This is a genomic window from Micromonospora rosaria (assembly GCF_001567585.1).
GTDB classification, from domain to species: Bacteria; Actinomycetota; Actinomycetes; order Mycobacteriales; family Micromonosporaceae; genus Micromonospora; species Micromonospora rosaria.
Genome location: NZ_LRQV01000006.1, coordinates 1 through 52,988, shown reverse-complemented (window position 1 = coordinate 52,988; position 52,988 = coordinate 1). Strand labels below are relative to the sequence as shown.

Below are 52,988 nucleotides of genomic sequence, written 5' to 3'. Positions count from 1 at the left end.
TGGCCCTGAGCGCCCTCGACGAGGCCAAGGACCAGGTTCCGGCGGCCACGTACTTCGCTGGCCGCGACCCCCTCGTCACCGTGCTGCGCAACGAGCGGGCCGGCGGCCGAGACACCGCCACCCGGACGGTCGGCCGCGCCATCGAGGACCTGTTGCGCGAGGGCGCGATCGAGAGGGTGTCGACGGGGCGCTCGGGAAAGAAAGCCATCTATCGCCTGACGCTCCTGAACACCCCCCGATCCATCGGTAAGCGTCAGTGCACCGTGGATTCCCAGGGGGACATCGGGTGTCCTCCTGAGGAGGACACCGGGTGTCCCCCTCAGGAGGACACCGGGTGTCCGGATAGGGGGACACCGGGTGTCCCCCCTAGGAACCAAGAGGAACCACTAGAGGAACCAAGGGAGGAGACAAGGAGCGGCGTCCTACCGGTCGTCGCGGAAGTACCTCACCCCGGGGGCCACGCTGGCCCCCGGACCCCCCGGCGACCCGACGACCCTTCGGGCCGCCGGACTGACTCGGATCGCTCGCTCACCGACTACCCCGGCCAACCACCTAGACCTGAGACCGCCACTTACGACCGCGCGCGCGAAGGGTTCGCGCAGCTCATCCCCTTCCCCGGCCCCCGCAGCGCATGAGGACCCACGTGACCCACCCGCACCACCACCACGCCACCCGCGCCGCCTGGGCACTCACCACCGCCCGACGCCACCTCGACACCGCCGTCGCCGTCGAAACCGCCGACCGCCGCGACGAGGCCCGCGTGTGGGCCGCCGCCGGCAACCTCCAGGCGTGGAGGCCCATCCCCGGGCCCACCGGTCGCGGTGGCCACGGCGACCCATCCGGCCGCACCGTCGTCGAATTCCTCGAGCCCGAAGTCCGCGACGGCCAGCTCGGCCGCCTCGCCACCCGCACCACCGCCACCCTCGCCTGGCTCGCCGCCGCCCTCACCCTCCCCACCACCGGCGACCCGCTCCCCACCCTCACGGCCGCCGTACCGACGCTGCGGCCCAGCACCGCCCGCGAACTCAGCCTCTGGCTCGACGAAGCCGACGAGCGGATCCGCAGGCGCCTCGCCCTGGAACCCGACCGCGAACTGCTCGTCGGCCTCGCCTGCCCACGCTGCTCAGCGCGGCAACTCTGGCTCCACACCAGCGGCCCCACCTACACCCGCACCGTCACCTGCGAAGCCGGCACCGACGGCTGCCTCTGCACCGGCCCCGACTGCACCTGCCGCATGGCCGTCCGCGCCGCCGGAGTCCGCCACATCTGGCCCGCCAGCGCCTGGCCCACCACACGCCGAGCAGCATGACGACACCGCCCCCGAATGCGATCATGGAAACGCAGAACCGACCCTCAGGCAGGTGAGCTGATGGAACAACTCCACGGCGTCGAGTTCGTGACCACCAACGAGGCCTGCGCCCAACTCGGACCCGACATCACCCCGTACGTCATCAACAACTGGGTCCGCCGCGGCCTCCTCACACCCGCCGGCCGTCTTCCCGGCCGCTCCCACCTGTTCAAGTGGGACGACATCGTCGAAGTCGAACGCCGCACACGAACCTCACCCAAGGGCCGCAAGCGCAAGGTCACACTCACCGCTCACTTGCCAAAGATCACCTCCGACGCCACAATGACGGAGCTTCCCTCGGAGACGGATGCTGCCCAAAAGCGGACAGGAAGCATCGTTCCGCCCCCTGACCGGCCGGTCGTCTACTACATCGCCTTCGCCGACCGGGTGAAGATCGGCCACAGCCGAGCACTCCGCACCCGGCTCGACAACCTGCCCCACGACGAAGTGCTCGCCGTCGAGCCCGGCCAACGCGACCTCGAACAGATGCGCCACCGGCAGTTCGCTGACCAGCGGATTACCGGCGAGTGGTTCCGTCACGACGCGGCGCTCCGATCGCACATCGAGATGCTGATCGACCACTTCGGACCGCCCGAGCATGTTCTCGGGTGGAGACCGTGACCACTCGTCAGTAGGCGAACAGCCCGGCTGAGCCCCACGGCTCCCGGGCTGTTTCCGTACCCACCACCCGACCAGGGCAGGCACCCACCGGCACCCCACCCCCACCCCCCACCCCCGCCCACCCGGGCACAGCCGCCGGAGGTGACCCATGCCCCGCAACCCACCCCAGCGGCGACGCCTCACCACCACCCAACAAGGACTCGGGTGGGAACACCAGCAGGCACGGGCCAAGGCCCTACCCAGGGCATGGGGCACCCCCTGCCCCTACTGCCACCAGCTCATGCTGCGAGGACAAGACCTCGACCTCGACCACGCACAACCCCGCGCCCTCGGCGGCCACCACGGCCCCCGCCGCATGGCACACGCCCACTGCAACCGGTCAGCAGGCGCCAGGCTGGGAGCCCAGCTCCGACGAATGCGACGAGCGACCACCGAACGTCACTCACGGCAATGGTGACAGAGCGTGAGGGACAGGGGGGTGGGGTCCGGACGGATCAACCCAGCACCCTGACCCGCCCACGCCTCAGGGGAATCTCCCCCCGTAACGCTGATCTTGGGAGGTGCCCCCTTGGCCGACCGGACGGTAGCGGAGCGTGTTCGCCGGCATCGGGCGCACAAAGCCGGTGATCACAGCCTCTGCCTGCCAGACCGGGAGGACTGCCTACCGCAGCCCGTGGAGGTGCCGCCGCCCGTTGCGACCGTTACCGGCAAGGATCTGCCGGTCGCACCGTCCGGGCTGCGGGATCGGGGCGCCCGGTTGTGGGCGGCGACGGTGGCGGAGACGCCGGGGATGACGGTTCGGGACCTGGTGCTGCTGGAGGAGGCCTGCCGTACGGCGGACCGCCTGGACCGGCTCGACGCGATCCTGAACGGCCGCGACGCGGTGTGGGTGCGGCTGCGGCAGGCCCGGGGCGATGGGCCGGTGACGCTCGTGGTCGACCAGGTGCTCACGGAGTCGCGGCAGCAGCAGGCGGCCCTGGCCCGGATGCTCCAGCAGCTCGGGCGCGGCCGTCGGGCGGTGCCGCCGCCGACCGGACGGCCGGAGGGCAGCGCAGCGAAGGGCGGTGAGGGTCGTGCCGGTGTCGCTGACCTCACCGCTCGGATTGCCGATGCGCGGCGCGCGCAGGCCACGGGTTGAGACCCACCCGGAGTACGTCGACAGCTTCGGGGCCGAAGCGGCTGAGCTGATGGTGCGGGCCGGCCGGCCGCTGGACGACTGGCAGCAGGACTCGATCACGCTGATGCTGTCCACCCGCCCCGACGGCAAGTGGGCCTGCTGGGAGCACTGCGAGTGGGTCACCCGCCAGAACGGCAAGGGCGGCATCTTGGAGGCCCGCGCCCTGGCCGGGTTCCTCCTCCTCGGCGAGCAGCTCATCATGTGGTCGGCGCACGAGCTCAAAACCGCCATGGAAGCGTTCCGGCGGATGAAGGCGCTCGTCAAGGCGCTGGGCACGATGGTCGGCGACGACGAGAACCTGTGGGACGTCGACGGGATCCGCGTCAAGATCACCAGCAGCCACAACGAGGAGGGCTTCGAGCGCCTCGACACGGGCGCGCGGATCCGGTTCATTGCCCGCTCGAAGGGCTCCGGCCGCGGATTCTCGGGCGACTGCAACATCATCGACGAGGCGTACGCCCTGACCGTCGACCAGCACTCGGCGCTGCTCTACACCGTGTCGGCCATCCCGAACTCCCAGATCATCTACACCAGCTCGCCGCCGCTGACCGGCACCACCGGAGCGGTGATGTACGCGCTGCGGCACCGCGGCGACCCGACGGCCCCGCGTACCCGCGAGGACGGCCCGTGGGAGCAGGACCCGTCGCTCGGGTACCGCGACTACGGCCTGGGCGGCGATCTCGACAACCTCGAAGGCGTCGACCTCGCCGACCCCGCGAACTGGGCTGCGACGAACCCGTCGCTGGAAGTCCGGCGGTCGAACGGCACTGGCCAGACGCTCGAAGGCATCGACCGCGAGCTGCGGGCGGCGAAGGCGGACCTGGCGGGCTGGGCGCGGGAGCGGCTGGGTATCTGGCCCCGGCGGATCGACGACAGCAACCCGCGCTGGCAGATTATCGCCGAAGGGTCCTGGCTGGGGCAGCTCGACACCCGGGCGGTGATGGGCGAGCCGCTCGTCTTGGCCGTCGACGTCACTCCGGACCGGACGTGGGCGGCGATCGCCGCGTGCGGGCCGAGACTCGCCGGCGGCCGGGTCGTCGACGTCATCGACCACGAGCCCGGCACGAAGTGGATCGTCGATCGGCTGAAGGTGCTGGCCGAACGGCACCGGCCGCTGGCGGTCGTGGTCAGCGACAAGGCGATCGCCGACGCGGCGGACGGGGCCGAACTCGAGGACGGCACGAAGCTGAAGGTGATCCGCGCTGGCGTCGCCGACCTGGTCGCCGCCGCCGGGAGCATCTACGACGGGTTGACCGGCACAGACGACGCGAAGCCGGACCTGTGGCATCTCGGCCAGCCGATGTTGACCACCGCGGCGGCCGGCGCGACGAAGCGCGTCATCGGCGACGGGTGGGCGTTCAACCGCCGCGACATCACGACGGACATCTGCCCGTTGGTGGCCGCGTCCCTCGCGGTCTGGGCGCTGGGCACGGTCCGGATCCATTCCCCTGCGGCTCCCAGGCCGTTCGCGATGACCTGACGAAAGGGGGGCCGGCTGCGTGACCTCCTACGAGCTACAGCGTGGTCTGCTGGTGCCGGAGAGCGCCCGGTCGACTCGCAGCTCCTTGTCGATGCAGGACTTCGCGGAGCTGTTCAGCTTCGGGAGTTCGGCGTACCCGTTCCTCCAGACGTCGATGGGGACGTTGAACGAGGAGGCGATCGGGGCGACGCTGACGCAGGTCGCCCGGTCCAACGGGCCGACGTTCGCCCTGATCCTGGCCAGGATGCAGCTCTTCGCTCAGATCCGGTTCCAGTGGACCCGGTGGGTGGGCGGGGCCCCGGCGGACCTGTTCGGGTCACAGGAGCTCGCGGTCCTGGAGCGGCCCTGGCCGGGCGGGACGACGGCGGACCTGCTGACCCGCATGGAGCTGGACGTGTCGACGGCCGGCAACTCGTACGTCCGCCGGCTGCGCCGGCAGCGGCAGTCGCGGCTGGTCCGGCTGCGCCCCGAGTGGATGTACATCGTCCTCGGCTCGGAGGAAGACGCGGAGCGGCCGGAAGAAGCGGCGGACGTCGAGCTGGCCGGCTACGTGTACAAGCCGCCGAATGGGCAGATGAAGGTGCTGCTGCCGGACGAGGTGGCGCACTACGCACCGATCCCCGACCCCGACGGCGTGTTCCTCGGGATGTCGTGGATGACGCCAGTGATCCGGGACCTGTCCGGCGACAACCTGATGACGGACCACAAGCGGGCGTTCCTGAGGAACGCGGCGACGCCGAACATGGTGATCCGGTTCGATCCGGGCATCAACGTCCAGGCGGTGAAGGACTTCAAGGAGGTCTTCGAGGCCGAGCACGCCGGGGCGTGGAATGCGTACAAGACCCTCTACTTGGGCGGCGGCGCGGACGCGAAGGCGATCGGCGCGGACATGAAGCAGTTGGACTTCGCGGTCATCCAGGGCAAGGCCGAGTCTCGGTTGGCGTCGGCCGCCGGAGTGCCGCCGTCCTGGGTCGGCTTCTCGGAGGGCTTGCAGGGGTCAGCGCTCAATGCGGGGAACTTCACGGCAGCCCGTAGGAGGTTGTCCGACGGGACGCTCCAGGACCTGTGGGGCAAGGTGGCTTCCGCCCTGGAGGTGCTGCTCGACCGGCCCGACAACGGGGCCAGCCTGTGGTTCGCCACGAAGGGCATTCCATTCCTGCACATGGATGCAGCGGATGCGGCGAAGGTGCAGTCCACCGAGGCGCTGACGATCACCGCCCTGGTGCGTGACGGCTTCACCGCGCAGAGCGCGATCGAGGCGGTGCAGACCTCGGACTGGTCGCGGCTCGTGCACACCGGCCGGGTCAGCGTCCAGCTCCAAACCCCCGGCGAAGGCGGCGACGGCGGGTCATCCGGCAGCGACGACAGCGCCGGAGAGGCGCCGCAGGGAGGTACCGAGACATGACGGTGACCGAGGTGGACCCGCGCCAGGTCCTGCGCCAGGAGGTGCGGGCGCACTTCTTCGAGTTCAGGGCGACCGAGCCGGGCGACGACGAGCCGAACGACGGGCGCACGCTGCGCGGATACGGTGCGGTGTTCGACCAGCCGACCGTCATCGAGTCGTGGGCCGGCAGCTTCGAGGAGGTCGTGAAGCGCGGCGCGTTCCGCAAGACCCTGCGGGAGCGGCAGCCGGTCATGCAGTTCGACCACGGAAACGACAAGCGCGTCGGATCCGTGCCCATCGCCTCGATCGAGGAGCTGTACGAGGACGACGAGGGTCTGTTCACCCGGGCGCGGCTCTTCGCCAACGACGTGGTCGAGCCGATCCGCCAGGCCGTCGAGGGCAAGGCCATCCGCGGCATGTCGTTCAAGTTCCGCGTCGTCAAGGACCAGTGGGTCGACCGCGACGGGAAGAAGATCAAGGACGACGAGCTGTCCGACCTGCTGCGTGACCCGGGCGACCGCGGCCCGGTCCGGCGGGAGATCCTCGAGGTGCAGCTCTTCGAGCTGGGGCCGGTGGTGTTCCCGGCCTACGAGCAGACCAGCGTCGGCGTCCGGTCGGGCCTGCCGGCCCGGTCGCCCTTCGACCGCAACCAGGTCGCCCTGCGAGGGGTGATCGCCCAGTTCGGGCTGGACGCCCGCTGCATCAAGCGGCACCTCGGCGTCTTCGACGCTGACGCCCGCCGGGCCCTGGCCGAGGAGATCGCCGGGACGTTCCCTGAGCTCCTGGAGGTGCTCGCGGCACGTGCCGCCGCGCCCCCGGCCGTTCCGCTGCCCGTCGAGGGCGGCCCCGAGACCACTGACGAGCCGGCCTCCGCCACTCGGCAGCCCAGCACCAACGAGCCGGCCCCGGTGGCCACTCGCACGCACCAGACCACCGAGCCGGTGACGCGCCACTCGGTCCGTCCGTCCCGAGGTGCCACCTGGTACCTCCCATCCCGAAGGTAGGAGCAGATGGCGGAGGAGATCCGCAGCATCGAGGACCGCGAGGCGCGCATCAAGGAGATCGACCAGCGCCTGGCCGAACTCGACGAGCAGTACGAGAACGAGCAGATGCCCGACCACGTGCGCGACGAGTGGAACTCGATCAACGCCGAGCGTGACGAGCACGCCTCCACCGTGGCGGAGCTGCGGGCCCGTAAGGAGCGGCTCGCGGGCATCGCCGCGACCGGCCGCGGCATGGAGCGGGCGCCGGTGGACACGCCGGCGTTCGTCCGGCAGCGCAGCGACGACGAGGTGTACGACCTGGCCGCCGCCCGCTTCCAGTCCCGCTCGGACGAGGAGTACCGGGAGCGGCTGCACGGCAACGCGATGCGCATCGTGGAGCGGTCCACGTTCCCGGGGCAGTCCCGGGAGCGGTGCCAGGCGCGGGCGGCCGAGCTGCTCGACACCGTCGACGATATGCGGGGCACCCTGGCCCGGCGGATCATCACCACGGGCAACCCGGTGTACGAGCGGGCGTTCGGGAAGGCGGTGATCTCCCGGAGCACCAACGGCCTGTCCCACGAGGAGCAGCGGGCGCTGTCGCTCGGGTCGGACCCGGACGGCGGGTACGCGGTGCCGTACCAGCTCGACCCGACGGTGATCCTGACCGACGACGGCAGCATCAACCCGCTGCGGCAGATCAGCCGGGTGGAGCGGATCGTCGGCAAGGAGTGGCAGGGCCTCACCTCCGAGGGTGTGGTGGCCACCCGTACGCCGGAGGTCGCCGAGGCGACCGACGACTCGCCGGAGTTCGAGCAGCCCACCGTCCGCCCCAGCGCGGTGCACGTGTTCGTGCCGTTCTCGATGGACCTGGACCAGGACTGGCCGCGGCTGCGGTCGGAGCTGGCCCGCATGTTCGGCGAGGCGAAGGACAACGAGGAGGCGGTGTCGTTCATCTCCGGCAACGGTTCGCTGATCTCCGGCGGCGGCCACAACCCGGAGGGCATCGTCGCCGGCCTGCCGGCCGGGTCCGTGGTCGACGACGGGGCCGGGTTCACCAGCCAGACGCTGTACGACATGGAGACCGGCGACGACGGCCTCGGGGCGCGGTGGCGGGCCCGGGCCCGGTGGCTGGCCAACCGGGCCATCTACAACCTGGTCCGGCAGTTCGCCGACTCGGACGGCCCGGACCTGTGGGTGCGGCTCGGCGCCGGCCTGCCGCCGGAGCTGATCGGCTACCCGGCGCACGAGGCGTCGCAGATGTCGGCGACCCCTGCCGGCAGGTACCTGGTGTTCGGCGACTTCCAGCAGTACCTGATCGTCGACCGGGTCGGCATGACGGTCGAGCTGGTACCGCACGTGTTCGGCGCGAGCCGCCGGATGCCGACCGGTCAGCGGGGCATCTACGCCCGCTGGCGGAACACGACGAAGATCCTCGTGCCGAGCGCCTTCCGCGTCGCGGCCGCCACGTCCTGACCTGCTCCCGGCCGGCGTCCCGCGCTCGTGGGCGCCGGCCGGGGCCCAGTCCCGAAAGGAGCCGCTGTGGACAGCAGCGACCTGGTGGTGGCCCGCACGTCGGGCGTGATCATGCACGAGGGCCGCCGGCACCCAATCCGTCGGGGCGTGACCATCGCCCGGGCGGGCCACCCGCTGGTGGAGAAGAGCCCGAAGCTGTGGCAGCCGCTGCGGGTCCACTACGACCTGCCGGGTGGAGGGCGGCTGACGGCGGGGCCGGCCTCTGGCGTGGCTGCGGTCATCGAGACCTTCGGCGTCGGCGGGGTAGAGCAGGCGACGGCGGCCCCCGGGGAGCTGCGCGACGTGCAGCCCACCCCGGCCCCCGAGGAGCCGGGCGGGGCCGCCGAGGGCCAGGAAGGTCCGGCCGCCGAACCCGAGCCCGAGCCGGCCCCGGAGGGTGAGTCGCCGCGGCGGCCGCCGACGTCGGGCCCCGGGTCGGGCAACGACGCCTGGCGGCGGCACGCGGCCGACAAGACCCGCACCCCGCTGAAGCAGTGGGCGTCGAAGAACCGTGACGACATCCGCCGCGAGCTGTACGGCGAGGGCGGCGAATGACCGAGGGCCTGGCCGCCGAGGTGGCCGGGTGGCTACAGGCGAACGGCGTCGACCCGGAGAGCGTCCCCGAGGACGCCCCGCCGCCGACCATCGCCGGTGGTCTCCTGACGGTCACCACGTACGCGGTCACCGAGTCCGGCGACATGCACGTCGACCCGGCGACGGGCCGGCCGACGCTGACCTCGGTGACCGGTCCGCTGGAGGTGTGGCCGTCGCCGGCTGTCGCGGCCTGGCTCGCCGGCGAGGAACTCCCCGGCACCGTCGACGCGGAGCTGCTGGTGGTGGAACCCGGGGACACCCTGCTCATACGGGTCGACCCGGACACCCCGCTGGAAACGGTCCGCGCGATGAAGGCGGACCTCGACGCCTGGGTGGTCGAGCACCTGCCCGACGTGCGGGTGGTGGTCATCGCCTGCGACCAACTGGGCGTGTACCGGCCGTCTCGGCCGGCCGAGGAGCCTGGGGCGTCCGGTGGGTGACGGGCCGACCTGGTCGATCCTGATCCCCACCATCAGCGAGCGGGACCGGCTGTTCCGCCGGCTCCTGGACGTGCTCCTGCCGCAGCTCGACGCGCACGACGGCCGGGTGCGGGTGGTCGGCTGGTGGAACAACGGGGTGCCGCCGCTGCCCGTGGTCCGGCAGACGCTGATGCGGGACGCGGCCACGGACTACGTCAGCTTCGTGGACGACGACGACCTGGTCGTGGACGACTTCGTGGCCGCCGTCGTCGAGGCCTTAGCGACCCGGCCGGATCACGTCGGGTTCCGGGTCGCGTACCACGTCGACGGGTTCCTCCAGGAGGAGGTCGACCACAGCCTGCGGCACCGCCGGTGGCGCCGCGACCGCGTGGCCGGCCTGGTCCGGGACTTCACCCACCTCGACCCGATCCGCACTGACCTGGCGCTGCGGGGCGACTTCCGGCGGGCCCGGCGTGGCCACCCCGAGGACCGGATGTGGGTCGGGCAGGTCCGCCCGCACCTGCGCAGCGAGGTGTACGTGGGACGGGTGCTCTACCACTACCTGTACTCGCCGGCCGGGTCGGCGTGGCAGCGGGCGGGCCAGCTCCAAGCGACCCGACCTCGGCCGGTCGTAAAGCATCCGTACTTCGCGTGGCATCCGGAGTCGGGGCACTGATGGCCGGGAGATGCGACGGCTGGAGTTCACGGCCACGACGTACGACACCGATCACTGGCCGCCGGAAGAGCGGGCCGCTGCCGAGGCCAGCGCTGAGGAGGGCTACCACGACTGAGTGTTCGGCCAGCTCCACGAGGCGATGCGCCGGGCTGGGCAGGCGTTCATCGACGAGCACCCTGACCTGTTCGTCTGCGAGCTGATGTGACGGGAGGATCACGGTGGCTGACCTGCTGGTGATCGTTCCGTCTCGTGGCCGCCCGCAGTCCGTGGCTCGGCTCGTCGACGCCTGGGAGAGTACCGGCGCGTACGAGCGGGCCCGGCTGGCGTTCGCGGTCGACGGCGACGACCCGTGCCACGGGGCGTACGAGGGCCAGGCCAGTGACCAGTCTCTGATGCTGACGATCACCCGCTGGCTGCCGATGGTCCACAAGCTCGACCGGATCGCTGCCGGGCTGGCCCGGGACTACTTCGCGGTGGGGTTTGCCGGCGACGACCATGTGCCGCGCACGCCGGGCTGGGCCGGCCGGTACGTTGACGAGCTGCGCCAGCTCGGCACCGGGATCGTGTACGGCGACGACGGCCACCAGGGCGAGCGGCTGCCCACCCAGTGGGCGATGACCGCCGACATCGTCCAGGCGCTGGGCCGGATGGTGCCGGCGCCGGTCGAGCACCTGTACTGCGACAACAGCGTGCTGGACCTCGGCCGGTCGGCCGGCTGCATCCGGTACCTGCCTGACGTCGTGGTCGAGCACATGCACCCGGTCGCCGGGAAGGCGGAGTCCGACGACCAGTACCGGCGGGTCAACGGCCGTGACCAGTTCGGCCGGGACGGCCGGGCCTACCGGCGGTGGCGGCGGTCCGGGCTGCGCGTCGACGCGGCGACGATCCGCAAGCTGAGGGAGGTGTGAGGTGCAGAAGCTGGCCCCCGGCGGCACGGTGATCCCGCCGCGCCTGGCCGTCGACCCTCGGCTGACCGACGAGGACGTGCGGTGGCTCAACGACCACCTGGCCCTCACCGCCGACCCGCCGGTCCGGTACGCGCGGGCCGTGCCGGTGCCGCCACCCCCGGGAGGAAGGAACACCCGTGCTCGACGTCGGTGACACCGCCCGCCTCACCTGGGACGTCGGATCGAGCCCGGCCACGTTCGACGCCCGGGTGCGGCTGCCCGACGGCACCCAGACCACCCTGACGACCACCGAGGAGCCGCCCGGCCGGTATACGGCCGAGTACGTGGTGGCTCAGCACGGCCGGCACCTCGTGTCGGCGGTGGCCACCGGACCGGCGTGGGCCGACGTCGACGTGTTCAACGCCGCCCCGCCGGACTGGCCGGCGATCGTTGGCCTGGCCGAGGCGAAGAAGCACCTCGACATCCCCCTCGACGACCACTCCGACGATGACGAGCTGCGCGGCTTCATCTTGTCGGCGTCGATGGTGGTGGAGGACGTCGTCGGGGTGGTCGCCCGCCGCACGGTCACCGAGACCGCCAGCGGCGGCGGTCGGAACATCGTCCTGGAGAAGCCGCCGGTCCTCGAGGTCGTGGACGTCCGCGTCGACGGCGTCCTGGTGGATCCGGCCGTCTACCGGTGGTCGCCGTCGGGGCTGCTCACCCACCAGGGCGGCTGGCCGGGTGGGCTGCGGTCCGTCGAGATCACCTACCTGGCCGGGAAGTTGGTCGTGCCGCCGAACATCGTGAACGCGACGTTGGAGTTGCTGCGGATCAACTGGAGGCCGCAGGAGGGCGGGAACTATGCCCCGTTCGACGGCGGCGGCGGGGACGACTTCGGTAACGCTGGCTTGGAGGCGTCGTTGCAAGGGAACCTCAGGCTCGGCTTCTTTGTGCCGAACACCGTGATCCAGAGGTTGCAGCCGGACCAGCGCGGGCCGGTGGTCCTGTGAATCGGCTCCGGCGGCTGGTCTGCCGCATCGCCGGCCACCGGCCCTACACGCTGATCACCGGGCTGGACTGGGACGTCGACTTCTTCCGGGTCACCGGGACACGGACCGGGTGCACACGCTGCGGCACGTACGACGCCCCGGCCGGTGCGAGGGGGGTGGTCTGGCGTGGGTAGCAGCGTCCCCGCAGCCCTGGAGTACCTCGCCGCGACCACCGCCACCCTCGCCCCGGTGCAGCAGCTCCGGGCGGCGGTGGTCGACGGCTGGCCGGCTGTGCGCGGCGACGTCCTCATCGTCTACGGAGTGGTGCCCGGCGACGGCGACTCCGACGCGGCGACCCCGGTCGCCGAGCTGTCCCGCGAGGACTACGAGGCCGTCCAGGTGCCAGCGGTCGTCATCGTCCGCCGGGCCGCCGCCGGCGCGACCCAGCGGGCCCGCCGCGACGCCTTCGCGCTGCTCGACGCGATCCGGGAGATGATCCGGGCCGACCGGCGGCTCGGCGGGGCGGTCAAGCCGGGCGACCCGGCACGGATGGTCGGCTGGACGATGTCGCAGACCGCCGAGGCCAAGCAGGCCGGCGAGGGCCGGGTCTGCCAGATCGAGTTCACCCTGGGGTGGACCCACCGCGGCTAGTCGCCGAGGATCCACATCCCGAGGCCGAGGATCGCCAGGAACAGCAGCACCGCGCCGACCATGTTGCCCGGCGTCCACTGTGAGTCCACGCCGCTGTCCGCCGGTGTCGTCGTCTGATCGGGCTGGTGGACGTAGCCCTGCGCTTCCAGGCCGCCGACCTTCTCGGCTGCCTGGTCGTCGGTGTCGAAGACGAAGGTCGCGCCCGGCTGCCGGGCGCCCCGGCGCGGGTAGACGGCGATGTGCCAGCCGTCGGGCTGCTGGGTGACCTCGAATCGGGGGCCGGTCGGGTGCGTCCACACGCCGGTCGGGATGCCTGCCATGCCTGCGGACCGTAGCAGCAACCCGTACAGGAGGTGATCCGTCGTGGCGGTGGTCGGCACCAACCAGTTCGGCGAGATGTACGCCGACCTGTCCCAGATCCCCAAGGACGTGCGGAAGGATCTCCGGCCGGCGCTGAAGAAGACCGGGGACCAGGTCGCCGCTGATGCCAAGGGCCGCGCGTCCTGGTCGTCCCGCATCCCCGGTGCGATCCGCGTCAAGGTGCTGTACGGCCGGGGACGCGCCGGGGTGATCATCACGGTCAGCAGGAAGCGGGCACCGCACGCCCGCCCGTACGAGGGCATCGCCGCGCGCCGGGGCAACGCCGCCAACTTCCGTCACCCGCTGTTCGGGAACCGGGAGCGCTGGTACACGCAGCGGACCCGCCCGTTCCTGTTGCCGGCGGCGCAGGCCCGCCGCGCGCAGGTGCGGGCCGACATCGTCAAGGTCGTCGCCGACGCCGCCCGCCGGCGCGGCTTCAAGTGAGCAAGGAGAAGAGCATGGCACCGACCGCGTTGCCGGCCACCGACCGGTACATCAGCCCCGAGGTCACCGTCTACTACTGGGTGCCCGAGATCGCCGACATCAACCAGCCGGACCGCGACGAGCTGGACCACGCGGATGCGTGGGACCTGTCGGCCGAGGTGGCCTCCGCGACCGGCTGGGAGGTCGCCGCCGACCGGGTCGCGGTGCCGGACCTCGGCACCCGCAAGACCGGCCGGATCTCCGGCCGGATCAACCCCGGCGACGCCCAGCTCACCTGCTACGCCAGCCAGGACACCGACGACGTGCGGGCGGTGATCAAGCGCGGTGACCGGGGCAACGTGTTCATCGGCTACGGCGGCGACGTCGCCGGGCAGCACGCCCGGGTGTTCGCCGTCGAGGTCAGCGCGGTGACGCCGACCGTCGACGTCGCCGGCAGCGAGGCCTCCCGCGTGATCCTCGACTTCTCGATCACGGACTGGGCGGAGGACGTCGTCATCCCCGGCCCGGCATCGTGAGCGACACCGGCCAGAGGGAGCGGCTGCTGGGTCGCTCCCGCCCGTCGGTGCCGTACCGGATGCTCGTCGACGAGGCCGGCGCCGCACGCGCCCAGGAGGCCCTGGCGGTGGCGCAGCGGCACCTGCGGCAGGTCACCCTCGCCGACCGGTCGCCGGAGGAGGTGGCCGAGGCCCACGCCCGGGTCGACGCGGCGTCGCGGGAGCTGGACGGCTGCTACGAGACGGTCGTGCTGCGGGCCCTGCCGCTGGTCGGCGAGGTGACGGCCGAGTCGCTGATCGCCGACCATCCGCCGTCCGAGGAGCAGATGGCGGCGGTCAAGGCGAAGCGGGAGGAAGCCCGGCGGGCCGGTGACGAGCTGCCGCCGTGGCCGGCCTGGGACGACGCGACGTTCCGGCCGGCGCTGCTCGCGGCCAGCGCGGAGGGCGCGGGGATGTCCGCCGCCGACTGGGCGGAGATGCTGTCGACCCGCATGTCTGCTGGTGAGGTGCGCGGCCTGTGGGCGGCGTGCGTGGCGATCAACCTGACTGGCCGGGCCGCCGAGCCGGTGGTGCTCCCAAAAGGCTCGACCAGGATGCCCAGCTAGCGCTGGAGCTGGACGTGTCCCGCGCCTACCAGATCCCGCACAGCGCCTTCCTCGGCTGGTCGAAGGACGACCGGGACAAGGCGATCTGGCAGTTCGTGCGGGACAGGTCGCGGTGTGGGCGGTGCGGCACCCGCCCGGACGAGTGGCAGACGGACCACGGCGGCCACCAGCACGCCTACCGGGCGGTCGCTGACCGGTGCCGGGGTTGCGAGCTGCTGGAGACCGAGCAGGAGCAGCTCGCCGGCAAGCAGAACGGCGCCGGGGTGTTCGTGCGCCTGGAGCGGCGCGACTGAGCGAAAGGGCGGTGGCCGGTGGACAAGGATCTGTCGTATCGGCTCTCCGCCGACCCCCGCCAGTTCGAGCGGGGTATGAAGAGCGCCGAGGCGTCCGCGCGGGCGTTCGAGCGGGAGCTGGCGCGGTTGGAGGCCGAACAGGCCCGCGTCGACGCGGCGATGCAGGAGGTCGGTGCCGCGTTCCTCGCCGGCGGGGCGGCGATCATGGCCGGGCTGGTGATGGCCACCCGGGCGGCCATCTCCTGGGAGTCCGCGTGGACGGGCGTAGCGAAGGTCGTCGACGGCACGCCGGCCCAGATGGACGACCTGGAGGAGTCGCTGCGCGGCCTGGCGCGGACCCTGCCCCAGACGCACGAGGAGATCGCCGGGGTCGCCGCGGCGGCGGCGCAGCTCGGTGTGCAGCGGCACAACCTGGTCGCGTTCACCCGCACGATGGTCGACCTGGGCATCGCCACCAACCTCTCCTCGGAAGAGGCTGCGTTCGCGCTGAGCCGGCTGATGAACATCATGCAGACCAGCCCGGACAACGTCGGTCGGCTCGGCGCGTCCATCGTGGAGCTGGGCAACAACTCGGCGACGACCGAGCAGGAGATCGTCGACATGGCGCTGCGGATCGCCGGCGCCGGCAAGACCGTGAGGATGTCGGAGGCCGACGTCCTCGGCTTCGCGGGAGCGTTGTCGTCCGTCGGCATCATGGCCGAGGCCGGCGGTAGCGCGATCTCCCGGGCGTTCATCGCCATCGAGAGCGCGGTCCGAGCCGGCGGCGAGGACCTGGAGACGTTCGCGGCGGTGTCGGGCATGTCCGCCGCCGACTTCGCCAGGGCCTGGGGTCAGGACTCGGCGAAGGCCACGGCCGCGTTCATCCAGGGCCTCGGCCGGATGCAGGCCTCCGGCCAGGACGTGTTCGCCACCCTCAAGCAGCTCGGCCTGTCGGAGATCATCCTCCGCGACGCGCTGCTGCGTCTCGCCGGCGCCGGGGACCTGGTCAGCCGCAGCCTGGACATCGCCAACCGGGGCTGGGACGAGAACACCGCCCTGTTGGAGGAGGCCGAGCGGCGGTACGCCACCGTCGAGTCCCGCATCCAGATCGCCCGGAACAACCTCAACGACTTCGCCATCGACATGGGCAACGTGTTCCTGCCGGCGGTGGGCAAGGCCGCAGATTTGATCTCCGCCCTGGGTGAGGTGCTCGGGAACCTGCCCGGCCCGGTCAAGGTGATCCTGGGGGTGCTCGCCGCCACGACCGCCGCTCTGCTGCTGACCGGCGGGGCGGCCCTGATCGCGGTGCCGCAGATCGTCGCCTACCGGCAGGCGATCGAGTGGCTGGCCAACAGCCAGGGCCGGCTCGCCGCGGCGGCGGTGGCCACCTCCGGGCGGCTCGGCGCGGTCGGCTCGGTGCTCGCCGGTCCGTGGGGCGCGGCGATCGGCGCCGCCGTGGTGGCGCTCATGGCGTTCACGACGGCGCAGGCCAACGCGCGGGCCCAGGCCCGGGACCTAGCGTCGACCCTCGACCAGCAGTCCGGGGCGGTCACCCGCGACACGGAGCTGTGGATCGCCAACGAGCTGACGAAGAAGGGCGTCATCAAGACGGCCGAGCAGTACGGCATCTCGGCGGCGACCCTGACCAAGGCCATCGCGGGTGAGGCCGCCGCGATGGAGGAGGTCAACCGCAAGCTCGACGAGGCCGCGCAGAAGCAGGGCACGATGAAGTCGGCGTGGCGGGGCCTGGTCTCCGGCGACGACGTGGCGAACCTCCGCGAGGACTACGAGGGCCTGTCCGGCACCCTCGGCAAAGCCCAGGAGATGCACAAGGAGCTCAACGCGGCGACCGCCGAGACCCAGAAAGCGACCAGCGACCTGGACCCGGCGACCCGACAGTTGGCCGCCTCGCTGGGGGTGACCGCCAACGAGGCGGACAACCTGGCTGCGGGAATCGACCAACTCGACCAGGAGCTGTCCGCGCTGTTCGACCGGCTGTTCTCCGTGGAGGAGGCCGAGGACGCGGCGGTGTCGGCGATGCGGCGGATGACCGAGGCCGCGCGGGAGAACGGCGGCGCGCTCAAGGGCAACAGCGAGTCGGCGATCACGAACCGGGAGAACGTGCGCCGGCTCATCGAGGCGCACTACGACCAGATCCGCGCCATGGCGGAGTCCGGGGCCACCTCGGGCGAGCTGACCGCGAAGACCGAGCAGTTGCGGCAGAAGTTCATCCAGCAGGCCCGCGCGGCGGGGATGACCGAGTCGGAGATCCAGCGGTACGCCAAAAGCTACGACCAGGTGCCGGGGCTTGTTTCGACCACGATCAAGACCCCCGGGTTGGCCAAGGCCCACGCCGACGTGTCCCGCTTCAAGGAGCTCTGGAACTCGATCAAGGACCGGCAGGTCAGGTTGCGGGCGGTGATGGCCTCGCAGCCCAACCCGGCGTCCGGCATGTCCACCGGTGGTCTCGTTGACGGGCCGAGCGGTTTCGACAACGTGCCGTTCCTCAGCCCGTCCGGTACCACGATGCTCACCCGCGGCGAGTACGTCTCCACCGTGGCCAGCACCAGCCGCAACCGGGCCGCCCTGGAGGCGGCCAACAACGGGGCCCGGCTGGCCGTCGTCGGCAAGCCCGGCGGCACGGCCGGCGCCGGCGGGGGCGGGGACACGTACATCGAGAACGTCAACATCCAGGCGTGGAGCGACCGGTTCTCGCTGCGCCAGATGAACGACGACCTGCGGGTGAGCGGAGCAGCCTGATGGCACTGGCCGAGGGACAGTTCGAGATCCGGGGCTTGGCCATGGGCCCGGGCACCCGGTTCCGGATCACCGACGACACGAATCCGTGGGTGCGGCAGACCCGCGCCGACCAGAGCGGCGGCCTGGCGTGGGGGCACGGCGGCTGGTCCGGGGCCGAGTGGTCCGCCGAGCGGGTGATCTCGTTCGGTGGGCTGATCGGCCCCGGCCGCGACGACGTCGCCGGCGCCCTGGAGGACCTGCACGACCTGGCGGCGGCGTTCGCGCCGACGGGGGTGGCCGGGGACGTGCCGATGCGGTGGCGGCAGGGCGGCCGGGAGTACCTGGCGTATGTGCGGACGCGCATGACCGAGCCGCGCATGGATCTGCTCGGCACCGGCCGGGTGTGGGTGCGGTGCGCGGCCGTCGCCCTGGACCCGTTCATCTACTCGGCGGTCGAGCGGACGGCCGGGCCGCTGGGTGGCCCCACCTGGTCGGGCGGCCTGACCTTCCCGATGACCGTGCCGTTCACGATCGGCGCGACCCAGACCGGGGGTGCCGCCGACCTCGTCAACGAGGGCCGCGCGCCAGCGAGCCTGACCATCCGCTACGACGGCCCCCTGCCGGGCGACAACCGGATCGCGGTCCGGGGCCCGGACGGGGTGACCCGGGTGCAGCGGGTGGTGCCGCCCCTGGCCGCCGGCGAGTGGCTGGAGGTGGACACGCGGGCCCGCACGGTGTGGCTCAACGGCGACCAGCAGTCGTCGCGCCGGTCCGACGTGGTCGGGGACTGGCCGTTGCTGCTGCGCGGCACCAGCGTGCTGCGGCATCTCGCTCCGACCCAGACAGCCGGGACGGTGACCGTCCGGTGGAGAGACACGTGGTGGTGATCAATGCCCTCTGATCCGGGATTCCTCAACAACTCCGTGGCGTTGCCGGTGTCGTACGACGCGGCGGAGACGCGTCGCCTGTTCGGGACGCTGCTGGTCAAGGGGGGCACGGCGGACCGGTTCGGGGCCCGGCAGGGCGTCCACCCGGCCGGCGTCGCCCCCCTGTCCATCTCCGGCTTCACCCTGACCGTGCAGAACATCCAGGGCGTGATCTACCCCGGCCCGAACCTGGGCGGCCCGTACCTGTTCGAGTTGCGGCAGCACAACCGGACGGTCCCGGCGGCGGGCGCCCAGCCCCGCCGGGACATCATCGTCGCCCGGATCTGGAACGACGACGAGGACGGCAGCGGGGCGAAGTCGTTCGACACGGAGTACGTGTCCGGGGTGCCGGCGGCCAGCCCCAGCAAGCCGGGCCTGCCGACGAGGTCGTTCGAGATGGGCGTCATCGACGTCCCGGCGTCCGGTGGCGGCAACCCCACCCTCACGATCACCACCCCGTACACGGTGACGACCGGCGGGATCCTGCCCGTGCGGACGGCGGCCGAGCTGCCGACCACCGGGGTGTACGAGGGCATGTACGCCGACGTGTGGGACGTTGACGCGCTGGTCCGCTGGTCGGGGTCGGCGTGGCAGACGATGGCCGAGGCGCCGACGCCGTACCAGTCGTACACGCCGGATGTCACCGGCGGCGGATCGGCCACGTTCTCCACCCGGGTCGGGTCGTGGAAGCGCATCGCGCACAAGACGGTGCAGTTCACCGCCTACCTGGTGGTGTCGACGGGTGGGTCCGGGTCGGGCACGGTGACGATCACCGCGCCGACCGCCATCGCCCGGACGGTCCGGCAGAGCGTGACCGGCCACCTGGAGGGCCTGTCCACGCCGGGCCTGCGGCACTGCGCGGCCATCGCGTTCACCGGCGGCAGCGGGGCGGTGTTCGACCGGATCCGGATGGACTCCGGGTCCGGCACGAACGGTTTGTCCAACCTGACCGGCGCGGACCTGGCGTCGGGGGTGCTGCTCAACATCACCGGCACGTACGAGGAGGCGTAGTTGACCGTCGTCAACGCCTGGGTCGGCGCCGCCCAACCGAACAGCTTCCGGGTGGTCGCCAAGATCACCGGTAGCTCGGCACGGCTGGCGGTGAGCGACAACGCCGGGCTGACCGGGCCCGCGTACTACGGGCCGGTCACGGCCACCGGCCAGGGCATCGTCTCCATCACCGCGACGGGGCTGACGCCGGCCCGCCGGTACTGGTGGGCGATCTCGGAGGACGGCGGGCCCCTGGCCATGCTGGTGTCCGGGCAGTGCCAGACCCTGCCCGTCACCGGAGAGCCGGCCTCGTTCACCTTCATCGCGTCCGGGGACGCGGGTCTGACCCCGCAGTACCCGGGCACCGGGGCGACCCTCAACAACAACCGGCTCAGCAACCACCCGGTGTTCGACACGATCCGCGCCGCCAACCCGATGTTCTTCGCCCACCTCGGGGACCTGCACTACTACGACCTCGGGTCGGGCAACCACGGGATCGCCGGCGGCGCATCGTTGGCGAACTACCGGAGGGCGATCGACGACGTGCTGCTCCAGGAGCGGCAGCACGCCCTCTACCGCAACGTGCCGCTCGTCTACACCTACGACGACCACGACTACGGGCCCAACGACTCGGACCGGACGGCGGCCGGCCGAGAGAACGTCCAGCGGGTCTACCGGGAGCGGGTGCCGCACTACCCGCTGCCCGCCGAGGACGGCATCTTCCACGCCTTCCAGGTCGGTCGGGTGCTCTTCGTGGTCGCCGACTCCCGCTCCGACCGCGACCCCAACGCCGACCCGGACGGGCCGAGCAAGAGCATGCTCGGTAGCGCCCAGATGGCCTGGCTGGAGCAGCTCCTGCGCGGCTCCGACGCCTCGGCGCTGTGCTGGCTGATGCAAGTCCAGTGGATCAGCGGATTCGTCGACTCCTGGGGCGGATTCCGCCACGAGCAGGGGCAGCTCAAGCAGCTCCTCGGCGACACCGGCTGGCTCGACAAGATCTGGATGATCAACGCCGACAAGCACAGCCTGGGGATCGACACCGGCACCAACAACCTCTGGGGCGGCTTCCCCGTCTTCCTCAGCGCCTCGCTCGACGCCGGCGGCGGCGACAACAACGGCAACTACGACCGCGGCGTGTCCGGCGGCCGGAACCGGTACACCCGGTTCAACGTCCAGGACCAGGGCGACCAGATCCTCGTCAACGGGCAGGCCATGATCGGCATCAGCCCCTGGCGGTCGCACTCGTTCAGCATCCTCACGTCGACGCCCGGCCCCGGACCCGGACCGGACCCCGACCCGGATCCGCCCGCCCCGCCCCGCACCCCGCCCGTCATCACCGACCTGGTCGAGTGGTACGGCTGCGACCTGATCAGCGGCCGGATCATCATGGAGCTACCGCACATGACCGGCACGGTGTCCCGGGTCCTCGGCGCGTACACGTCGTCGTCGCTCACCATGCCCATCCCCATCGCCGGGCCCGGCGCGGTCGGCCCGGCCGCATTCGGGGCGACGCAGCCGGGCACCAGCATGATCGTGTGCGTCGCCAACGACGTGCCGGTGTGGGCCGGGGCCGTGCTGGTCCGGCGGGGCGGCACGGACGGCACCCTCAGCCTGGGATGCGTCAGCCTGGAGGGCTACCTCGACAGGCGGTACGTCACCGACCACTCGTGGATCCAACGCGACGAGGTGTCCGTGATCGCCGCCGGCCTGGCCCGCGACGCCACCACCGAGGGCATCGGGCTGTACATCGACGCGACCCCGTCCGGGGTGCTCCGCGACCGGACGTACGTCGACCAGGACGACGCCACGGTCTACTCCCGGCTGCGCGAGCTGATGGCCGTGCAGAGCGGCCCCGAGTTCACCGTCGACGTCGTCTGGGGTGACGAGACCCGGACCTGGTTCGCCAAGGTGCTGCGGATCGCGCCGCGCATCGGGGTGGCGTCCACCACGCCCCGGGCGGTGTGGACGAGCATCGGCGAGCCGGACACCCAGTACACCCTGACGGAGGACTACTCGGACGGGAAGGGCGCCAACCACCTGCTGGCCACGTCGTCGGGTGAGGGGCAGGACCGGCCGCAGTCGGCGGTGCACCGGCTGATCAACCCGGGCTGGCCGCGCTGGGAGCGACGCTGGTCGCCCGGGTCGTCGATCAGCGAGCGGTCGACCCTGGACGCGCACGCCCGCGCCGAGCTGCGGCAGCTCGCCAACGGCGCGACGACCGTGGAGCTGGACGCCCGCGTCAACGCCTTCCCCCGGATCGGGGTGGACGTGCAGCTCGGCGACGACGCCGGCGCGGACCTGGTCGGCCACCGGCACCCGGGCGGGATCCGACGCTCGGGGCGACTCATCGGATACGAGCTCGACACCAGGGCCAGCCGGTTCAAACCGATCTTGTGGGCGGGAGGCGAATCGTGGCTGTGATCGGCGACGCGGCGTTCAGCCATGGCGACATCATGCGCCGGCTCCGGGACCTGGAGCGGGACATCCGGGCGCAGGCGGCCGGCCGGCGGCTGGAGGCCAGCTCCATCGGCCGAGGCGGCCTGGCGCTGCGCGACGGCGGGTCGATGCGGATCATCGACCGCGACGGGTCGGTGCTGGGCCGGATCGGTGACCTCGGAGACGGCATCCGGGGCACGTGGATCGGCCGGGCCAACGGCGAGCCCGCGATCGGCGCGTACGGCACCGGGGTCGGGGACGACGTCGGTTTCGCCGGCCTCTACGACCGCAGCGGCCAGTACGTCGTCACCGACGACGCCTCCTCCGGCAGAGGGTTGGCCCGGCCGTACATCCCGATCCAGGTCGGGGAGGTCACGCCGCCGACGGCGACGACGACCTCGTCGACGTTCGAGTCCCTCGCGGAGGGGATGGCGAGCTTGCAGCACCCGTGCCTGGTGGTCTACGGGCTGGCGTTGGCGGGGGCGGGGACGGCCGGGGAGGTCCGTGTGTGGCTGGACCACCCCGGCCCGGTCGGCCCGGTCACCACGATCCCGACGGCGGCGTACACGTTCTTCACCATCGGCCCGTTCGCGTTGCCGAGCAGCGGCGAGTACGGGACGCTGCGCAACATCCAGATCCAGGCCCGCCGGACCGCCGGGACCGGCACCCTCGGGGTGCGGGTGTTGTCCGTCCTCGGCCTGGAGTCGAGCTGGGCCCAGGCGTAGCTACTGCTCCCGGTCCTGGTCCCAGGACGGGTTGATCGTCGGCGGCTCCGGCAACGGCCGGCCCGGCGTGGGCGGCGGCACCCGCGACGGCTTCGGGCCGTCGACCGTGCCCGGGGTCTCGGCCGGCGGCGGGCCCGGGTCCTCGGTCTCCGGCGGGTTCGCCGGCGTCTCCGCCGGGTCGGTGGGCTCGGGATCGGTCACGGTCTGCCTCCGGGGCTTCGTCGCCGGCGCGGTCGTCGTGTCGGTAGCGGCCGGCTCGGTTGGGGTCGGCTCGACGCTGGGCGTCGCGCTGCTCTCGTCCGACACGGTACGCACGATCCGCTGCTCCGGCTCGTCCCGGCCGGCGAGCTGCGCGCCGGCGACGCCGCCGACGACGGCGGCCAGGGCGATGCCGGCCGCGCTGATCCCGATGGTGCGGCGGTTCATCTCAGCCTCCTGAATGGATTCGCCACCGACTGTAGGGCGTCAATACCCGCCGGGGTGGCCCCCGACCTGCCTCTATCCGATTCCTGACCGGAGGTACGACGTGGATCGACTGATCTTCCTGCCGGCGGTGACCCGGTGACCCGGGCACCGGCCAACCTGCTGGCCGTCCGCAGCCTGCTCTTGGAGCACCTCAACACCGAGCCCACCCGGGTCCGCGACGACGACCTGGAGCCGGCCGAGGTGGGCATCGTCGGTGACAGCGCCCACGACGGCGGCTACCACTGCGGGGCGGACCGGGTCCGCCGGGTGGGCTCCGAGATCCGGGACTACTCGGTGGTCGAGTCGACCCGCGACCGGAATGGCCTCACCACCGCCGCGTCCGCCCTCGACGTCGGCTGGTTCTCGGTGCGCTCCGGCGGCCGTACCCACGACCTGCGGAGCTTCTCCGTCTGGTGCATCTCCCAGTGCGCCGCCGGCACGGCCGACACCCGGGACATCCGGGAGATCATCTACTCCCCTGACGGGAAGACGGTCAGGCGCTGGGACCGGCTCGGCCGACGCAGCACCGGAGACAGCTCCCACCGCTGGCACACCCATTTCAGTTTCTTTCGCGACGCCACGAAGGCGGGCCGGGACCAGACACCCCTGTTCCGCCGCTACCTGACCACGATTGGCCTGCTCAAGGCCCCGAACAGCGGGGAGAACGTCATGAACAGCGCGCAGGAAAAGAAGCTCGACGAGGCCCTGGCGTTGCTGCGAGGCATGCCGAAGGCGGTCATCGAGGGCGACTTCGTACCGGCGGCCCGGCCGCCGCACGCCAACGCCGACTACGAGAAGAACCCGCTGTGGCGGCTCGGGTACGGCATCCAGACCGGGGTGGAGGGCACCCGCGCGGTGCTGGCGGCGCTGGCCGCGCTGCGGGTCGAGCTGGCGCAGGAGTCGGGCCGCAGCGCCGAGCAGATCGTTGCCGGCGTGCTCGCCGGCCTGTCCCCGGAGGCTATCGCCGCAGCGATCCCGGTCGACCTGGCCGGGCGGGTCGTCGACGAGCTGTCCCGCCGCATCCAGGCGTAGGCCGGTGCTCGATGCGGCCATCGCTGACCTGGCAGCCAAAGCCGGCCCTGCCGGCCTGCTCTGTCTGGTCGTCGTGCTGATCCTGCTCGGCCGGCTCCTCCCGCGCAGCGCGCACGAGGACCGCGTCGGAGATCTCAAGGAGCGGATCAGCAGCCTGGAGGCCACCCTGGCGACTCGGGATGCCGAGCTGCGGGTACGGGGAGAGCAGGTGAGCCGGCTGCTCGGCCAGGGCGACATGTCGGTGCAGGTGCTCGAATCCCTGGCGAGGGAGGCGGGCGCCGATGATGCGGTGGTGGAGTAGCCGACGCCGGGGACCGTCGCCAGAGACCATCGCCGCGCGCCGCCGCCTGGAGCAGGCCCGCGCCGACCTCGCCGCCGCCGAGGCGGACGACGAGCGCGTCGACCAGGTCGCCGAGCGCGTCGACGCGCTGCGCCGGCGGAACCACTTCGGCCCAACCATCAGCAAGGCACTACGGGGGTCGAATCGATGATCAGAGACGCTGGCACGGTCCTGGCCGCCATCGGCGCGCTGGCCTGCGCCTACTTCGTACTCACCTACCAGGTGACCACCGGCGGGGACTGGCGGCGGTCGGCCGCCGGCCGGCACCTGATGCAGTTCACCGCCTGCCTGGGAATCCTGATGGGCCTCATCGTGGCGGCCCGGCTGTGGCCGGACTACCCGGGCCGGGACCAGGTGACGCTGATGACGTTCGGCTGGCTGGTCGGCCAGGTCATCTGGCGGTCCGTGCTGCTGCACCGAGCCCAGCACCCTCACGACCAGGAGCCGGCCGGCCGTCGGTAGCCGCTACGCGCTGCCCGGTCCGCACGGGTGGCGGGCCTGGGTGACCTGCCCGCAGCCGTAGCGCTGGCACCGCCACTGCCGGCCCATGGCCCGGCAGCCCGGTACCGGGCAGGCACCCCACCCCGGGGTCGCCTCCGGCCGGCCGCGCTCATCACGGTGACCAGCCGGGCACACCTCAGGGACCTCCTCCCACCCGCCCCGGCCCCGCTTCATCCTCGTCACAGCCTGACCTTAGGAGCATCGTGTGAAGACGTACCTCGCCACCCGCCAGTTCTGGGCCGGCGCCGTCGAGCGCGCCGGCCGCGCCGCGACCTGGACGTTCGTCGCCGCCCTCGGCGTGCCGGGGGTCGGGGACGCGATCGGCGTCGACGTCCGCCCCCTGGGGTGGCGCGACGCCCTGACGGTCGCCGCCGGCGTGGCCCTCACGTCGGTCGCCGCGTCCGTGGTCGCCGGCAAGGCGTCCGGCCCGTCCGGCTCGCCGTCGCTGGTCAACGACCGGCCCGCCGAGCAGACCACGCCGGCGCCGGTTACCCCCCTGCGGTGAGCGCCTGGACGTGGGCGTGGCTGGCCTGGTTCGCCTGGTTCGCCGTCGTCGAGGGGATGGCGCTGTTCAACTCCCGGCCGGGCGACACGTTGTCGGAGCACGTCTGGGCGTGGTTCGGTACCCAGCGGCGGCGGCCGGGTGAGCCGGAGCGGCCCCGGTCGGGCTGGACCCAGCTCCGCCGGTTCCTGCTGATCGCGTTCATGGCCTGGCTGAGCGCCCACTTCATCACCGGCGGGTGGGTGTGAGACCGGCCCGGTAGGCTCTCCCGCGCGGTGCCGCCGGTTCCGGGCCGGACGGGACCGACCAACTTCAGCGCCCCGCTGGCCTCGTGCCGGCGGGGCGCTTCTTCGTGTCTGGGTGCCCTGAGGAGGCACCTCCCAAGACCACAACAATACTTTCGCACCCGTAAGGGTTTGTGCTATGCTTGAGGCACACCGAAGGGAGGTGAGAGATGGAAATCGGAGAGGCGATGCAGCTGATCGCCGAGGAAGCCGAACGCCAGGGCTTCCTCGTCAAGCAGACCCGCAGCAGCATGTGGCACTTCCGCAAGGGCAACGACAACTGGCTCGTGGCCCCTAAGGACGCCGGTGACGTGCTGGAGGTCCTGCGGGTGTTGATCAGCGCCGGCCTCGACTGGTCCTTCCGGGACTAGCCGAGGCGCCGGGGCCGGCACCCAGCCGGCCCCGGCCACCTCCGAAACCTCACCTCACCTCCCCCAACAGAAGGGGAAACACCGTGAGTGGTTGGTACGTCGGACTTGAGTTCGTCGGCAATCTGAACGACATGGAGCACCTCAACGAGGCAGCCGAGGGCGCGTTCATCGCGCACTACAACGACAAGAGCAAGGTGCTGAGCCTCAGCCACCGGCTGGACGCGGTGGAGTACGACGACGCGCTCCAGGAGGCCAAGGACTGGGCGTCCAAGCTGCCTGGCGTGGCGAAGCTTGTCGGCGACGGAGTGCTGTTCGGCCCGGACCGGATGGTCATCGAGACGTTGGCCGCGCGGGCACGGGCCTGGGAGCTGCTCGGCTCGGCCGAGGTCGCCGACACGCTCGGGGTCTCCACGGCCAGGGTCCGGCAACTGGAGCAACGGCCGGACTTCCCGCAGCCGGTCGCGACGATCGCCGGCGGCCGGATCTACCGGCGAGACCAGATCGAGGAGTACGCCGAGCACCGGCCGCGGACCCCGGGGCGGCCGGCGAAGGCCCAGCCTGAGGCGTAGATTTGGTGTGAAGCCCCGCAGGTACTGGCGTTCTGCGGGGCTTCGCCAGCACGATGCCCCCCACCGGCTTGGCTGGTGGGGGGCATCGTGCTGTCCGAGGCGGCATCGGCTCTACGGCGGATGTGTCGAGCCCAGGTGAGGAGTACCAAGGATGTGACCGCGTTCGATCCCGGCCCTCCTCCGATCGGGCCGCCCTGACGTGGTCCGCGCTCGGGTGCGGCCCTGTTGCGGGTGGCCCGTGACCCGGGCAGGAGCGCCCCCGCTCAGTCCCCGAGCCGGGCGGGGGCCGCTTTCTTTCCGGCCTACCAGGAACCGACTCGCGAGTTCCCCGCCACCACAGCGGCCACGATCAGGACCGGCGACACGTACCCGGCGACGCGCAGCACCTTCTCCCAGGCCGTGCGCGGCTCCAGGTACTCGTCCGGCCCGAGCACGTTCGGCCACCCGGTGCGGTACTCGACGCGGTGCCCCTCGGGTATCTCGACGGCGACCGTCGGTCGGGTGATGGCGGAGATGGCGGCGTGGATGCCGTAGATGGGCAGCCACCAGCCGAGGGTGAGGATCGACAGGAGGATGTGCGCGGCGTGCCAGGAGCGGCCGAGTTCGCCGGCCTTGAGGGTGAGGGTCTGCACCGCCGGGAGGGTAGTGGCCGTGGCGGCCGGCGGGGCCGGTTCGTCGGGTAGTCGACTGACTCTGGCCGCCTGCCTCCGGTGGGGGCCGGGTCGCCCCGGCCCCGTGGGGCTCAGCCCGCCAGGGCGGCGGCGATTTCGTGCGGGGTGAGGACGTCGGCGGCCAGGTCGAGAAGGTAGTGAAGGGTGCCCTGCTCGGCGTCGAGGCGGGCCTCGGCCAGGTGGGTGGGGCGGCCGGCGGCGATCCGCTGGGCGAGGTCGGCGTCCAGGGTGGCGATCTTGCGGACGGCGGTGGCGATGGCCTCGATCACGTCTATCCCCTTTGCGTTGTCCTGCTGACATGGACAACGTTACGAGCATCCACTGAGCTTGTCAAGCTCACATGGACAACGTAAGTTGAGTGGCGTGACCGACTACCTCGACAGCGCCGCCCTCGCAGCCCGCCTCGGCATCAAGACCACCAGCATCCACCGGATGCGCAGTCGCGGTGACCTGCCCGAGCCTGACCGGATGATCGGCCGGTCACCCGCCTGGCGGCCGTCCACGATCGACGCATGGCAGGCCGGCCGGCCCGGCCACGGGTGGCGCAAGGCCGACGCCGACGACCATGTGGCCAGCCCCGCCGAGCCCGCCACCGAGCCGATCCCCCTGCCGCCGGGCGACCTCGTGTTCGACGGCCACTCGATCTCCGTCGGCGGCCAGGTCCTCAGCCCCGGCCGGTACGCGATCGGCGACACCGGCGGAATCCTGAGGGTGGAACCGGGCCCTGCCGACGACGAGTAGGCCAGGCCGCACGGGCAGACGCGGCCCCCCGCTCCCCAGGAAGCGGCGGGGCCGCATCGTGCTGTCCAGGCCGCCGCAGTCGCTAGCGAGCTGGCTCCAGGTGGCGGCGCTTGAGAAGCTGCAAGGCCGTAATGAGGAGGGAGCCGGTCACCTTCGCGGTGGTGACGAACTGCTCATCGCTGAGGGTGAAGAGCACCTGGGCCCCTCCAGGGATCTCGGCCTCGATCCGGCGCTCGCTACCACTCATCAACGCCCATGCGAAGCCGTGCTCGAAGCCGGAGAGCTGCCGCCAGGTCGCTTCGAGGAGAGGAGGGAACTCGGGCTGCGTCTTGGCGAAGGTCAGCTTGCGTACTTCATCCACGACGTTGACCGGCTGGCTGATCCGTTCGAAGTCTCGCCCGAGTGCGGCGGCCTCGTCGCGATAGATCTTCAACGCGCCGTGCGTGGCGTCTCGCTGTTCGGCTTCCTCGATTGCCCTCGCGGCTTCCGGGAACACCTTGAAGACAGCGCGGTGTCTGCCTCGCTGGATGTAGTCATTGACCTCGCACCGTAGTCCACGCACCCGGCGCTCAAGTCCGTCTTCGGGGTCGAGGATCCATGCAGCGAGGAAGGCCGTCTCGAAGATGGGTCGAAGCAGACTCCACGGCGCCCAGGCCGTGGCACCCCGGTGCTGTAGCAGCGCGAGTAGCGCTTCGTGGTTGTCCCTGGCGACGCCGAGGTATCTCTGCGCGCCCATGTAGGTGCGCGGCCCGGCTACCTGCGCTTCGTCGAACCGCCGTGCAGTGAGGAGGTTGTGCCCATCCAGGGAGGGCAGAGCTTCGACCGATCGGAACGCTTCATCGATCAACTGCCAGTACTTGGGCAGGTCGCCGAGATCCATCGACTCGCCAGTGGGAATGGGGGCTCGCACTCCACAGAGGGTAGAGGTGTTCGGCACGGGTGCCCACCGGGAATCGATCTGGCTGCGCCGGCCCGTCCCGTTGGATGGGCCGAGCCGGCGCACAAGGGCTACGCCGCAGCCTTCGCCCGGCGTAGCTGCATCCACCGGTTCGCCCCCGACTTGCTGCACCCGGCCGCAGCCGCCAACTCCTTGCCGGTCGGCTCCCGGCGCAGCGCCGCGCTGAGCCGGTCGTACTCGGCGCTGAGCCGAGCGTCGTCGAGCGGGCGGCGCAGCCCTCCGCGCCCGGGGCGTCCGGCGGCGCTGGTCTGGGTCGGCTCGAACAGGGCCGGCTGGTCCGGCTGGTGCTCCGGCGCAGGGGCCGGGGGCTGGGTCGGCGTTGCCGGCGCAGGGGGCGCGGCCATGGGCGGTGCTGGCCTGCGCACGTGGGCCGGCTCGTGGGTCGCGTCGACCACGGCCCAGATCCCGCCGGCCATGAGGTCGGCGAGCCGGCCCGGGTCACGGTCGGCGGCCATGACCCGGGCCGCGCCGGGCCGGAGCCGCTCGGTGGCGGCGGCCATCTGAGCCCGAGCCAGCGCTGCGAACCGGATCTCCGGGTCGTCGAGACTGGCGGGCGCGGGCTGTGCCGGCTCAGGCTCGGTCGGCTCAGCCGGGGTGGGCTGAGCCGGGGCCGGCTTGCCGGTGAGCACCCGCCACGCGGCGCGGATCCGGCCGGCCGGCGCAGCGGCGCGGCGTGCGTCCCGGTCGGCCCGGTACCCGTCCCACGCGGCGCGCGGGTCGCGGACGTTGTGGTCGATCGACCAGCGCCGCGCCATGAGCGTGCGAATCGGGAACGCGCGTCGACGGGCCGGGTCGAAGGTCGCGCCGGTCTGGTCGACGAGGTCCTCGGCCAGGAGCCGCACCTGCTGCATCCGCCGGGTGTGCAGGCCCCACAGCCAGGGGCTGAGGCTGCTCAGCACGCCGAGGATGACGGCCAGCGCGGTGGGGTCGAGCAGGCCGCCGTCGCCGGCGAAGTGGCTGTAGTTCACCAGGGCCATGACCAGGGCGATGCCGTACGAGGCCCGGCGCAGCCGGGCCGCCGTGGTGCGTGCCCCCTGGAGCAGGGCATCGTGCGCGTGCCAGCCGACGTACAACGCGACGCTCTCGGCGGCGACGGCCACCCCGGCGGCGACCAGGGCCTTGACGGCCGGGTTCCAGCCGGCGGGGGTCTGGTCGTAGGCGTACGCGACCTGGCCACCGATCGTCGCGGCGTTGACGACCAGGAGCGGGCCGACGGTGCGGGCAGCCACGGCGTACCGGCGGAGCTGGCGGAGGCGGCGGGCCCTCGCCTTGGCGCGCTGCTTGCGGCGGCGCCGCTCCTCGCGTTCCTGCTGCCGGGCGGTCCGGCGCTGCTCTTCGCGGTCGGCGGCGGCCTGCTCGCGGTTGAGCTGGTCGACCTGGCGGGCGTGCTCAATCTGGGTGGCCAGCTCGATCTTGCGCAGCTCGGCGAGGTCGGCGGGGCTGAGCTTCGGTGTGCGGCTGAGCAGCTTCACCGCGCACCCGCCAGGGCCTCGCTGCGGCACGGTCCGCAGTTGTGCGCCAAGGACCCCTGGTGCTGAGGACACCACCGCACGGTGCCCTGCTGCGGGGGCGAGGGGACGCCCCGCCGCTCCGGAGTGGGGGTTGCCTTGGTTTTCGGGATCCACTGACGCCAGTCCCGCGCGCCGCGCGGCTTCTTCTCCTTCACCCCTTCACTACTTCGGGTGACAGCCAGGGTGGCACCCCCGCCGGCCGGATCTGGCACCTCCGCGCCGCTGTTTGACACCCCCGCCGGCCCGGTGGATGGCACCCCCTGGACGGCGGCGGCGACGAAGCGGTAGACGCGGGTGGGGATGTCGGCCACCTTGCGCCAGGCGATCCGGCCGAGGCTGATCAGCTTGGCGATCGCCCGCTGGACGGTCCGCTCGGAGCAGTCCGCGTGGTCGGCGATGGTGGCCACCGAGGGCCAGGCGTCGCCGGCGGTGTTCATGTGCGCGGCGATGGCGACGGCGACCAGGCGCTCGTTCTTGCCGAGGCCCTTGGTGGCCTTGAGCGCGGCCTTGACGTGTCGGCTCATCGGGCGCCCCCGGTGGCGACCGGGCGGGCCAGGGCGGCGCCGGTCAGGAGGGCGGTACGGAGGCCGGCGGCGGGGCCGACGTAGCCGGCCACCAGGCGGCGGGGCGGGGCGGTGTGCGCGCAGGGGCGCGCGTCAGCCAGAATGGCCATGGGTCAGGACTCGCTTCCTGATCAAGGGCCCGGCCGGTGTTGCGATCACCGCGTCCGGGCCCGACTTAGTTGTCGGGCGTTGCTCCTAAGTTAGGAGCAACTGGTAGTTAGCTGGGTTGACGAGGGCGGCGGCCCGGCCGACCCGGGCGGCCGATCCGCCGGTTGTGGGCAGTGGTCCGGCGCCCCACCTCGCCGGGGCTCCGGCCGATCAGCTCGGCGGTCTGCTCGCGGCCGATCTCGGTGACGGAGGCGACGACCGCCTCGTCGATCGCGGCGCTGAGCGCTTCGGTGATCTCGGCCTGGAGTTGGAGCATGATGCGGGCCCGGTTGGCAGGGGTGGTGGTGTCGGGGAGGCGGGTGACGGCGGTGAGCCGTGCACCCAGGTCCGTCAGGCTCATGCGATCGGGGGTGGTCATCTCGGTCCTTCCTGCCGACACCGAAACGCTACATGACATGGCGGATGGAATCAACACGGGGGGTGGCGATTCCTCGCTGGTGCGCGGCGCGAGATAGCCGGCTAGCGCACGGAACCGAGGATTCCCAGCTCATACCCTCGCATCAGCCTGCCGACGATCAACGGGGAGCGAACCGTGGCCATCCTGCTCGACGACGACCGGGCCACCCTGCACGGCGGCGACGCCCTGGTTGTCCTGCCCACGCTTCCGGCCGGCAGCGTCGACCTGGTCCTCACCGACCCCCCGTACAACTCCGGCGGCCGGACCCAGTCCGACCGGACGAAGGTCTCCGCCCGGGACAAGTACGTGTCCGGCGACGCTCAGCACCAGCTCGCCGACTTCGTGGGCGACAACCGCGACCAGCGCGCCTACACGGCCTGGCTCGCCCTGGTCCTCGCGCACTGCCTCCGGGCGTCCCGGCCGGGCGCGAGCCTGCTGGTGTTCAGCGACTGGCGGCAACTTCCCGCCACGTCCGACGCGCTCCAGGCCGGTGGGTGGCTGTGGCGGGGCATTGTCCCCTGGCACAAGCCGATCAGCCGGCCCCGGGCCGGTGGTTTCAAGGCGGAGTGCGAGTACCTGCTGTGGGGATCGAACGGGCCGATCGACGCGACCCGGAACCCGGTGTACCTGCCCGGCCTGTACAGCGCTAGCCAGCCCCGAGGTGCCGCCCGCCGGCACATCACGGAGAAGCCAGTCAGCCTGCTGGCCGAGCTGGCGCAGGTGTGTGTGCCGGGCGGCATGGTGCTCGACCCGTTCGCCGGTTCTGGCTCGACCGGGGTCGCGGCGCTGTCGACGGGCCGCCGGTTCGTGGGCGTCGAGCTGTCGGAGCACTATCAGCAGGTCGCGGTCGACCGGCTGCGGGAAGCGGCCGGTTCGGCGTGGGTGGCGTCCGGGCCCGGACCGTCGGTGGCCTCCTGACCAGAGCCGCCCCACCACCACCCGGGCGCGGCCGGCGGCTGGAGAGTGGCCACGCCGACCCGCTCACCCTCCACCAGGGCGGCCGGGCCCGGCAACCCGCACCAGGCCCGGCCTGTGGACAGCGCTCGGTCTGTGGATAACCGCCTGATCACGGGCCCGGCGTGCTACCGGCGACCGCGTCGTAGAGCACGTCCAGGAGCACGGCGACCCGCACGCACCACGACCGGGCGCACCCGTCCCGCTGACACTCCGGCAGGTGGCCACGCACCCACACCATGCCGACCGGCGCGGCGTCGACCCCGCCGGCCGGCGCAGCGACGGTCCGCACCTCCAGCGGCGCCGCGCCGGGCAGACCCAGGTGGCTCGCCCACTCGCCGGCGGCGAGGGACAGGCGCGTGCCGGCCGGCACGACCAGGGCGCTCACCGGGCCGCGTCCACGCCGGCGGCCTCCGCCACCGCCAGCAGCGCCGGGTCCGGGTGCCGCGTGCCGCCGAGCACCCCGGCCAGCGCCGCACGCCCGGCAGGCCGCACCCGGACTTCCGCCGGCGCGAGCCGGTCCGCCGCCAGCAGCACCCGCCCGGCGCCGATCAGGTCACCCGCCAGCACGTACGCCGGCGCAACGTCGACCAGGTGCGCGGCCCGGTGCTCCAGCGGCAGCAGCCCCCACCCCGGGCCGGCCGTCAGCGCCTCGTGCTGGGCGACGGCGTGCCGCCCGTCGCCCAGGGCTGCCGCTGCGGCGACCCGCGCCGCGTCGACGGCCGCCCGCTCCGGCCCGGCCGGCTCGGTCATCCCGTGCGCGTCGTCCAGCAGCTCGGCCACCGTCGGCGGGTCGTGCTGCTCGGCGGCGGCCAGCGCGGCCTGGAGCAGCAGCGCCGCGCACGCGGCCCGCTCGGCGGCCGTCCCCTCGTCGTCCAGCGGCACGACCTGGTGCGCGCTGACGATCGCCGTCTCGAAGGCGTGGCGGTGCCGGCCGGCGGCGCGCAGCACCTGCCCGAGCGGCGCTGCGGCACCGGCCGCCACGACCGGATCGTCCGCGCCGGTGGCCACGGCGAGGCCCCGGTCGGCGGCCAGCCACGCGAGGTCGACGACGTCGAGCTTCACCAGGGTCAGCGCGGTGAGCCGGTACACCTGGACCCGCTGATCGGCCGGTACCCGGTGGCTGTCGTCGAGCAGGCTGGGCAGGAGCCCGAGCAGCGCCGGGTACCGGCCGTGCCCGTACACCGCGTCGGCGTGCGCGATCCGGGCCCGGTGCCGGTCCGGGTCGGGTGCCGGTCCGGCCGGGGGTGCCAGGCCGGGGTGCCGGGTCAGCGCGCTGCGGACGGCGTCGACGCGGTCCGCGGCGCGCTGCTCCGGATCGGGCTGGCCGGTGTCGGCGAGCAGCACGTCGGGGTCGACGTTGAGCAGCTCGGCGACGTCGCGGAGCACCGACACCTTGTCGAGGGACCGGACGCCGCGTTCGACCTTGTCCACCCAGCTCTTCGACTTGCCGAGCCGGTCGGCGAACACCTGCTGCGACATCCCGCGCTGGTTGCGCCAGTACGCGACCCGGCGGCCTATCGGGACTTCGTTCACCGTGCTGCCACCTGGTCCTGGAACCACCGCGCCTCCGGGCAGCCGGCGATGGTGTCTCCCGTGCAACGCCAGCAGGGCCGGCCCGCCTCGTGTGCGGACAGCACCCGCCGGGCGACGATGGCCACGGAGAACGGGTCGACCGCCTCGTCGACGCTCACCGGGCCGACCTCCGCCCGACCCTGACGGCCTGCGTGATGTCGTCGACCGGGGTCCGCTCGGCCTCGGCCTGGTCGAGGATCCGCTGCTTCGCGGCCTCGTGCTCGGCGGCCTGGATCGCGGCCCCGGACACCGGCGGCTCGGAGTCGCGCCGGGTGCGTCGTCTGATCATGCCTGCCCCCTGATGCCGGGGGCGGCGCACTCTCGTCGCAGCCCCGCCGGAGTGATGGGAGGGCGGCGGGAGCTCGTGGAAGGACCGTCACCGCCGCCCTGGGGTGCGGCGACTCGCCCGGGTTGCCGGGTAACCGGCAGCGAGTCACCGCACCATCACAGGGTGGCGTGACCAGGGTGAACGGCACAGGGCCAGAACGCACGACCGACCCGACCGGCGTCCACAACCCGTGCAGAATGCACTACCGGGAGGTGCAGCCCACCAGCTCAGCCAGCTCGGCCAGCTCATCCGTCATCGCCCGTCGCCGGCCAGCGGCGATGCCGTCCACGATGTCCCGCGCGTACCGCTGCTGCCGCAGCCACGCCGGCGACCGGTCGGCCAGGTCCCGCAGCACCGCCGTGGCGTCGGCGTACTGACCGAGCTGAGCGCGGACGTGAGCGACGTCCAGGCGGTGACGCTGCCACGACCAGGAGGCCACCCCGCCGGCCGGGGTGGGCATCCCCTCGCTGAGCTCCAGCGCCCGGTCAGGCTGCCCAGCGATCACGGCCGTCTCGACCTGCATGACCCGCACCTCGCCGGCCCCGAACTCGCCCGGGGGAACCGGCCGGCCGTCGAGGCGGCTGGCACCGGCGGTCGCCAGAGACAACAGCTCCTGGGCGGTGTCGTCGCGTGCGTCGCGGGCTGCCGCTGCCGCGCCGCGCAGCAGCAGCCACCCCCACGCGGACAGCTCCGCCACGGTGGCCGTGGACAGCCGCGGCTCGACCTGGTCGGCAGTGTCGACGGCGAGGCGTTCGGCCTCGTCGAAGCGACCTTCGCGCATGAGCACCCACACGAGGGTGCAGATCACCGACGCGCCGATGGTCTGGACGCCGGAGCGGCGGGCGTGGTCGACCGCCGTGGTGGCGGCGGTGTGCGCCAGGTCGACCTGGCGAAGCTGGAGCAGGAGTTGGGCAGCCACCTGGTGAGCTTCGGCGGCGATGCCGTGGGCGGTGAGCTGGTCGTCCCCGTCGGTTGCGGCGACCAGGTCGCGGGCGGTGAACAGCAGCCGGGGAAGCGCGCCGAGGGTAGTGGCGTAGTCGTCGGCGTAGTAGCTGCGGCTGGCGTCGGCGACGGCTTGGCGGGCGGTGGCGAGGGTCGGCGGCGGGTCGGCCTGGTTGGCGGTTGGCCCGCCGAGACCGACGGCGGGGGCGAGGACCTGTCGCACGCCGACCAGGCTGATGGGGTTGGCGTCGGGGTCACGGTCGGCGGCTGCCCGGGCGCCGTCGCCGAACAGGGCGCTGGTCGGCACCCTGAGGGCGCGGGCCAGCTTGTTCAGGGTCGGGATCCGGGCGCCCTGGCGGCGGCCCTGCTCCAGCTTGCTGATGACCTCAATGCTGACGCCAGAGCGCTCGGCGAGCTGCTCCTGCGTGAGCCGGGACTCCCGGCGGATCTGGGCGAGGTTGTCTCCGATACTGCTCGACTCCATGGTGTCTCCCAGGTAGAGGACTGGGCGGCGAGCCGCCGGCCTCTACTCCGGCGGGCCGCCACTTCGGACGGTACTCCCCCGTTCCACACTGTGAACGGACGGCGACCCCTGTAAGGCGTGGTCCACGTCGAAATTGCGCTAGCTATCTACCGAGCTAGCCCAATCCGAGGGCAGCCATAGCCTGCGGTGGTGATCTTCCCGGGGCAGCCGCCGGTGGGCTACCACGAGCTCGCCGACATCCTCCGCGAGCAGATCACGTCTGGGCAGATCAGGCCCGGTCAGCGCCTGCCGTCCGAGCTGACGCTCGCGCAGACCTACGGGGTCGCCGGCAAGACGGCCCGCGCCGCCCTGATCCAGCTCCGGCAGGAGGGCATCGCCACCGTCGTGCGGGGCTACGGTGTGGTCGTGCGAGAGCCCGTCGAACCTGAGGTGATCGTGGCCGAGCCGGGTTCCACAGTGACGTCCAGGCCGCCAACGCCGCAGGAGCGGGAGACGTACGCCCCCGCGGAGGGCTGGCCGCTGCTGATCGTGACCTCCCCGGACGGCCTCCAGGACCTGTACCCCGCCGACCGGACCGTGGTGCGGGTGCCTGCGGACCGCCCGACCGAGTAGGTCGTCAGCTCTCAGCAGGGCGACCTGCGGCGGGCTTCTCAGGGCACAGTGATCCGACTAAAGAACGAAACCCTGCCTGGATCAGTTACGGCGATGTTTCGGGAGTAGCGCCATCTGCAAAACTGGGCGACGGTGCATGTCGATGCGTCCATGATCGATGAAACTCCGTGAATGCGATTCATCACGCGAACGTCCAGGTGGGAGCCCTCCGCAGCGCGCTACGTGCCCCTCGGGGCCGGCACACCTCCGGCATGATGCGCGCCGCAGTCTACGGGCCCGCCCGGGACATCGGCCGCTGGCATCCGGTCTGCGCCGCTTGGTGCACGAAGCGGGGCTACCAGTTGCTGTCCGTCGTGGACGAGGTCGCCACCGCGAGCCGGTGGGGTGACGTCCTCCGGATGATGGCCGACCGAGAGGTCGACGTCGTCGTGGTGGCCACACTGGCCGATCTGCCACAGGACCGACTCGCCCGCGTCGAGATCATCGGCCGGGGGCGGCCAGCACGACGGCCGGGTCTCCGTGCGGTGGTCTACGGGCCCACCTCGGCTGGTGCGCAGTGGGCACGCAGAGGCGTGAGGTGGTGTCAGGAGGCCGGCTACCACGTTCGGGACGTGGTGGCCGAGACACCCGACGCGAGCCGCTGGCCGGGCGTCGTCCGGCTGATGGCCGACCGGAGCATCGACCTGGTGGTGATGGAGAGCTGGGGGCACCTCCCTCCACACCGGGTGCCGCGCGTGGAGGTGGTGGGGGTGGACCCGCCGGGGCTGCTCCAGCCCCGGGCGGTCAGCTGGTACGAGTAGCGGGCGGCGTCGTCCGTTCGGGCAGGACCGGTGGCGGCATGGAGTGTCGGACGTCGGGTGATCGCCCGCTTGTGCTGTGCGAGCCCGTTGATCTAGTAGCCCGTTCGTACATGTGTGCCCCCTGACCGCCTGGCTATTTCACGGCCAGTGACTAGACATGATCATGGCGTTGGAGTCTGATCAGGACTCCATCGCAGCAGCGCAGCTACTGATGGGTGAAGGGGAGGAAGACCGTGGGGAAGCTAGGTCGCGTCACAGGCAGTACGGCGCGAACGATCGGCGTGGCGGGTCTGGTGGTCTTGGGTGTGACCGCGGCGGGGGTCGGTCAGGCCCGGGTGCGCCGGGATCTGCGGCGGCTGGATGAGCGCCACCGCGAACGGGTGGAGAACGTGAGGGCGATGTGCGTCCTGGACCTGGATCTCCTGGCGGAGGACGTCCCCCGCCTGACGGCCGGCGCGGGTCGGCAGACGCTGGCCGACACCGCGGTCGATGACGAGCGCATCCGCGCGTGGGTCGACCAGCTCGTGACGGAGAAGGCGGTCCCGGCCATCGCGGAGGCGTGGGGCGAGGGGATCAGGCAGGGGCGGGCGCGGGGGTTCGCCGAAGGGCTGGCGCGGGCCCGGCAGATCGAGGACGAGGGGTGAGGTAGCGGATTCCCCTACCTGTCCCCTACAACAACTCAGGCCCCCTCTTCGGAGGGGGCCTGACCTGCGGTCGAGCGGTGTACCACTGGGTGGAGCTGAGGGGATTTGAACCCCTGACCCCCTCGATGCGAACGAGGTGCGCTACCGGTCTGCGCCACAGCCCCTCCGCCGGCGTGCCGGCGTCGGCCCCGTCCGGAACACACCGGGCGGGCCGGCGACAAGGCTATCAGCCCGGCCGCCCCCGGCGCGAATCCACCCCGCCGCACCGCCCCGACCAGTGGACCTTGGAAGAAAACGGCCCTTCGAGGGGCCGAAATCTTCCAAGGTCACCAGCGGGAGGTGCGGGGAGCGGGGAGCGGGGACTCGTCGCTGGAGGTGGCCGGGCGGCCCTGGTGGTCCCATCGGCGGGGCAGCTCGACAGGACGTTCAGGTGGATACCGCCGCCGGCCGAGAGGGGCAGCGTGCGCGCCGCGGCGGGCGCCCGGTCAGGCGGAGTGGGGGGTGTTGCGGCCGGACTGGTACGGGCGGCCCCGCAGGCCACCGGAGCGGCGGTACGAGACCGAGGCGCCGCCGCTGGCCACGGCGGGCAGGTCGGCGGGGCGGTCCAGGCCCATCGCGGCGCGGCGTACCCCTTCGCGTTGGGCGGCCAGGCGGCGCTGGGCCTCCCGGCGGGCCGCTGCCCGGCGGGCCTGCTCCCGGCGCACCTCGGCCTGCCGGGCGGCCAGCCAGGCGGCCTCGCGGGCCTGCTCCCGCCGCCGTCGGCGGTCGGCCACCGCCCGGCTGCGCAGGTGGAAGACGTACGCCACGAGGAGGGTGCCGGTGACCGAGAAGCTGATCCAGAAGCCGGGGCCGACCACCACCACGCCGATCAGCTCGACGACGTTGAGCAGCAGCAGGGCGGCCAGGACCCGGCGTCGCCGGTAGATGGCCGGGGTGTGCCGGCGGATCGGCGGGCGGCGGCGGGCGCGCTTCGGCGCGGGCGGTACGGCGCGCAGTCGCTTCGCCCGGCGGGCCGCGCCCCGGCGGCCGGCCGCGCCCGGTGGTGCCGGGGAGACCGGTGCGGCGGCCCCTGCCCCAGCGGCCCCACCAGCACCATGAGCGCCAGCAGCGCCGCCAGCGCCAGCCGAGGGGGCGGTGAGGCCACCCGTGGCCGGATCGGGGCTCAGGGTGACGACGAGGGTGCGGGACGTGTTGACGGGCAGCCGGCCGGGGACAGTACGACGCCGTCGGCGGCGCTGGAGCACCCGCGCCGTCGACTGCGCCCGCTCCGCCACCAGCCGCTCGGTGGCGTCGTACCGACGAACCAGCGCCGGGGCGAGGGCGAGCAGACCGGCGGCGGCGAGGACGGCGAGGAGCACCGAGGTCGGCACCCTCACCCCTCCCGTCACCAGTGTCGGGACAACCGCCTACCGGCCGCAGGATCTTCCACCGGGCACCTCCGGTACTGAAGATCCTGCGGGCTTTCCGCGCCTGCCGCAGCTTGCAGTTACCTGAGGTTACGGGCCGTCGACCAGGAAGTTTGCGCAACGCGCCGAGCAGGCAGGCCCGGCGACGGGACTCACAGTTCAGGCTTCGCCGGCCTGGACCCGGTGCCAGCGGGCCAGCAGGCCGCCTTCGAGGGCGACCTCCTCGCTGGTCATCGCGTATCCGATGTGGTCGCGCCAGGCGCCGTCGATGTGCATGTACCGCACGTGGTACGACTCTTCGCGGAAGCCCAGTTTCTCGACCACCCGGCGGGAAGGCTTGTTCTCCGGGCGGATGTTGACCTCGACCCGGTGGAGTCCACCTGGACCGAAAGCATGATCCACAGCGAGTGCCAGGGCGGTCGGGATCACACCGCGACCGGCCACCCGGGAGTCCACCCAGTACCCGACGTACCCGGAGCAGAAGGCCCGCCGCACGATGCTGCCCACGTTGAGGTGGCCGACGAGCCGTTCCTCGCCGTTTTCCCGCAGGCAGACGGCGAACGGCATGCCCTCGCCGCTGTTGGCCGAGCGGCGCTGGTCGCGGTACACCCAGCGGTACGCCGACGGCGAGTTCAGCTCGTCCCAACTGCCCGGCAGGGCCGACTCCCAGGGGGCGAGCCAGGACCGGTTCGCCCGGCGCACCTGGGACCAGGCCGTCGCGTCCGAGCGCCGGTACGGCCGGAGCACCACCGGACCGTCCATCAGCACCACCGGCCAGCCCGGAGGCCGCCTGAACCAGCTCACAGAGCTAACCCTCCGCTCGTACCAGCAGAACTCAACGGCGGCGGTCCAGCAGGAGGACGTCCACGGTGGAGCCGGCGGCGGCCGTGGTCACCCGCTCGCCGAGTACCAGCAGGCCGTTCGCCTCGGCCAACCCGGACAGTGTGTACGGGCCGCCGCTGAGCGGTTGCACAGTGTACCCACCGCCTCGACGCTCGGCGACGTGGGCCGGCCGGAACTCGCGCAGCCCGCCCGGCGAGGTGATGGTCTCCAGCAGGTGGGCCCGGACGCTGGGCCGGAAGACCGGTTCCGCCCCGGCCAGCAGGTTGATCGCCGGGCGGGCCAGCACCTCGAAGCCGATCAGCGCGGCGCCGGGCTCGCCGGGCAGGCAGACCACCGGCACCTCCTCCGCGCCGACGGTACCGAAGCCCAGGGCCGCGCCGGGGTAGAGCGCCACGTCGGTGAAGGTGACCGGCCCGGCCCGCCCGCCCTCCCGCCGGGACAGGATGCGCCGCACCATGTCCCCGGGGCCGGTCCCGGTTCCCCCGGTGGTGATGATCAGGTCGGCCCGCAGGGTCTGGTCCTCCAGCAGGCCGCGCAGCCCCTCCGGGTCGTCGTCGCAGATGCCCACCCGGTACGCCAGCGCGCCGGCCTCGGCCGCGGCGGCGGTGAGCGCGTGCGAGTTGGCGTCGACCACCTGGCCCGGCTGGCTGCCCCGGCCCACGTCGACGAGTTCGTCGCCGGTGGCCACCACGACCACCCGGGGGCTGGGCCGCACCACCACGTGCCCGATGCCGGTGGCGGCCAGCACCGCGACCAGGGCCGGCGAGACGTACGTGCCGGCGCGGGCGAGCAGCGTGCCGGCCGGCAACTCCTCCCCGGCCCGGCGCAGCCCGTAGCCGCGCTTGGGCACCCGGTAGATCTCCACGGCGGCCATGCCCTGGTCGGTCCACTCGACGGGCACCACCACGTCGGCGGCGATGGGCAGCGGCGCGCCGGCCGCCACCGAGAAGCAGGCCCCGGGGGTCAGCCGGACCGGTCGCCAGCTCGCCGCACCGAGGTCACCGACCACGTTGAGCCGCACGGTGCGGTTCTGCGGGTTGCGGGAGCCGGCCGGGGCGTAGCCGCCGCCCCGGCCGGATCCGACGAGGTCCTCCCAGCGCGCCGCGTACCCGTCCACCGCCGCCTGGTCGAACGCCGGGTACGCGTGCGGGGCGACGACGTCCTCGGCGAGGACGTTGCCGTACGCCTGGGTGAGGTCGAGGTCGAGCGGAGGCAGCGCACGTAACCTGCGCAGCACACTGCCCAGGTATTCGGCGAGCGGCGTCAACTCGTTTTCGGCCGCCTCGGCGTCGGCCGTCGCGGTCATGTACTAGGCCCACCCGACGCGTCGGAGTTGACGAACTCGGCCAGCCACTTGCGGAACTCGCCGCCGAGATCCTCGCGCTCGGCGGCGATCTGCACCACTGTCTGGAGGTACCCCAGCGGCATCCCGGTGTCGTAGCGGGTGCCCCGGTAGACGATCGCGTGCACCGGGGTGCCCTCGTTGCGCAGCAGCTCCATCGCGTCGGTGAGCTGGATCTCCCCGCCGCTGCCCGGCTCGGTGCGCCTGATCGCGTCGAAGATCTTCCCCGGCAGCACGTACCGGCCGAGGACGGCGAGGTTGCTCGGCGCCTCCTCCGGCTTCGGCTTCTCCACCATGCCGGTGACCTTGACGACCTCGCCGACGTCGGTCAGCTCCGCCTCGGCGGGCTCCACCGAGGCGATCCCGTACCGCTTGGTCTCGGCCGGGTCGACCTCGAAGAAGGCGAGCACCACCCCACCGGTACGGGCCTGCAGCTCCAGCATCGCCGGCAGCAGCGGCTCGTCCGGCTTGACGAACTCGTCGCCGAGCAGCACCGCGAAGGGCTGGTCGCCGACGTGCGACTCGGCGTACCCGACGGCGTGCCCGAGGCCGAGCTGCTCCGGCTGCCGGCAGGTGTAGATCTCGGCCAGCTCGCTCGGGCGCTTCACGGCGGCCAGCCGCTCGGCGTCGCCCTTGGCCTCCAGCCGGGCCTCCAGGTCGGGGCGGCGGTCGAAGTGGTCCACCATCGATGTCTTGCCCCGGCCGGTGATCAGCAGCACGTCGGCGAGGCCGGCCTGAGCCGCCTCCTCGACGATGTACTGCAACACCGGTCGGTCGATCACCGGCAGCAGCTCCTTGGGCACCGCCTTGGTGGCGGGCAGGAACCGGGTCGCGAGGCCGGCGGCCGGGATGACGGCCTTGACCGCGCGTGGGCGGCCGGTGGGAGGGGTCGCCGTTGAGGGGTTCGCTGAGTGCTCCGACATGTCGCGAGACTATCGGCCACGGCCCTGCCGCGGCGGGTGTGGCCCGGAAGACGCGCCGCCCGGCGCACCGGCGCGCGGGAGCCCGTCGGCGGGGGTGACCGCCCGGACCGCGACGGGGATCTCCTTGCGGGTGGGCCGGGCCGGTGGCTCGGCCACCCGGTACGTGTCCCGACCAGCCGCCTTGGCCGCGTAGAGGGCGCTGTCGGCGGCGTCGAGCACCTGCTGCCCGACGGTGGCGTGGTCCGGGTAGACGGCGATGCCGACGGAGACGGTGACCGGCACCGGAACCGTGACACCGGTGTTCGTGCCGACGATGATCGGGCTGTCCCGGACCACCGCGCCGAGCCGCTCGGCGACGATCGCCGCGCCCCGCGCGTCGGTCTCCGGCAGCAGCAGGACGAACTCCTCCCCGCCCTGCCGGAAGGCCAGGTCGACCTCGCGGATCTCGCCGCGCAGCCGGTGGGCGAACTCGGCCAGCACCGCGTCCCCGGCCGCGTGCCCGTACGTGTCGTTGACCACCTTGAACCGGTCCAGGTCGAGGGCGAGGACGCTGAGCATCCGACCAAACCGGTTGGCCCGTTCCACCTCCCGGCGCAGCGACTCGCGCAGGTACCGGTAGTTCCACAGCCCGGTGAGCGGGTCGGTCAGCGAGAGCCGTTGCGCCTCCTCGTGGATCCGGACGTTGTCCACCGCCACGGCGGCGTGGCCGGCGAAGGCGCCCAGGGTGGCCAGGTCGTCGTCGTCGAACTCGTCGCCGCCGTGCCGGTCGTAGAGGACCAGCACGCCGATGGCCGCCCCGCCGCCGGCCGCCGCGCCCTGCCCGTCCGGCCCGTCAGGCCCGTCCGGCCCGTCCGGCTCGGGCCCGCCAGCCCGGTCCGCCGGTGCCGTCGGGCCGGGCCCGCTGGCCTCCGTCGGGTCCGGGTCGGTCGGGGCGGCGTCGGGGACGGTGAACGGCACCGCGACGTACGTGGCGCAGCGTGGCTCGCCGGAGCCCACCGGGGCGGCCGGGTCGGCCCGGCCCCGCCGGGGCTCGCCGGTGGCCGCGACCGCGCCGACCACCCCGTGGCCGACGGGTACCCGCAGCATCGCCGGGCCGGCCGGGTCGTCGTCCGGCCACCGCCCGGCCAGCCCCTCGGCGCACCGGCCGACCAGGGTGCCGGAGGTGTCCAGCAGCAGCACCGCGCCGGCCCGCGCGCCGGTCGCCACGATCGCGCTGTGCAGGATCACCCGCAGGATGCGTTGCAGGTCGTGGGTGCTGGCCAGGGTGTCCCCGAGCACCGCCAGGTGACTGCGGAGCTGGTCCCGGCTGGTGGTCAGGGCCTGCACGTAGCAGTCGGTCTCCCGGGTCATCCGGTTGAAGGCGGTGGCCAGCCGGCCGATCTCGTCCTGGCTGCGCACCGGCACCCGGGCGGTCAGGTCGCCCCGGGCCACCCGGTCCGCCGCGCCGGCCAGCTCCACCAGCGGCCGGGTGGTCACCCGGGCCAGCCGCGCGGCGGCCAGCACCGCCAGCAGCCCGGCGAGCAGGACGGCGGCGACCAGCGCCGGGTACAGGCCGGTCGGTCGGTCGCTGGGCACCGAGAGCAGCAGCGGCAACGGCTGCCCCGGGGCGGGGCCGACCCGCCGCAGGTACCGGCCGTCGACCTCGGTGACCCGGTCCGGCGCGGCGGCCGGTCGCGGCCGGTCGGTGACGGCCGTGGCGTCGGCGGGGCCGGCCGGCCCGTCGAGCAGGTCCACGGCGACCCCGGTCACCGCGGCCAGCCGGGCCACCAACGCCGTGTCGACCTGCCAGGCGGCGGCGACCGTACCCCGCGCGACGCCGGCCGGGTCGCGCAGGTCGACCCGGGCGGACAGGGCCCGGACCGGGCCGCCGCCGGCCGGCGCGGCGGTGCAGTCCCACCAGGGCGTCGTCGGCGCGCCGGGGGTGGTGTAGGTGACCCGGCCGGTGGCGTCGGTGACCTGTACGGCGGCGGCCAGCCCTCGGCTGACCACCTGGTCGGCGGTGCCGGGGCGGGCCGCCTCGGCGGTGAGGGCGACCGCGTCGGCCGCCGCGCGCAGTTGCTGGCAGAGCGCGTCCACCGAGGTACGCACGGCGGCGGCGGCCACCCCGAGCCGTTCGGTCGAGCGGCTCCGGTCGACCGCGACCACGGCCGAGCCGACCAGGAACGCGCCCAGCAGGACCGGGCCGAGCACCACCGCCAGGAAGGCTGCGGTGAGCCGCCCGCGTAACGTCACGCTTCCCCCCGGCAGTTCCGCGCCCGATGCTGCGATGCTGACACAGAGCCACCGCTAGACAAACGTTGCGTCAGGAGTGTTGCGTGCCTGATTTTTCTGATGAAGCGGAAGTGACCGCTGAGACGAAACGGCACACCCGGGTCGAGCTGCTCGCGCACCGCCGGGCACTCACCGCCGAGCAGCGGGCCGACGCCGCCGGGCGCGTGGTGGCCGCGCTGACCGACCTGGTACGCCGGCTGCGCCCCCGGCGGCTGGCCGGGTACGTCCCGGTGGGCTCCGAACCCGGCGGCCCGGACCTGCCGGCGGTGCTCCGGGCCGCCCTGCCGCCCTCGGCGGACCTGCTGCTGCCGGTGCTCCGGCCGGACCTGGACCTGGACTGGGCGGTGTACGACGGCGCGCTCGTCGCGGCGGGGCGGGGGATGCGGGAGCCCGGCGGGCCCCGGCTCGGGGTGACCGCCATCGCCTCGGCGGACCTGGTGGTGGTGCCGGCGCTCGCGGTGGACCGCCGGGGCCTGCGGCTGGGCCGGGGCGGCGGCTCGTACGACCGGGCGCTGGCCCGGGTGCCGGCGACCGTGCCGACCGTGGCGCTGCTGCACGACGGGGAACTGGTCGGGTCGCTGCCGGCGCTACCGCACGACCGGCCGGTCCGGGCGGTGGTCACCCCGGCCTCAGGCGTGATCGAGCTGTCCCCCGGGCCGGATGTCGGCCCCGGCACTTCCGCTGGACGAACCCGGGTCCGATGACGCACCATTGGCACTCGAATACGTCGAGTGCCAATCGGCCGTCGGAGATCCGGAGGAGACCGTGCCCACGTACCAGTACGCCTGCACCGCGTGCGGCAACCAACTCGAGGCGGTGCAGTCCTTCGCCGACGCGCCGTTGACCGAGTGCCCGGCGTGCGAGGGCCGGCTGCGCAAGGTGTTCAACTCCGTCGGGGTGGTGTTCAAGGGGTCCGGTTTCTACCGCACCGACTCCCGCACCTCGGGGTCGGAGGGCAAGAGCGGCGGCGGCTCCGGCAAGTCCGGCGCCGACTCCTCGTCGACCAGCTCCACCGGCTCCTCGTCGGGGTCGGCCAGCTCGTCGTCGGGTTCCTCGTCCGGGTCGGGCACCGGCTCGTCGGGCGGCTCGACCGGCGGCGGCGCGACGAAGACCCCGGCCGCCAGCAGCTCCAGCGCCGGCTCCAGCTCGTCCTGACCGCGCGGCGGGGCGGGTCAGTCCCAGTGCGGCGGACGCTCGGCGAGCAGCCGGTCGTCGTTGCCGCCGCTGTGCTCGCCCCACCCCCGGTCGGTGTCGTCGGCCGTCTGCTCGGGCAGCACGACGAAGTCCTCGCCGAAGTCGACGGTCCGGTCGTCGTCCCCGCGTACCCCGGGATGCACAGCGCTCACGAGGGGCAAGGATAGCCGGCCACCACCCTCACGGGCGGGGACGTTGGTAGCGTCGACCGGCGTGACGACGCCCAGTGGTGCCAGCCCCGAGGACGACTACTGGCGACGCCCGCCGGCATCGCCGGACGGGCCGCCCGGCTTGGGTCCGCCGGCCGCATCGACGGCTGCCGGGCCGTCCCGGCCCGGCACCGGCCCCGGCGGGTACGCCGGTCCGCCGCCCACGGTCGCGCCGCCGCCCGGCTGGCGTCCTCCGCTGCACCTGCAACCCGCGCCGCCGCGCCACCTGCCGCCGCAGGACATGGCCGGGCTGGACAGCGCCGAGCAGCGGGCCCAGCGGATCACCTACGGCGTCGGCGCGGTGGCCGGGGTGGTGCTGCTGGTCCTGCTCTGCCTGCTCTGCTCCCGGCTGGTCTTCTGAGCCCGACGGGGTGTGGTGTCCGGGGCGGGGACACGCCCCGCTCAGCCTGTCGACCTGCCCGCATGAACGGGGCACGCCTCACCGACCATCCGCCGGTCCCACCGGCGGGGCAGCTCGACAGGCCGTGGCACCGACGCCCCCGGTCCGACCGGAGCGCCCGACGGGACCGCAGCGCCCCGTCTAGAAGGTGTCCTGCCAGAGCGTCTCCGCGCCGGTGTGCCCGGCCCGGACGGTGTAGATCAGCACCGGGATCGACAGCACCACCACCAGCACCGACAGCACCCGGCCGACCCACGACGGCAGCTTCGCCACCTTCCGGCTGCGGCTGTTGACCACCAGCAGGGCCAGGGTCGCCAGGGACAGCGCCACGGTGAACCGGAACAGCATGTCGCCCTGCAACGAGTGGTGGTAGATCTCGTCCAGGGCCTCCTGCTGGTAGCCCTTGTCGATCAGCGCGTTCTGGAGCGCCTCACCGGACTGGGTGGAGACGAACGCCACCACCGGAGCGCCGAGCGCGCTGAGCGCCACCGCCCAGTCCAGCTTGGGCCGCCATGTCGGGCGGAGGACGTACACGGCGGCGAGCACCGCGAGCAGCGGTATGAGTGTCACGGCCGCGTGGACGACGAGCGCGTGCAACGGCAGGCCCAGGAATTCCCTGAACACCGACACCTCCGGCGGTGGGATGCGGTCGTGGGCAGCCAGCGTACGCCCTTTCGGGCCGACTGCCCTGTCACCGCCGTACACGCAGCCGACGCCGGTCCGGTTCAACCACGTTCACCCCGGTCCATGCCTGTGTCCGGGGCCACCCCTCCTGACCGGCCGCTTGTCGCCCTGGTCACCGCGTGCTGTGATGGATTCATGTCCGGCGGTGAGGATCTGCTCCGGTCGAGGGGCCTGCGGGTCACCCGGCCGCGCCTCGCCGTGCTCGACGTCCTCGCCTCCGGCGGCCACCTGGAGGTCGACGAGATCACCCGCCGGGTCCGCGAACGGCTCGACTCCGTCTCCACCCAGGCCGTGTACGACATCCTCGGCGCGTTCTCCCGGGCCGGGCTGTCCCGGCGGATCGAGCCGGCCGGCAGTCCCGCCCGGTACGAGGCGCGGGTTGGTGACAACCACCACCACGTGGTGTGCCGGGGCTGCGGCGAGATCGCCGACGTCGACTGCGCCACCGGCAGCGCGCCCTGCCTCGACCCGAGCAGCTCGCACGGCTTCGAGGTCGACGAGGCGGAGGTGACCTTCTGGGGTCTCTGCCCCGGCTGCCAGGCCCGCCGCCGCGCCGACCACTGACCCGGCCGGGGTGCGCGCGCCGGGCACCGTGGCACTCTTGGTCGGGTGGATGACTCCGAGGACGTCGGCCTGTTCGGTCCGGGATCGGTCACGTGGAAGGTGCACAAGGAACCGGTCCTGATGGTCGCCGGCCTGCGCTCGCTCTACCTGCAGGCGTTGCACCCCCGGGCGATGGCCGGGGTGGCGCAGAACAGCAACTACCGGACGGACGCCTGGGGTCGGCTGATGCGGACCTCCACCTACGTGGCGACCACCCTCTTCGGCACCACCGCCGAGGCGGAGGCGGCCGGCCGCCGGATCCGGGCCCGGCACGCCCGGATGCGGGCCCGTGACCCGGTCACCGGCGCGGAGTTCCGGGTGGACGAGCCCGACCTGCTGCGCTGGGTGCACGTCACCGAGGTCGAGTCGTTCGTCACCACCGCCCGCCGGGCCGGGCTGGCGCTGACCGACGCCGAGGTGGACCGGTACTACACCGAGCAGCGGCGGGTCGCCGCCCTGATCGGGTTGGACCCGGCCACCGTGCCCGGCACCGCCGAGGAGGTCGAGCGGTACTACCGCGACGTCCGCCCGGAGCTGCGGATGACCCGGGAGGCGGCCGAGACGGCGCTGTTCCTCACCGTGCCGCCGATCCCGTGGAAGGTCAGCCTGCCGCTGCGGATCGGGCTGACCCTGGGCCCGCCCCGCTGGGCGTACCTGGGCCTCGCCGGCACCGCGGTCAGCCTGCTGCCCGCCTGGGCCCGCCGGCTGTACGGCGGGCTGGGGCTGCCCACCACCGCCCTCTCGGCCGACGTGAGCGTCCGGGCCCTGCGGCTGGCCCTGCGCGCCCTGCCGCAGCACCTGCTGATCGGGCCGATCCAGATCGCCGGCCGGGAGCGGGCGGCCCGCCTCACCGCCGCCGCCTGAGCCGTCACCCCGTCCGGCGACGGCCGACTCCCGCGCGGCGGGCACCCGGCCGGTGCGGGCTACTCCGGGGCCGGTCGGGCCGGCGGTGCGGTGAGGGTGTTCTCCATCGCCGCCCACGGCTCCCGGCCGGCGACCTGGGACCCGGCCGGGCAGGACCGTCGGTAGTCGCACCAGCCGCAGCGCTGGCTGGGCGTGGTGGGGAAGGCCTCGTCGGGGTCGCTGCCGTCGGCCACCGCGCGTTCGGCGGCCATGATGTCCCGGGCGGTGTCCTCGGCGCGGGCGACCTGCCGGGCCAGCGACTCGGGGGTGTGGTCGTGGCCGGCGACCGTGCCGGTGGGCAGGTGGTGCAGCTCCACCCGGTGGCACGGGCGGCGGAATACCCGCTGCGCCGCGTACGCGTAGAGGGCGAGGGCCTGGGAGCCCCGGGCGTCGTCGGCGTCCAGGCCGGACCGGCCGGTCTTGTAGTCGACGATGGCCAGCTCCGGGCCGGCCTCGCCGGTGCGGGCGTCGATCCGGTCGGCGCGGCCGTTGAAGGCCAGCACCGAGGTCTTCACCGCCACCACCCGCTCCACGCCCAGCGGCTCCACCCCGGGTTCCAGCGTGTCGACGTAGGACTCCAGCCAGCCCAGCGCCTGCCGGAAGGCGGCCCGCTCCTGCTCGTCGTCGCGGTACCCGTCGCCGACCCAGGTGCCCTTGAGCAGCCCGGCCAGCGCCTCGGGCCGCCGCCGGTCGGCGGGCAGGGCGTACCAGTTCTTCAGGGCGGTGTGCACGCTGGTGCCGAGCGAGTTGTGCGCCCAGGGCGGGCCCTTCGGCGGGGCCGGCCGGTCGACGTAGGCGTAGCGGTACCGCCGGGGGCAGTCCGCGTACGCGCCGAGCTTGCTCGGTGTGCAGACGAAGAGGCGCTCCGGCATGCCGTCGAAGCCGAGCTGCTCGGGCTGCCCGGCGCGGGGGCGGGGGGCCCGGCCACCGGCGGCCGGGCGGGGCGTCGGAGAGGATCGTCGCACCCCTGCGATCCTGCCATCCCGGTACGACACGGGCCTCCCCGCCGCACCGCGCCCGCCCCGGCCGGGTCAGGCCAGGCTGCTGTACTGGGTGACGAAGGCGGCCACCGCGTCCGCGATGAGCTGCACCGCGATGGCGGCCAGCAGCAGGCCGGCGATCCGGGTCAGCACCTCGATCCCGCCCGGCCGCAGCACCTTGACGATCCCGCCGGAGAACCGGAGCACCACCCAGACCGTCAGCATCACCGCGACGATCGCGGCGGCGATCGAGACGTAGTCCGCCGGGCCCCCGCTCTGCTGCACGAAGAGCATGGTCGCCACGATCGCGCCGGGGCCGGCCAGCAGCGGGGTGCCCAGCGGCACCAGCGCGATGTTGGAGGTCGCCTGCTTGGTGGGGTCGTCGGTCTTGCCGGTGAGCAGTTCCAGGGCCACCAGGATCAGCAGCAGGCCACCGGCGGCCTGCAACGCCGGCAGGTCGACGTGCAGGTACGCCAGCAGGGTCTGCCCGGCCACCGCGAAGACCACGATGACGCCGAGCGCCAGCGCCACCGCCTGCCAGGCGGCGCGGTGGCGCTCCCGGGCCGACAGCGGCCCGGTCAGCGCGAGGAAGATGGGCATCATCCCCGGCGGGTCGACGATGACCAGCAGGGTCACGAAGACCTCACCGAAGAGCTTGGCGTCCACGCGATCACGGTAGTCGCGCCGGCACCGGCGCGACCCCGGGTCAACCGGTTGCGACCCCGGTCACCCCGCTGGACTCGGCGACGATCCGCTCGTACGCCGCCGGGTCGGTGGTGAACGCGCCGAGCCGGACGGTCTTGTGCGTGCCGTGGAAGTCCGACGACCCGGTGACCAGCAGGCCGAGGTCGGCGGCGAGCCCCCGCACGTGCGCCCGCTCGGCCGGCGAGTGGTCCTCGTGGTCGGCCTCCAGGCCGGCCAGCCCGGCCTCGGCCAGCGCCGCGATCAGCTCGTCCGGGACGGTCGGGCCCCGGCGGCTGGCCCGGGGGTGGGCGAAGACCGGCACGCCCCCGGCGGCCCGGACCAGCTCGACGGCGCGGAACACGTCGAGGTCCTCCTTCATGATCCGGTACCGCTCGCCGAGCCAGCGCGGCCCGAACGCCTCGCTGGTGGTGGCGACCAGGCCGGCCCGGATCAGCGCCGCCGCGATATGCGGTCGGCCCACCGCGCCACCGCCCGCCCCGGCCAGCACCTCCGCCCAGCTCACCTCGATCCCGTCGGCCCGGAGCAGGTCGACGATCCGTTCGGCGCGCACCTCCCGGCCGGCCCGCATCCGGGTCAGCTCGGCCGCCAGCGCCGGGTCGTCCGGATCGAAGAGGTACGCCAGCAGGTGCAGCGACACCGCCGGGGTCACGCCCGCCCAGATGCAGGAGATCTCCGCGCCCCGGACCAGGCTGAGCCCGCGCGGCAGGGCCGCCAGGGCCGGCGCCCAGCCGGCGGTGGTGTCGTGGTCGGTGATGGCCAGCACGTCGAGACCGGCCCCGGCGGCGGCCCGGACCAGCTCCGCCGGGGTCAGCGTGCCGTCGCTGGCGGTCGAGTGGGCGTGCAGGTCGATCCGGGGGCCGGGCCGGGCGGGGGGCGTACGCACCGCCCGACGGTACCGGGGCCGGGCGACCGGCCGGTCAGGGCCGGCTGGGCACGACCACCACGGTACGGCTCTGCGGTCCCGCCCCGGCCAGCGTGGTCGAGGTGCCCCGGTCCCCGGCGAGCACCCGGTCGACGCGCAGCCGTACCAGGTTGCCGCCGGTGTCGACGTACAGCGCGCTCTGCGGCGTCGCCCAGGCCACCGCGCCGGTCGCCACCGGGCCGGCCACCCGGACCGCCGGGGTCGACCCGAGCGTGTCGAGGTCGACCAGGAGCGCCCGGGTACCGCCCTCCGCGTCGCCGTTGACCAGCAGCCACCGGCCGTCGGGCGACACCGCGCCGGGGCCGTCGGCGGCGAGCGGTACGCAGCTCGACCGGTCCGGGGCCAGCCGGCGGGTCGGGTCGAGCAGGGCCAGGCAGGACCGGCCGGCGGCGTCGACGAGCTGGCCGACGAGGCGGCCGTCCGGGCGGCTGCCGTAGACCTGCACGGTGGCCGGGTCGGCGGGGGCGGCGGGCGGTCCGTCGGCCGGCCGCCACAGCGTGTGGCCGGGCCGGGCCGGGTCCGGGCGGACCAGCACGGTGTCGCCGACGACGCCGGCCACGGTGGCCGGACCGGTCGCCGGGGTCCGGGCGGTGGCGACCAGTTGGCCCCCGACCACGCCGGCGGTGAGCAGGTGCCCGCCGTCGCGCCAGGCGACCCGCGTCCCGTCGGCACCGACCACGATCGTCGCCGCGCCGGCCAGGAGCACCTGGACCGCGCCGGTGGGCTGGACCGCCCAGAGGGTACGCCCGGCGGCGGTCGGGCCGCCCACGACCAGCCAGCCGGCGTCGTCCGCCATCCGCTGGGCGCGGTCGATCGGGCCGACCCCGTCCAGTTCGAGTTGCCGGCCGTCGGTGGTGCCCAGGGAGGTGCCGACGATCAGGTCCGTCTCGGCGCGGACCGCGCCGACGGCGGGCGGCGCGGGGCGGGCCGGGCCGGGCGACGCCGACGGGTGGGACTGCTCGCCGAGCACCACCGTCGGGGTGTTCGGCCGGCCCGCCTGGCCGCCGAGCTGGGCGGTGCCGGCGCTGACCACCGCCGTGGCGACCGCGGCCAGCGCCACCCCGGTCACGGTACGGCGGCGCAGGGTCCGGTTGGCCCGGCGGATGGCCCGGTCGGCCGGGTCCACGGGCAGCGGCCGGGGCGCGGTGACCTGGCGGTGGAACGACTCCCGTACCGCCCGCGCCAGTTCGTCCTCGGCCATGTCGAGTGGACGCTCCAGGCCCGCGCTCCGGTTGTCAGGTCCGCCCGGTACGCCGCTCATCGGGGCTCCGCCGCGACGGTGGTGACCGGCTGGCCGGGCCGCGAACGGGCCCCGGCCACCCGCCCGGCGGCGGTCGGCGCCGGCTGCGGCTCGACCGGCCCCGGCGGCGGGGCCACCACCGGCCCGGCGGTCGGGGTCGGCGGCACGCCGGGCGGGGCCTGCGGTGCGCCGGACCGGGGCAGGGTCGGCGCGGCGGCGGTCGGGGCCGGCGGCGGGGT

At 73.3% G+C, this 52,988-nt stretch carries 68 protein-coding genes, 1 tRNA gene and 1 pseudogene (1 of these 70 running past the window's edge); 43 read left to right on the top strand and 27 right to left on the bottom strand.

Translation table 11 applies throughout. The features are described from left to right. The 16 genes from AWW66_RS03385 to AWW66_RS03315 all read left to right on the top strand — a co-directional run. On the top strand, positions 1–635 hold the 3' portion of the coding sequence (locus AWW66_RS03385) for a hypothetical protein (protein WP_067359820.1). Its footprint begins 79 nt before the window's first position; the window shows 635 of its 714 coding nt (coding positions 80–714); the start codon falls outside the window, past its left edge; it ends in the stop codon at positions 633–635. Between the two features lie 8 nt (positions 636–643). Next, positions 644–1,309, top strand: coding sequence for a hypothetical protein (locus AWW66_RS33360; protein ID WP_157527118.1), 666 nt, complete (start codon positions 644–646; stop codon positions 1,307–1,309). A 60-nt stretch (positions 1,310–1,369) separates the two neighbouring features. Next, entirely contained in the window at positions 1,370–1,969 is a 600-nt protein-coding gene (locus AWW66_RS03375) for a GIY-YIG nuclease family protein (RefSeq protein WP_067359818.1), read from the top strand. Positions 1,970–2,537: 568 nt separating this feature from the next. Beyond that, the gene (locus AWW66_RS35885) at positions 2,538–3,107 is read left to right on the top strand and encodes a hypothetical protein (RefSeq protein WP_281179553.1); all 570 of its coding nucleotides are present in this window, start codon (positions 2,538–2,540) and stop codon (positions 3,105–3,107) included. After that, on the top strand, positions 3,043–4,626 hold the full coding sequence (locus AWW66_RS03365; protein WP_157527114.1) for a hypothetical protein: 1,584 nt from the start codon (positions 3,043–3,045) through the stop codon (positions 4,624–4,626). The genes AWW66_RS35885 and AWW66_RS03365 overlap by 65 nt, the downstream gene beginning before the upstream one ends. Positions 4,627–4,645: 19 nt before the next feature. Further along, positions 4,646–6,031, top strand: coding sequence for a phage portal protein (locus AWW66_RS03360; protein ID WP_067359816.1), 1,386 nt, complete (start codon positions 4,646–4,648; stop codon positions 6,029–6,031). After that, positions 6,028–7,014: an HK97 family phage prohead protease gene (locus AWW66_RS03355; RefSeq protein WP_067359815.1), complete on the top strand. Its 987-nt coding sequence runs from the start codon at positions 6,028–6,030 to the stop codon at positions 7,012–7,014. Before AWW66_RS03360 ends, AWW66_RS03355 begins: the two co-directional genes overlap by 4 nt. A gap of 6 nt (positions 7,015–7,020) precedes the next feature. Further along, positions 7,021–8,466, top strand: coding sequence for a phage major capsid protein (locus AWW66_RS03350; RefSeq protein WP_067359814.1), 1,446 nt, complete (start codon positions 7,021–7,023; stop codon positions 8,464–8,466). Between the two features lie 66 nt (positions 8,467–8,532). After that, positions 8,533–9,060 (top strand): hypothetical protein, encoded by a 528-nt coding sequence (locus tag AWW66_RS03345; protein WP_067359813.1) that lies wholly within the window; start codon positions 8,533–8,535, stop codon positions 9,058–9,060. After that, entirely contained in the window at positions 9,057–9,539 is a 483-nt protein-coding gene (locus AWW66_RS03340; RefSeq protein ID WP_067359812.1) for a hypothetical protein, read from the top strand. The genes AWW66_RS03345 and AWW66_RS03340 overlap by 4 nt, the downstream gene beginning before the upstream one ends. Then, positions 9,532–10,194, top strand: a complete 663-nt coding sequence (locus AWW66_RS03335; RefSeq protein WP_067359811.1) for a hypothetical protein — start codon at positions 9,532–9,534, stop codon at positions 10,192–10,194. The genes AWW66_RS03340 and AWW66_RS03335 overlap by 8 nt, the downstream gene beginning before the upstream one ends. Positions 10,195–10,412: 218 nt before the next feature. Then, a complete protein-coding gene (locus AWW66_RS03330) occupies positions 10,413–11,102 on the top strand; it encodes a hypothetical protein (protein ID WP_067359810.1) in 690 nt (229 codons plus the stop codon). A 1-nt stretch (position 11,103) separates the two neighbouring features. After that, the gene (locus tag AWW66_RS03325) at positions 11,104–11,295 is read left to right on the top strand and encodes a hypothetical protein (RefSeq protein WP_067359809.1); all 192 of its coding nucleotides are present in this window, start codon (positions 11,104–11,106) and stop codon (positions 11,293–11,295) included. Next, a complete protein-coding gene (locus AWW66_RS03320) occupies positions 11,279–12,091 on the top strand; it encodes a hypothetical protein (protein WP_067359808.1) in 813 nt (270 codons plus the stop codon). Before AWW66_RS03325 ends, AWW66_RS03320 begins: the two co-directional genes overlap by 17 nt. After that, complete coding sequence (locus AWW66_RS33350) at positions 12,088–12,264, top strand: hypothetical protein (protein WP_157527112.1); 177 nt, start codon at positions 12,088–12,090, stop codon at positions 12,262–12,264. Before AWW66_RS03320 ends, AWW66_RS33350 begins: the two co-directional genes overlap by 4 nt. After that, the gene (locus AWW66_RS03315; RefSeq protein ID WP_067359807.1) at positions 12,257–12,721 is read left to right on the top strand and encodes a hypothetical protein; all 465 of its coding nucleotides are present in this window, start codon (positions 12,257–12,259) and stop codon (positions 12,719–12,721) included. The genes AWW66_RS33350 and AWW66_RS03315 overlap by 8 nt, the downstream gene beginning before the upstream one ends. Here the strand turns inward: AWW66_RS03315 and AWW66_RS03310 are convergent. Further along, positions 12,718–13,041, bottom strand: coding sequence for a hypothetical protein (locus AWW66_RS03310; protein ID WP_157527110.1), 324 nt, complete (start codon positions 13,039–13,041; stop codon positions 12,718–12,720). The two genes, AWW66_RS03315 and AWW66_RS03310, sit on opposite strands and share 4 nt — an antisense overlap. 43 nt (positions 13,042–13,084) lie before the next feature. On the opposite strand from AWW66_RS03310, the gene AWW66_RS03305 reads away from it, so the two are divergent. From AWW66_RS03305 to AWW66_RS03265, 9 genes are read left to right on the top strand one after another with little or no spacing between them, the layout of a single operon-like run. Continuing rightward, entirely contained in the window at positions 13,085–13,525 is a 441-nt protein-coding gene (locus AWW66_RS03305) for an HK97 gp10 family phage protein (RefSeq protein ID WP_157527109.1), read from the top strand. A gap of 14 nt (positions 13,526–13,539) precedes the next feature. Continuing rightward, the gene (locus AWW66_RS03300; protein ID WP_157527108.1) at positions 13,540–14,040 is read left to right on the top strand and encodes a phage tail tube protein; all 501 of its coding nucleotides are present in this window, start codon (positions 13,540–13,542) and stop codon (positions 14,038–14,040) included. Beyond that, positions 14,037–14,624 (top strand): hypothetical protein, encoded by a 588-nt coding sequence (locus AWW66_RS03295; protein ID WP_067359803.1) that lies wholly within the window; start codon positions 14,037–14,039, stop codon positions 14,622–14,624. The genes AWW66_RS03300 and AWW66_RS03295 overlap by 4 nt, the downstream gene beginning before the upstream one ends. Before the next feature lie 14 nt (positions 14,625–14,638). Next, a complete protein-coding gene (locus AWW66_RS03290; RefSeq protein ID WP_083978179.1) occupies positions 14,639–14,917 on the top strand; it encodes a hypothetical protein in 279 nt (92 codons plus the stop codon). Between the two features lie 18 nt (positions 14,918–14,935). Next, positions 14,936–17,656 (top strand): phage tail tape measure protein, encoded by a 2,721-nt coding sequence (locus tag AWW66_RS03285; RefSeq protein ID WP_067359802.1) that lies wholly within the window; start codon positions 14,936–14,938, stop codon positions 17,654–17,656. Further along, entirely contained in the window at positions 17,656–18,522 is an 867-nt protein-coding gene (locus AWW66_RS03280; protein ID WP_067359801.1) for a phage distal tail protein, read from the top strand. Before AWW66_RS03285 ends, AWW66_RS03280 begins: the two co-directional genes overlap by 1 nt. Positions 18,523–18,525: 3 nt before the next feature. Beyond that, the gene (locus AWW66_RS03275; RefSeq protein WP_157527106.1) at positions 18,526–19,572 is read left to right on the top strand and encodes a hypothetical protein; all 1,047 of its coding nucleotides are present in this window, start codon (positions 18,526–18,528) and stop codon (positions 19,570–19,572) included. Beyond that, entirely contained in the window at positions 19,573–21,972 is a 2,400-nt protein-coding gene (locus AWW66_RS32335) for an alkaline phosphatase D family protein (protein ID WP_083978178.1), read from the top strand. After that, positions 21,963–22,712, top strand: coding sequence for a hypothetical protein (locus tag AWW66_RS03265; protein WP_157527104.1), 750 nt, complete (start codon positions 21,963–21,965; stop codon positions 22,710–22,712). Before AWW66_RS32335 ends, AWW66_RS03265 begins: the two co-directional genes overlap by 10 nt. Here the strand turns inward: AWW66_RS03265 and AWW66_RS03260 are convergent, their stop codons facing one another. Then, positions 22,713–23,138: a hypothetical protein gene (locus tag AWW66_RS03260; protein ID WP_067359798.1), complete on the bottom strand. Its 426-nt coding sequence runs from the start codon at positions 23,136–23,138 to the stop codon at positions 22,713–22,715. A 135-nt stretch (positions 23,139–23,273) separates the two neighbouring features. Here AWW66_RS03260 and AWW66_RS03255 point away from each other — a divergent pair, with 135 nt between their 5' ends. The 8 genes from AWW66_RS03255 (at position 23,274) to AWW66_RS32330 (ending at position 26,776) form a co-directional block, all read left to right on the top strand. After that, positions 23,274–24,209, top strand: coding sequence for a hypothetical protein (locus AWW66_RS03255; protein WP_067359797.1), 936 nt, complete (start codon positions 23,274–23,276; stop codon positions 24,207–24,209). A 4-nt stretch (positions 24,210–24,213) separates the two neighbouring features. Then, positions 24,214–24,510, top strand: a complete 297-nt coding sequence (locus tag AWW66_RS03250; protein WP_067359796.1) for a hypothetical protein — start codon at positions 24,214–24,216, stop codon at positions 24,508–24,510. Continuing rightward, the gene (locus AWW66_RS33345) at positions 24,491–24,700 is read left to right on the top strand and encodes a DUF7620 family protein (RefSeq protein ID WP_157527102.1); all 210 of its coding nucleotides are present in this window, start codon (positions 24,491–24,493) and stop codon (positions 24,698–24,700) included. Before AWW66_RS03250 ends, AWW66_RS33345 begins: the two co-directional genes overlap by 20 nt. Then, positions 24,697–25,011: a putative phage holin gene (locus AWW66_RS03245; RefSeq protein WP_067359795.1), complete on the top strand. Its 315-nt coding sequence runs from the start codon at positions 24,697–24,699 to the stop codon at positions 25,009–25,011. Before AWW66_RS33345 ends, AWW66_RS03245 begins: the two co-directional genes overlap by 4 nt. A 244-nt stretch (positions 25,012–25,255) precedes the next feature. Beyond that, positions 25,256–25,555, top strand: a complete 300-nt coding sequence (locus AWW66_RS03240; RefSeq protein WP_067359794.1) for a holin — start codon at positions 25,256–25,258, stop codon at positions 25,553–25,555. Continuing rightward, positions 25,552–25,800, top strand: coding sequence for a hypothetical protein (locus AWW66_RS03235; protein WP_067359793.1), 249 nt, complete (start codon positions 25,552–25,554; stop codon positions 25,798–25,800). Before AWW66_RS03240 ends, AWW66_RS03235 begins: the two co-directional genes overlap by 4 nt. A 206-nt stretch (positions 25,801–26,006) precedes the next feature. Next, entirely contained in the window at positions 26,007–26,207 is a 201-nt protein-coding gene (locus AWW66_RS03230; protein WP_067359792.1) for a hypothetical protein, read from the top strand. Between the two features lie 83 nt (positions 26,208–26,290). Then, positions 26,291–26,776: a helix-turn-helix transcriptional regulator gene (locus tag AWW66_RS32330; RefSeq protein ID WP_245647874.1), complete on the top strand. Its 486-nt coding sequence runs from the start codon at positions 26,291–26,293 to the stop codon at positions 26,774–26,776. A gap of 302 nt (positions 26,777–27,078) precedes the next feature. Here AWW66_RS32330 and AWW66_RS03220 read toward each other — a convergent pair whose 3' ends face one another. Further along, complete coding sequence (locus AWW66_RS03220; RefSeq protein ID WP_067359791.1) at positions 27,079–27,408, bottom strand: hypothetical protein; 330 nt, start codon at positions 27,406–27,408, stop codon at positions 27,079–27,081. Between the two features lie 110 nt (positions 27,409–27,518). Further along, a complete protein-coding gene (locus AWW66_RS03215; protein ID WP_067359790.1) occupies positions 27,519–27,716 on the bottom strand; it encodes a hypothetical protein in 198 nt (65 codons plus the stop codon). Between the two features lie 94 nt (positions 27,717–27,810). Between AWW66_RS03215 and AWW66_RS34765 the strand changes: the two genes are divergently transcribed. Next, the gene (locus AWW66_RS34765) at positions 27,811–28,188 is read left to right on the top strand and encodes a helix-turn-helix transcriptional regulator (protein WP_067359789.1); all 378 of its coding nucleotides are present in this window, start codon (positions 27,811–27,813) and stop codon (positions 28,186–28,188) included. Positions 28,189–28,270: 82 nt separating this feature from the next. On the opposite strand, the gene AWW66_RS03205 is transcribed toward AWW66_RS34765, so the two are convergent. From AWW66_RS03205 to AWW66_RS03190, 5 genes are all read right to left on the bottom strand, one after another. Beyond that, positions 28,271–29,098 carry a hypothetical protein gene (locus AWW66_RS03205; protein ID WP_157527100.1) on the bottom strand — a complete coding sequence of 276 codons (828 nt, stop codon included), beginning with the start codon at positions 29,096–29,098 and terminating at the stop codon, positions 28,271–28,273. A 98-nt stretch (positions 29,099–29,196) separates the two neighbouring features. Further along, positions 29,197–30,618 (bottom strand): hypothetical protein, encoded by a 1,422-nt coding sequence (locus tag AWW66_RS03200; protein ID WP_067359787.1) that lies wholly within the window; start codon positions 30,616–30,618, stop codon positions 29,197–29,199. Next, positions 30,615–31,181 (bottom strand): helix-turn-helix domain-containing protein, encoded by a 567-nt coding sequence (locus tag AWW66_RS03195; RefSeq protein ID WP_067359786.1) that lies wholly within the window; start codon positions 31,179–31,181, stop codon positions 30,615–30,617. The genes AWW66_RS03200 and AWW66_RS03195 overlap by 4 nt, the downstream gene beginning before the upstream one ends. Continuing rightward, entirely contained in the window at positions 31,178–31,330 is a 153-nt protein-coding gene (locus tag AWW66_RS33340; protein WP_157527098.1) for a hypothetical protein, read from the bottom strand. Before AWW66_RS33340 ends, AWW66_RS03195 begins: the two co-directional genes overlap by 4 nt. 107 nt (positions 31,331–31,437) lie before the next feature. Further along, positions 31,438–31,728 carry a hypothetical protein gene (locus tag AWW66_RS03190; RefSeq protein ID WP_169807051.1) on the bottom strand — a complete coding sequence of 97 codons (291 nt, stop codon included), beginning with the start codon at positions 31,726–31,728 and terminating at the stop codon, positions 31,438–31,440. A 192-nt stretch (positions 31,729–31,920) separates the two neighbouring features. Here AWW66_RS03190 and AWW66_RS03185 point away from each other — a divergent pair, with 192 nt between their 5' ends. Further along, the gene (locus AWW66_RS03185) at positions 31,921–32,703 is read left to right on the top strand and encodes a DNA-methyltransferase (protein WP_245647872.1); all 783 of its coding nucleotides are present in this window, start codon (positions 31,921–31,923) and stop codon (positions 32,701–32,703) included. Between the two features lie 148 nt (positions 32,704–32,851). Here the strand turns inward: AWW66_RS03185 and AWW66_RS03180 are convergent, their stop codons facing one another. The 5 genes from AWW66_RS03180 to AWW66_RS03170 form a co-directional block, all read right to left on the bottom strand. Further along, positions 32,852–33,127, bottom strand: a complete 276-nt coding sequence (locus tag AWW66_RS03180) for a hypothetical protein (RefSeq protein WP_067359784.1) — start codon at positions 33,125–33,127, stop codon at positions 32,852–32,854. After that, complete coding sequence (locus tag AWW66_RS03175; protein WP_067359783.1) at positions 33,124–34,275, bottom strand: helix-turn-helix domain-containing protein; 1,152 nt, start codon at positions 34,273–34,275, stop codon at positions 33,124–33,126. Before AWW66_RS03175 ends, AWW66_RS03180 begins: the two co-directional genes overlap by 4 nt. Continuing rightward, complete coding sequence (locus AWW66_RS33335; protein ID WP_157527096.1) at positions 34,272–34,433, bottom strand: hypothetical protein; 162 nt, start codon at positions 34,431–34,433, stop codon at positions 34,272–34,274. Before AWW66_RS33335 ends, AWW66_RS03175 begins: the two co-directional genes overlap by 4 nt. Further along, a complete protein-coding gene (locus tag AWW66_RS34210; RefSeq protein WP_169807050.1) occupies positions 34,430–34,603 on the bottom strand; it encodes a hypothetical protein in 174 nt (57 codons plus the stop codon). Before AWW66_RS34210 ends, AWW66_RS33335 begins: the two co-directional genes overlap by 4 nt. Positions 34,604–34,844: 241 nt before the next feature. Further along, a complete protein-coding gene (locus tag AWW66_RS03170) occupies positions 34,845–36,068 on the bottom strand; it encodes a helix-turn-helix domain-containing protein (RefSeq protein ID WP_067359782.1) in 1,224 nt (407 codons plus the stop codon). Between the two features lie 189 nt (positions 36,069–36,257). Here AWW66_RS03170 and AWW66_RS03165 point away from each other — a divergent pair, with 189 nt between their 5' ends. The 3 genes from AWW66_RS03165 (at position 36,258) to AWW66_RS03155 (ending at position 38,124) form a co-directional block, all read left to right on the top strand. Then, the gene (locus AWW66_RS03165; protein WP_067359887.1) at positions 36,258–36,680 is read left to right on the top strand and encodes a GntR family transcriptional regulator; all 423 of its coding nucleotides are present in this window, start codon (positions 36,258–36,260) and stop codon (positions 36,678–36,680) included. Between the two features lie 251 nt (positions 36,681–36,931). Further along, on the top strand, positions 36,932–37,480 hold the full coding sequence (locus AWW66_RS33330; RefSeq protein ID WP_067359885.1) for a hypothetical protein: 549 nt from the start codon (positions 36,932–36,934) through the stop codon (positions 37,478–37,480). Positions 37,481–37,860: 380 nt separating this feature from the next. Then, positions 37,861–38,124, top strand: a complete 264-nt coding sequence (locus tag AWW66_RS03155; RefSeq protein ID WP_157527094.1) for a hypothetical protein — start codon at positions 37,861–37,863, stop codon at positions 38,122–38,124. A gap of 90 nt (positions 38,125–38,214) precedes the next feature. On the opposite strand, the gene AWW66_RS03150 is transcribed toward AWW66_RS03155, so the two are convergent. The 6 genes from AWW66_RS03150 to AWW66_RS03125 form a co-directional block, all read right to left on the bottom strand. Further along, positions 38,215–38,288: transfer RNA gene (locus AWW66_RS03150), tRNA-Ala, on the bottom strand. Positions 38,289–38,609: 321 nt separating this feature from the next. Next, entirely contained in the window at positions 38,610–39,500 is an 891-nt protein-coding gene (gene sepX / locus AWW66_RS03145; RefSeq protein WP_211271824.1) for a divisome protein SepX/GlpR, read from the bottom strand. 189 nt (positions 39,501–39,689) lie between these two features. Beyond that, positions 39,690–40,292 carry a GNAT family N-acetyltransferase gene (locus tag AWW66_RS03140; protein WP_067359884.1) on the bottom strand — a complete coding sequence of 201 codons (603 nt, stop codon included), beginning with the start codon at positions 40,290–40,292 and terminating at the stop codon, positions 39,690–39,692. 73 nt (positions 40,293–40,365) lie between these two features. Then, positions 40,366–41,679: a molybdopterin molybdotransferase MoeA gene (locus AWW66_RS03135; RefSeq protein ID WP_067359779.1), complete on the bottom strand. Its 1,314-nt coding sequence runs from the start codon at positions 41,677–41,679 to the stop codon at positions 40,366–40,368. Further along, on the bottom strand, positions 41,676–42,638 hold the full coding sequence (locus AWW66_RS03130) for a UTP--glucose-1-phosphate uridylyltransferase (RefSeq protein WP_067359778.1): 963 nt from the start codon (positions 42,636–42,638) through the stop codon (positions 41,676–41,678). The genes AWW66_RS03135 and AWW66_RS03130 overlap by 4 nt, the downstream gene beginning before the upstream one ends. 9 nt (positions 42,639–42,647) lie before the next feature. Continuing rightward, positions 42,648–44,870 carry a diguanylate cyclase gene (locus tag AWW66_RS03125; RefSeq protein ID WP_211271823.1) on the bottom strand — a complete coding sequence of 741 codons (2,223 nt, stop codon included), beginning with the start codon at positions 44,868–44,870 and terminating at the stop codon, positions 42,648–42,650. Positions 44,871–44,953: 83 nt separating this feature from the next. Here AWW66_RS03125 and AWW66_RS03120 point away from each other — a divergent pair, with 83 nt between their 5' ends. Then, positions 44,954–45,613, top strand: coding sequence for a 5-formyltetrahydrofolate cyclo-ligase (locus AWW66_RS03120; protein WP_067359776.1), 660 nt, complete (start codon positions 44,954–44,956; stop codon positions 45,611–45,613). A gap of 61 nt (positions 45,614–45,674) precedes the next feature. Next, positions 45,675–46,064, top strand: a complete 390-nt coding sequence (locus tag AWW66_RS03115) for an FmdB family zinc ribbon protein (RefSeq protein ID WP_067359775.1) — start codon at positions 45,675–45,677, stop codon at positions 46,062–46,064. Between the two features lie 17 nt (positions 46,065–46,081). On the opposite strand, the gene AWW66_RS34205 is transcribed toward AWW66_RS03115, so the two are convergent. After that, a complete protein-coding gene (locus AWW66_RS34205) occupies positions 46,082–46,255 on the bottom strand; it encodes a hypothetical protein (RefSeq protein WP_169807049.1) in 174 nt (57 codons plus the stop codon). Positions 46,256–46,316: 61 nt separating this feature from the next. Between AWW66_RS34205 and AWW66_RS03105 the strand changes: the two genes are divergently transcribed. Continuing rightward, positions 46,317–46,673: a hypothetical protein gene (locus AWW66_RS03105; RefSeq protein ID WP_067359773.1), complete on the top strand. Its 357-nt coding sequence runs from the start codon at positions 46,317–46,319 to the stop codon at positions 46,671–46,673. A gap of 180 nt (positions 46,674–46,853) precedes the next feature. Here AWW66_RS03105 and AWW66_RS03100 read toward each other — a convergent pair whose 3' ends face one another. Continuing rightward, entirely contained in the window at positions 46,854–47,336 is a 483-nt protein-coding gene (locus AWW66_RS03100) for a DUF2231 domain-containing protein (RefSeq protein WP_067359882.1), read from the bottom strand. A 195-nt stretch (positions 47,337–47,531) separates the two neighbouring features. On the opposite strand from AWW66_RS03100, the gene AWW66_RS03095 reads away from it, so the two are divergent. After that, positions 47,532–47,960 carry a Fur family transcriptional regulator gene (locus AWW66_RS03095; RefSeq protein WP_067359772.1) on the top strand — a complete coding sequence of 143 codons (429 nt, stop codon included), beginning with the start codon at positions 47,532–47,534 and terminating at the stop codon, positions 47,958–47,960. Positions 47,961–48,005: 45 nt separating this feature from the next. After that, the gene (locus AWW66_RS03090; RefSeq protein ID WP_067359771.1) at positions 48,006–48,863 is read left to right on the top strand and encodes an oxygenase MpaB family protein; all 858 of its coding nucleotides are present in this window, start codon (positions 48,006–48,008) and stop codon (positions 48,861–48,863) included. A 59-nt stretch (positions 48,864–48,922) separates the two neighbouring features. Here AWW66_RS03090 and AWW66_RS03085 read toward each other — a convergent pair whose 3' ends face one another. The 5 genes and pseudogenes from AWW66_RS03085 to AWW66_RS34200 form a co-directional block, all read right to left on the bottom strand. Continuing rightward, the gene (locus tag AWW66_RS03085; protein ID WP_067359770.1) at positions 48,923–49,867 is read right to left on the bottom strand and encodes a RecB family exonuclease; all 945 of its coding nucleotides are present in this window, start codon (positions 49,865–49,867) and stop codon (positions 48,923–48,925) included. A gap of 66 nt (positions 49,868–49,933) precedes the next feature. Then, the gene (locus tag AWW66_RS03080) at positions 49,934–50,548 is read right to left on the bottom strand and encodes a MarC family protein (RefSeq protein ID WP_067359769.1); all 615 of its coding nucleotides are present in this window, start codon (positions 50,546–50,548) and stop codon (positions 49,934–49,936) included. Positions 50,549–50,588: 40 nt separating this feature from the next. Beyond that, positions 50,589–51,470: a PHP domain-containing protein gene (locus AWW66_RS03075; RefSeq protein WP_067359768.1), complete on the bottom strand. Its 882-nt coding sequence runs from the start codon at positions 51,468–51,470 to the stop codon at positions 50,589–50,591. Positions 51,471–51,504: 34 nt separating this feature from the next. Beyond that, positions 51,505–52,770 (bottom strand): hypothetical protein, encoded by a 1,266-nt coding sequence (locus tag AWW66_RS03070; protein ID WP_067359767.1) that lies wholly within the window; start codon positions 52,768–52,770, stop codon positions 51,505–51,507. Next, a pseudogene (locus AWW66_RS34200) lies at positions 52,767–52,988 on the bottom strand (hypothetical protein); the annotation flags it as partial. The gene AWW66_RS03070 and the pseudogene AWW66_RS34200, both read right to left, overlap by 4 nt.

Bases quoted from the DNA above. Each gene is read 5' to 3' on its own strand.
- AWW66_RS03350 (WP_067359814.1), top strand. From the start codon at position 7,021: ATGGCGGAGGAGATCCGCAGCATCGAGGACCGCGAGGCGCGCATCAAG.
- AWW66_RS03310 (WP_157527110.1), bottom strand. From the start codon at position 13,041: ATGGCAGGCATCCCGACCGGCGTGTGGACGCACCCGACCGGCCCCCGA.
- AWW66_RS33345 (WP_157527102.1), top strand. From the start codon at position 24,491: ATGATGCGGTGGTGGAGTAGCCGACGCCGGGGACCGTCGCCAGAGACC.
- AWW66_RS03300 (WP_157527108.1), top strand. From the start codon at position 13,540: ATGGCACCGACCGCGTTGCCGGCCACCGACCGGTACATCAGCCCCGAG.
- AWW66_RS03140 (WP_067359884.1), bottom strand. From the start codon at position 40,292: ATGGACGGTCCGGTGGTGCTCCGGCCGTACCGGCGCTCGGACGCGACG.
- AWW66_RS03135 (WP_067359779.1), bottom strand. From the start codon at position 41,679: ATGACCGCGACGGCCGACGCCGAGGCGGCCGAAAACGAGTTGACGCCG.
- AWW66_RS03375 (WP_067359818.1), top strand. From the start codon at position 1,370: ATGGAACAACTCCACGGCGTCGAGTTCGTGACCACCAACGAGGCCTGC.
- AWW66_RS03095 (WP_067359772.1), top strand. From the start codon at position 47,532: ATGTCCGGCGGTGAGGATCTGCTCCGGTCGAGGGGCCTGCGGGTCACC.
- AWW66_RS03355 (WP_067359815.1), top strand. From the start codon at position 6,028: ATGACGGTGACCGAGGTGGACCCGCGCCAGGTCCTGCGCCAGGAGGTG.
- AWW66_RS03130 (WP_067359778.1), bottom strand. From the start codon at position 42,638: ATGTCGGAGCACTCAGCGAACCCCTCAACGGCGACCCCTCCCACCGGC.
- AWW66_RS03230 (WP_067359792.1), top strand. From the start codon at position 26,007: ATGGAAATCGGAGAGGCGATGCAGCTGATCGCCGAGGAAGCCGAACGC.
- AWW66_RS34210 (WP_169807050.1), bottom strand. From the start codon at position 34,603: ATGATCAGACGACGCACCCGGCGCGACTCCGAGCCGCCGGTGTCCGGG.
- AWW66_RS33330 (WP_067359885.1), top strand. From the start codon at position 36,932: ATGATGCGCGCCGCAGTCTACGGGCCCGCCCGGGACATCGGCCGCTGG.
- AWW66_RS03190 (WP_169807051.1), bottom strand. From the start codon at position 31,728: ATGAGCCTGACGGACCTGGGTGCACGGCTCACCGCCGTCACCCGCCTC.
- AWW66_RS03280 (WP_067359801.1), top strand. From the start codon at position 17,656: ATGGCACTGGCCGAGGGACAGTTCGAGATCCGGGGCTTGGCCATGGGC.
- AWW66_RS03070 (WP_067359767.1), bottom strand. From the start codon at position 52,770: ATGAGCGGCGTACCGGGCGGACCTGACAACCGGAGCGCGGGCCTGGAG.
- AWW66_RS03245 (WP_067359795.1), top strand. From the start codon at position 24,697: ATGATCAGAGACGCTGGCACGGTCCTGGCCGCCATCGGCGCGCTGGCC.
- AWW66_RS03260 (WP_067359798.1), bottom strand. From the start codon at position 23,138: ATGAACCGCCGCACCATCGGGATCAGCGCGGCCGGCATCGCCCTGGCC.
- AWW66_RS03340 (WP_067359812.1), top strand. From the start codon at position 9,057: ATGACCGAGGGCCTGGCCGCCGAGGTGGCCGGGTGGCTACAGGCGAAC.
- AWW66_RS03275 (WP_157527106.1), top strand. From the start codon at position 18,526: ATGCCCTCTGATCCGGGATTCCTCAACAACTCCGTGGCGTTGCCGGTG.
- AWW66_RS03170 (WP_067359782.1), bottom strand. From the start codon at position 36,068: ATGGAGTCGAGCAGTATCGGAGACAACCTCGCCCAGATCCGCCGGGAG.
- AWW66_RS33340 (WP_157527098.1), bottom strand. From the start codon at position 31,330: ATGGCCATTCTGGCTGACGCGCGCCCCTGCGCGCACACCGCCCCGCCC.
- AWW66_RS03195 (WP_067359786.1), bottom strand. From the start codon at position 31,181: ATGAGCCGACACGTCAAGGCCGCGCTCAAGGCCACCAAGGGCCTCGGC.